Source organism: Subtercola sp. RTI3 (genome assembly GCF_035018625.1).
Lineage (GTDB): Bacteria > Actinomycetota > Actinomycetes > Actinomycetales > Microbacteriaceae > Subtercola > Subtercola vilae.
Window position 1 is genome coordinate 1 of sequence record NZ_JASJXO010000023.1, and the last position, 52,161, is coordinate 52,161.

Consider the following 52,161-nt stretch of genomic DNA (forward strand, 5'->3'; position numbering starts at 1 on the left):
AATACGAGACCATCATGAACAGATCAGCCGCAATCGCGGCGTGACTAGAAAGTGTCACCTACTCGTGCAGCAGACCCATATGCGCTGGGCAAGTTGGAATACTGCCGTAGCTAAAAGTCATCGAATGCGTGCCAACAGTGAGAGTGTCACCCTCTTTGTAGAAGTCGGCATCAAGAGCGATGATTGTTCCGTCTAGGGACACACAGTAGACGCAGCTCCGTTCGCTCTTCCTGCAATACCATTCCTTGCCAGTGACAGTGCCTGATTGAGTCCAAGCAGCCACGTCGGCAAATCCCTGTGCTCTCGTTACTTCCGTCCTAGCTATTCGGTCAGCCCTATAGGTAAGCGCAGCACCCATGACGATCTCGATACGCGCTTGGAGCTGGTCGTCGTCTTCGTTGCTGTCGATCCCCTCGCTCACGGTCGCTCTGAGTTGCTTCTCCGTTTCGGCATTCACATCCTCAGCGATCTTCTGTGATCGTTGCTGGTAGTAGTTCATGACGTCTGGCGTTGTGGGATTGAACATGCTCGGATCGAGGTTTAGGTCACCCGTAGCTCCCTTACCTGTCTCGACGATGAGCGCGTAGATGATTGGAGCGATCGCGAGTCGCATCGCATCGTTGTAAGCGCTCCAGACAAGTAGCGCAGCGAGATAGTCCTTCTTGTCACGTCTGGATACTGGAGCGGTGTCGTAGTCCTTCAGATGGTTCGTGGCGGCATTGCCAAGGATCTCTTGACGTTGTCGCTCGAACTGCTGACGTAGGGCTACTAATAATTGCTGCTGGTAGATCTCACCCCGCGCGCTGTACTTCGCTGCTTTGGCTTCACCACGTCGATCACGAGCTGTTTCAATCTCGTCCGGCGTCAGTTCTTTTTTTTTACCCCTGTGAGGGATTTGGTCGGAGCTTCAGTGAGGTCATCGTCGTCATCTTTATCTGGATCTTCTGGGTTCTCGACGTCGACGTCTGGAGTGGACTCATCATTAGCGAGCACGTCCTCAAGTGAGACGGCGCCCTTACCCATGACGATGATGTGCTCACCTAATCCACCAGGTAGCGGCTTCTCGCCGTACATCGTTCGCACTTCGTCTTTAGTCCACCATTTATCCACACCACCGAGCGCTGCAGCTAGTTTCGCTTCAACATCTTCAGGTACTGGATTGACGTACTCGAGTTCAAGCGCCGGGTCATAGACCTTCACGAGTGTCTGGTTTACCTGCCGCACGAACTGACGAACACGAGGAACGACGTTGACGACGGCGTTTACGTAGAAGCCGGCTTCGAGGTTTGAACGGTTGACGTTCTCCACTGAGCCGATCATGCCTGGAGAGACCTTGAACATCGCGAGGATCTCGTCGCGGCTGAACTTACGGCTTTCAAGGAAATCGAGGTCTTGCTGGTTGAGCATCCATGGCGTCGCTTTGCCGCCCTCTATAAGAAGAGGCTTGAACGCATTGTCAGTGCCAGTGTGGTCGTCCTTGAACTGTTCTTTCCACCTTGCGTAGTTCGTATCGTCTAGCGGCTTGTCAGTAGAGAAGATGAGGCTGGGACGCGCCCCATTCGCGAACATGTTCTGGTTCCATTCCTTCATCTGCTCTTCGAGATTGATCGTCGCTGCTGACGCGGCAATGATCGAGCGTCCGTTATATGGGTTGAACGGATCAGGATTGAGGTCACGGATAAATGAAGCAATCGGGTATTCGATGTTGCCGAACTTCACGATGCTGCGCGAGTAGGTTTCGCCCAACACGAACGTGGTGACATGAGCAGGAAAGATGTCGAGAGCAGCTGGTAGTTTTCCTCGTTCTGGCGTGAATGGATCACCGTCGAGACCGCGCATGAAGATGTAGCTCTCCCCCACGACGTTCATGTAGGTGAAGTGGAGCTGTCTCATTTGCTCACCGGTATGGATTGAGTTCGGTCCATCGATCAACTCAAGGATCTCCATGTCGGGACCAGACGTGACGTCTATCTTGGTTCCATCAGGCAACTTGCGGACGAGCTTCAGCTCAACCGCTGCGCTTGGCTCAGCGATAGCGCTGTTGGCTGCGAAGACCCAGCCAGTTAGGGCAGCGAGCTGAGCGGGCTTGTCTGTGTACCCACTAATGGCTCCTGAGATACCGGGATAGATGACACCGTCACCATCAGGATTCAGAGCCGGTATAAGAGCCTTGCTACGTCCAGCAATTGCTTGAGCTAATCTGAGCCTAATTGGTGAACGCTTTGCCATAAAGAATGTTTGTTGCCCTATTTATGATTCTATTTTGATATTAACATCAATCCCTTTTCTCTTAAATAGCGAAACTAAACCGCTCTAGGCGCTGCGCACTCGAAAGACGTACTCCTCGGGATGTGGCGTATAGAAACACAGGATAGTTGCGTCCGCTTCGTCAGGTGATCTGAAGCCACGCTTCTTGTAGTCGTCTTTACTCTCAACGCCGCGCCTGCCCTTCGTATCCATGCGCCACAGACGGCTGGAAAGCTCCATCAGAACGTCGTCGTTCATGTCGAGCTGGATCGTCGGCATGATCGTTGCCATATAGAACCAAGCCTCGCTTATGAGGTTCGGGTACTTGTCTGAATCATCGGGTTTGGAACCGAAGTTGATCGGCATGACGTTATAGCCGCGCTTGATCATTTCGTCAGTCACTCCCCCACCGACGCCAGTGTCGTCGATCTTGATGAGGATCTTCTTGTCGTAGCCGGCGAACTCTTCTAGACGGTCACACACCTCTGTCGTGCGCAGTTTCGTGTAGCTCTTGGTATCCAGAAGCTTGAGACCTTTGCGCTTTTTGAAGACGGTTCTGTCGCTACCCATGCGAGCAATGTCAGCTCCGATTTCGATCGCACCTTCGTCGTTCACTTTGCGCTTCATGGCGTCGAGCACTCCGGTACGGCTGATGATTGCGTTCTCAGACTGTCCTACGGGCTCGCCTAACCACGTGTGTGCGTACGCTTCTGGGTCTTTGGCATCTTCATCGCGTTCGAGCTTCAATGTGTCAGGTAGAAGCCCTGCGCGTTCGAGAACGTCGAAGTTGACCTTTGCCGCAAACGTCTTAGCTGGTTTGTTGATGACGTAGCGGACGTGCACTGGGTCAAGCTCGTTCAAACGGTTGTAGCTGAAGATCAGTTGGCTACCCGTCTTACGAATAGTCGGTGCAAGTACCTTGAGCGATGCCTTACTAATGCTCTGGGCTTCTTCCACCCAAGCGATGTCGATTCCTTCCATCGACTTGATTTCGTTGACGTTGTGACGAAGTCCGCTGAATATGAATTCGGTCCCAGTGATGCGGTTGCGTATCGTCTTGTCGGTCACCTCATAGTCGGTGAAGCCGTACTGATCGATGATGTCTCGTAGGAGCTTGTGTACGGAGTCAGCGACCGTCTTTTGAATCTCACGAGTCGCCAGGATGCGAAGACGCTTCCCGCGACCTCTCAAGATCAACGCGAGAGCTATGTGCTGCGACTTACCTGAACCACGCCCACCGTAGAAGACGATGTTGCGCCATTCTTCGTTGAATAGCTCTTTGAACTCAACTAGAAACTGGATCTTGACTGTCGGGTGATCCACCGCCAATGAACTCCACAAGCGCAGTTATTGGCTTGTCTTTAGTGGTGTGATCAATCGCTGAACGCTCAACCCATTGGTCGAAGTTGTTATTCAAACTGAACTTCGCGCCGTTGGCTGCGGAGGTATAGAGCTGACCCTCTGTGTAAGCCTCTAAACGAGCCTTAGCGTCTTGTATCGGGAGGAAAAAGTCCTCTCTTTTGCCGTAGTTGAGCAGAGTCTTTCGATCTACTTTTAGGTGATAAGCCAGTCCCGACATCAAGTAGGGCTTTTGCTCCGTCATGACCTCGCGAAGTGCGAAAGTTGCGTTGCCTTTAAGAGCAGTGCCGACCTTGACCATGCGCTCTTCGATATGAGGATCGCAGTCGTCGAAGTAACTATTGATTGCTACCTGGAGTTCAGCCGAATTCTTGAATAGAAGTGGTCGACCCATTGTTGCTTGGGTGTCTTCGTTTTCTTCAGCTGGAGTTTCAGGTTCTGCCATGTGCGTCTATTTATGCACAGACCTTTAAATTTGTGAAGAGCTAAACGAGTAGGGATCGAGTGGAAAGATACTTTTGAGACAGCAACTTCGTCTTGCCCGAGCTTGTATTTTTTCTCCACACTCGCCCGTTGATGTCCCGCACAAAGATGTAAATAAAGGAGTTCACTGGGAATGGCGGCGGCTCGTCAAAATTGATCAAATGGGAAATATGTAGCTTGGGAGGGATAGTAGGAACACTTCCGTGCTGGAATTGATGCGTGGTGATAGCAGTGCCCGTTGGAGTTCTAACCTGGATCGAGACCCGAGGCAAGGGCGCATCGGATCCATTGAACATGAACACCTTTATGTGCTCGAAGAATTTTCCATCCGAGTCAACCTTCTTCTCCAAGTAGACCGAGAACGCGTCTACCTGCGCCCTGTCCTTACGTCGTCGTTCAGAGACGAAAAGGCTGATCGCCAAGAAAACGGACGCCGATGTGAGGATGCTTCCCACCCAACCTGGTGCGTTTCCCCAATCGATCGTTGACCACCAATAGTTCCAACCGCCCCACATTTGATCCCACCAGCTCATGATCAAAAGCTACTTGATACCAATCGTCATATAAGTCGGGTCGACTCCGGTCTGCCCCGCTGGGATGAAACGCTCGAATGCAATTTGAACTTCGTCGAGCGAGTACACCGAATGAGTAGCCAGGTTGTTGTCGTCGTAAACGTCGACCTTGATCCGCATGCTTACGATGTTGGAAAAAGCCAGAACCGTGTTTGTCGCGGCGTCGTAGTTGTCGATGGTGGTGTTGAAGTTATCAGAGAACAAAGTTCCCGTAGTCGTCTCATCGGTCGATCCTGGCTCCACAGTAAAGACCGCGGCGGTGCCGTAGTTCAAGCCGATTGTCCTGAGGTCACCCAACAGCTTTGAGGTGTACTCGTTGCCCTGCCCGCAGTAGATGGTGAATTCGTTGTCGATCACTTTGAGTGCGCTCGGGCTTTGGTTGCGAGCGACGAGGTTGAGGTATCGAGTCAGGTTGCCGACGAACTCACCGTTGAACAGTGCGATCGAAGGCTTCACATCCTGATTCTTTATCGGAGCGTTCAGCGGGAGTACTGAAGGGCGGAAGATTAGAAGTCCCGGTCCCAATCCATCCATGGCACTCGGGTATGCATAGGTACTGATGTACGTCGGGTCAAGAACAGTCTCGTCATAGCCCCCGCCCGCTTGGTATGCCTGAACTGCGTACCAAGCAGCTAGTGGATCTGCGAACCCTGCCTTGTTGTTCACCACAAAGTCAGTCGCAGCAGCAGGAACGTTGTGTGCGCCATTTGTTGCTGTCGGGCTTGTAGTGACAGGCGTAGATGTCGGTAGGTTCTCGCCCAAATTCGACATTGAATTATCTGGAGCGCATCCGGCTAGCAGCGCAGCTCCGGCAAGTAGCGCTGAGTAGCCAGCTAGCCTCAGTTTCTTTTTCGCCATCGTGTGCTCCTGTTAGTTGAAAATTGCTTTCGACCTGCGGTGCTAACTAAGAACCCGCTTGAGACAGTCGTGTTGAGTGAGAACGTATCTTCCGCGCGTCGATGGTTACTATGAGGCTTCAGGAGAACCAGTACCGTCGACCGAAAAGCCCATCGTGTACGCAATGAATTGAGTTCCCTCAAGTGTTTGAACGGTTGAACGAATCACCTGTATGGTCTGCGTCTTCTGCTTTGAAGATGTGCCGTCCATCTTGTAGTCCATCACGTCAACAGTGACGTTTATGTAGTCAATTGGATGACCTGAAGGATCCGAACCCGATGTCGGATTTTCTGCGCTGGCAAACATGTACCTAGTACTGAGGTAGGTGTTGCCAGGATCTCCGAGAACCGTATCAATGTCCGATTGATATCGCCGGTCGGGAGCGCCATTGGCGTCGACCACAAAGTAGTAAAGTCCCCCGTCAATCTTTGCCCCAAGGTCGCTACCTGAATGAATCCATCCCTGGTTCATCAGGTTGTACCAATCGAATCCAGGGATCGCACCGATATCAGTCAGCGCGGGGTCATCTTGTGGTGTCGGCGGCTGAAGCACAGCCATATCTGACTTTGCCAGCGCGTAGGAATATCGATCAGCAAGGGACAACTTCGCAAAAGCCTGCACCGTCATCCCGTCCATAGCCGCGACTGTCGTTGTCTGCTTTAGTACTGGAGCTGTCGCCGTAAATTGTCCAGCGTGAAGGCTCGCAGCTGCAGACCCGGCTGGTGCTGAAGATGACGCAGCAGTGTTATCGATTACTTGATTTTGGGGAGTATCGACACCGTTGCTGCAGCCAACAAGAAGCATTGTTATCGCGATTACCCCGGCTCCAGCAAAGATAGGCAGTCTCATGATTCCCCCATGGCAGTTCCTTTGAACTTATCTGGCCATGGGTATTTCGCGCGTCCCCTCTAAGTGGGGGCAAATCATCAAAAACCTAGTTGACGATCCAGCCAGTCCCGTTCGAATAGATCTTGTAGAAACCGTACGCGGTGCTAATCACCTTGCTTGATGTCGATCCATTAATCATTTCGCCCGAGGCTGGGGTGATCGTAATATTGCTCGTCGCTGCGTTCCCCGTCTCATCCACGATGACTAACTCAGCACCCGTGTTTCCCACTGCAGTGAAAAGCGTGACGATTCGAGGCGCGGTGAGGGCTGTGTACGCAATTCGGTAGTCGGAGTTCAGAGCGGTATAGGCGACGTTACTCACGGTCGTGCGGTGTGGCTTGAAGCCACCCGAAAGCATCATGTAGCCGAATGAAACGGCACCGCTTGTAGTAATTGGAAAAGCAGTTCCAGCCGCCCTGTTTCCCGAGTTTGAGAGGACGACGCCCAAATCTGTTGTTGCTGATTGCTGCGTCACTGATTTGTAGCCAGAAGAGATTATTTGCCAGTTAGCTCCGTCTGATTGAACAATAGCGAAGGCATATTGAGCTGACAATAAGAAGGTCGTAGCACCCTCGATCGTTTGAGATGACGTTGTGGCAATAGTGACGATGCCCGTGTTGATGTTCTTGATCGAATAGATGCGTCCCGTTATTCCAACGGCTGTAGGCAACGTGTGTGTGAGCGGACTGCTCGAGTTCGACAAGAGGGTGAAATACGTTACGTCTAGGGTCGTAGCGGCGGTGACGATCAACACATTGCTTGCGAATGAACCGAGGGTCTGCAAAGACGAGGTGGCTGATGCGGATCCTCCAAATGATGCGTACCCGGTATCGAGAGCAACGCTCGCCGTCGTAGACGTATCACCGGAGTTACGAAAGGCGAGTGTCTTGCCAGAGAATCCACTTCGGAAGGTCGGCACGCCGTTGTTTTGACCGAAGTAGAAGCCTCCGTTACCTATGTTGATGGCGTTCCGAGTGTCACCTCCGACTGTTGAAACGAGCAACGTTCCGGTAGTCGTATAGGTCGAGAGGGACACCACCCCTGAGAAACCTTTGTTGCCAGCGATCGCACTCTGGGTTGTGGTCAGATCGATGAAGTTCTGCGTACTCGATCCAGTACCGCCATTGGCGACTGGAAGTATGCCAGTTACATTTGCGGTGAGTGAGATTGAATTCAGAAGTGCAATAGTACCTAGACCAAGATTTGCTTGCGATGTCGCGAGACTAGCTAGGTCGCTGAGATTGTTGGAAATCATCAACCCACCAAGACTCGATGCAGTTGTAGGTACCTGACCAAAAGTCGCGGCGTCAGTCGCAGCTGTGCCGCTGGCAAGCCCTGTTATCTTCTTTGCGTTCAGAGGGACATTCGAGGCAACGGGATTAGCAGTCGCGATAGCCGAGAGATCCGTTGTCGATGCTAGAGAGCCAACCATTGATGCCGTGTAATCGCCGGAAGCAGCAACGACCGCTCCAGTTCGCCCAAATGCACTAGTTACTGCGCCACCAGTGTGAACGTACCGCGCATCCAGTTGGACGAGTGATTCATCCCCGGAGAATGTGTTCCACCCGCCAGATCCATCCGCAATAAGGACCTTCCCCGATCCTGAAATTGGCAGTGCTATCGAGCTGGCAGAAGTCCCGTTTATCTTGCCTCCAATAGTGACCACGTTTGCCGACGTATCCAGCTTCTTTATGCCTATCTGTGCGACGTAACCGAGACTGGTCGGCAAGGTGACCGCGACGGCTCCCGAAGTTGCATCGATTTGATATGCCACACCACCTATCGCGGTGAATGAGCTTGTCTGCGTGCTCGTGCTCGTCAGCGGGTTGCTTGTTGGTGCTGTCGAAAGCGCGCGGGAAACCTCCTGCCAGCTGGTCCCGGTCCACTGCAAAGAAACAACGTCGACCGAATTTGGGTTAGTTGACAAGATAAGACCGCCCTGAGCAAACACAGCGTTTGACCATGTAGCCGCTCGTGATCCAGCAGAGTCTTGCGTAAGCATCAAAGTGAGGAGGTCACCGTTAGATCTACCCGCAGCCAGGGCGCCAGTGATATTTCCAGTTAGCGTTGCCGCAATGGTGTCTCCATTTAGCCGGTCGAAGGTGACTGCACCTGTAATGCTTCCTTGTAAATAGAAGCCCTGCGGATTGACGGCAAAGCTGTTCCGAACGACAACGTTCGGTCCGATTGTTGCCCCGCCACTCAAGCCCACCGGGTTCTGGTTGGAGTTGAAGTTCGGCATGTAGTTGTTGTGGATGTTGATCGCATCCCACAGAAATGCGCCTGAGAACGTTATTGCGTACTGCTGGTCACGATTTGATTCGTCGTTCCAAAAGGCGTTGTGAGCTATCTCACCGTTTACTTGTCCGCCAAGTAGCTCGAACAGAATTGCCGGGTGAATGAGTGAATTAGTGCTGTCAACGTTGTTGTGATTGAAGGTATTTGCGAGGATTGCAAATCGCGTCGATAGGGCTGATACTCCTTGGTTGCCTCGGTTTATACGGATGCCTGTCAGGATGTTGAAGTCAAAATTGCAACCCATCACTAGAGGGGCTACAGCTGCTCCGAGTTGAAGTCCATCACCACAGCCGCTGAAGCTACAGTTGACGATTTTCAAGCCTCTTACGGTTCCGAACCCAAATGATCCATTGTCAGCAAGGTTTGCTCCCTGGATGCCAGTTCCTGGTCCCGCAAACCTCGAGTTGGTGATGCTGACGTAGTTGGTTGAGAGCGAGTAATAGATTGCAGGTCCGACGCAATTCACGAAGTCACAGTCATCCACGGACGCGAGATTCACGTTCTGATAAAAGCCAATCCCAGGACCGTTGGAAATCGTCTGGTTCAGAAATTTGCACGACTTCACGCTCACTCTTGACGCGTTCAGAAAGAGAAGCTGTTCAAGCGTGCTTGTGATGCAATCGAAAATACAGTCCCGGAACTTGATATCGAAGTTTCTCAATTGACTGTCGCTAGTGCTCGTGACGCCGACCACAGCTTGCCATCCACCAGGTCCGGTGTTCACCATGCGTATTCGTTCGAAAGAACCTTGGCTTGCATACTCGACGCGGATGGCAGAGCCATGGTCAACGTTGTTCGTGTCTAACGTGAGATCCGACATTCCGAAATTAGCGAAGCTAGTCGTACCCCGTTTTCGGAACATGTAGTCATACGAGACATTGCTGAAGACGCGAGTCGTATCAATTCCAGACCCTTTTATGAAGACGTTTGCCGCAAAGGTGAGAGCAGTCGAAATAATGAAATTTCCCTCTGGGAGGTAGACCGTACCGCCGTTGGAAGACACCGCAGCTGATATCGCGGCACCAATGCCAGCCGCTGCATCCGTGCCGTAAATCATCGTCGTCTGAGACAGCGCTTGAGTAACCGCTGAACTCAGCGTCACTTGACTCGTCGACTGCACAGACACGATGGTCGCTTTTAGAGGGACTCCATTCAAGCCGCCACCCATATAAGACTTCGCAAACGTAAGCGGGACCGCGTTTCGAATTGTCTGAACTTGATTACCAGTCGCGCCAAGAGCTAGGGCGGTTAGCGACAGCGTCGTCGTCGTCAACGCTGAAGCAACTACGTCGGTGTTGGTGACGGTACCTGAGTAGTAATTCGTGCCTGCAGTCCCCGAACCGTTGATTGCCGAGTAGAGGTTGGAGAGAGTCAACGAAGCAGTTGCAGCTATCTGTACATCAAACGCTTGAGCCATCGTTATCTTGAATCGATAAGTCGTCAGTCCGATCGTCACCGAATTTCCATCGCCCAAGTTAGAGCCGTTGATAGTGAGCACGTTTGTTGCTTGCACTGCAAGAGTCGAGCCTTGTTGAAGAGTCACGAGCTTGCCAACATCGGCGACTGTGAAGGTTGCAGACGAGCTAGTCACGATTGGGCTACTGGCGGTGGTGAGCGCATCGCTCACCAAAATGACGTTAGCTACGGCACCGTAATCAGTCACATTGAACACGCGGCGAATACTCGGCTTGGCAAGCAAATCGCTGTACGTACCTGTGGTTGCTACAGTCGAGAGGCTCGACGAGTTGACCTTTAGGTTCAGAGCTGCTTGCGCAGAGGTACTGATGGGCTTGGCAAGGTCAGCCGTATTATCGACGTTCCCCAGTCCCACGTCGCTCTTCGTTAGGGTGATCGCTCCCGTTCGCCCGGCAACCGAAGTCACGGGAATCGTTGGCGTATTCACTAGGTCTGTGTAGCTACCGCTCGTTGCAACTGCGGCTAGAGCTGAGGTGCTCGCTTTTGCATTCAGAGCCGTTTGAGTCGCCGTACTAATTGGTTTGTTGACGTCTGCGGTGTTATCGACGTTGGGTAATCCGACTACCGTCTTGTCGAGCGTTTGGAATGTCTTGTCGCCACGGAAGTACTGACTGGCTGTGCCTGCTGCGATCGACGGTTCTTTGGTTGCGATCGAAGTCGCTTGAGCGGATGAGACCGGTTTGTTGATGTCGGCAGTGTTATCGACGCTAGCTAAGCCCACATCCGTCTTTGTAAGAGTGATGGCTCCCGTTCGACCGGCTACAGAAGTGACCGGGATAGTCGGAATCGTCGGCGTATTTGAGAGATCGGTATAGCTGCCCGTCGTTGCGACAGTAGCAAGCGCAGCGGTGTTGGCTTTCAAATTGATGGCAGTTTGGGTCGCGGTGCTGATCGGCTTAGCCACGTCAGAGGTGTTGTCGACACTGCTGAGTCCTACGTCGCTCTTAGCGAGAACGACATTGCCCGTCCTGCCGGCTACTGATTGAACTGGGACCGAAGGAATGGTCGGTTTGCCAGATAGGTCTGCGTAGTTACCTGTAGTGGCGACCGTAGCTAGAGATGAGGTATTCGCCTTGGTATTGAGAGCTGCTTGAGTCGCTGCACTTACTGGCTTCGCTACGTCGGAAGTATCGTCAACGCTCTCGAGCCCCACGTCCGTCTTTGAAAGAACGACGTTACCGATCCTGCCGGCGACGCTGGTAACGAGGTCGTGTTCAGCACCAGGAGGACCTTGGATGCCCACCGAGATGATCTGAGTTTCGGTCTCTGTAACGACGATCGTTTCAGCTGGCTGCTCTACCTTGATGACGCTGTCACTCATGAGGTTGAACCTCTAGCGAGTGTCACCGTCCCATCGATGAGCCGCTTGGCGTAGTTAGAGGATGCCTTGTAGATCATGAGGTCATAGCGACCAGTAATGAAGTCCAGCTCTGCTGATTGAACGGGAGTGATTGAGAGCTCGATAGTGCCAGCCTCTCCCCCAAGAGTTATGCCAGCTTCACTAGTAAGAACGACTACAGCATCTGACTCATCGTCTTTGATGGTCATCACCGCGGTCATGCCAGTGAGGTCTATTACGTTGCCATCGCCGCCATACCAAGTAAGAGGTCGATCAAACGATTCGCTTTTGCCGAGAGTGAAGTCATACTGCGCTGTCATCTGCTCTTATTTACGCATAAAGAGCGACTAATTAAAAGAGCTTAAGACGCCGGAAGCCAAACGCCCCATTCTTTGTAGAGCTGCGCCCTGCGCATGTCGTTCCATCGGCGGATCTTTCGCGACGAAATATATTTACCAGTTGTCAGATCACGAGCCCAGCTTTTACTGAAAGAATCGCTGAACACGAGATAGAGCTGGGGATCGGTGACCCTACTACTAAGCGGAATGTCTTCGATCAACCGTTGCTTCGGATTGATTACACCGTGATCTGAACGCAACTGCTCCGTCAATTCTCTGGCTTGCGTGAACGACTGATCGACACTCGTTTCCGCACCGGGCTTCGACCTGATAGATGCCAAGTAAATTGGGTGTTCGCCAGCATTGTTCACGACTACGAATGCATGAGTTTCAAGCCACGGACCGTTTTGGACAAACATCCGTGAGGAGAATTCGTCTCCAGTTGCGCGGCGTTTGTCTCGTTGACCTCGCCAATATAGGTAGACCGCTAATGCGAATGCGGCAACAGCGCCTACAGCTGCGAACCAATCAGCGACGCTCCCCCAATTCTGATCATGCCAAAGCCCATCAATCCCATCCCAGAACGTCATGAGCTAAACGTAGCGAAGACCTCGGGTCAGAAGTCGCCCTCAGCAACCTGAAGGCAAACGAGTCCCAGCTCATTGCGCCACATGTCGACTACTTGGTTGCGGTCATCTAAGACCAGGTCGACATTGAATTCGGTTCGCACGTGTTTCTCAAAAAGTTCCCGCTTGATGATGTTGTCTTTACGGGAGTCGTTCGCAGGTCTCATGAACAGGTGATGAAACGGGACCTTATTGGTGGCTAGCCACTCAACTGTCTCAGGTCGGCAGATTTCATCTCGCCCGCTCATAAGGATGATGACGCGATCATTGAAGCGACGAAGTAGGTCAATAACGGGCTTGTCTGGATTGTCCGTTCCCACCTTGTGCCAGTCATAGGGCGAGCGTTCACCCATATGAGCGATAGTCCCGTCGATGTCACAGAGAATCGCCCGTGGCTTGCCATCAGGCGCCTTATAGACAACTGGTGCTGGTCGCAGGTGTTGGTCGTACATCTGCAATATGACCTTCTGACCCACACTGTTGAGACGCTGGAGATCTTGACTTATGCACTTCTCCAACGGGGTATCGATAAACTTGAACTCAAATGTCGCGTTCAAATCCTTCGCGATCTCACGTAGATGAAGCTCGTGAATAGGCGCAAAATTCGTGTCGTCAACGACAACATTGCTGCCTTTCGAAAGTGCGTCCCTCACAACCGCATCGCGGATCGCGACAACGCTCCCCTCTTTCGATTTCGAATGGTTGCTGTTGTGAAGCATCGCCCTGAGGTCGTCCTTGTTGACGCGGGTGTATTGGTTCTTCTCCACAAGATTTCTTGCGTACGTTGACTTGCCGCTTCCGGGCAAACCTTTAAGCATTAGTAGTTTGGGCATCCATCACCTCTCTTCTGGGTTTAAGTTCTTTCCAGATAGCTGGCTGCACGTCGCGCCCATTACGGATAGCGAAAAGCATGCCCTTGTACTTGAAGTCAGTACTTAGTCCAAGTTCTTTATCGGAGAGAGTTGAAGCTCGCTCGACCTCTGTTCGAACCAATTCGTCGAGTCTTGAGAACTCGTTTTCAAATGAGATCTTGGTGTCGTCTAGCCATCTCTGGAACTCCTCAGGCATGTTCTCGAATTCGAGGCTGTCTCCATTACTGAGAGCCTCCCAGACCCGTTTTGGAGTGAAATCAGTCACGATGCGGTGCAGCCGCAGATACTCAGCGGTCTTGATCTTCACTCTGTATCCACCGAAGTTTGCGACAACACCTTCAACCAAGTGGTCGAGCGCCAAAGCGTTTACGTCATTGAGCTGATCGGGGTCGAGTCTTTCTGCGCACTGAAACGCCGCGAAGCCCTTTGTATAAATGTCCCGGTCTTTACCCGTGTCGTTCTCGATTACCGCAAGGAGGACCAGTTCTCGGCGCAAACCATAATCAATGACGATACGGTTTTCAGGATGAATCAGCTCGAAGATGTAGGTGAGCCCATCTTCGAAGCATTCACCGTGTACCGAGTACTGCTCAGCAATGATTTGCTTAGCCCATCTAGATTGGTCACTGTTGAAGCTCCCTTTTGATGTGACTACCAATCCGTATTCAGCATCGTTCGCCACCTGGATAAGTGAGCCATCTAGTTTGTCCTGGACTCGAACAGATGAAGGATCAAGCTCACGAGGTCGCTCCAAGAGGGCTTCTGGCTCATCAGAGTTGAAGAATTTCGGTAGACATTTGATCACGCAGCGACTCTTGTTATCGAGAACTAATCCGCGAGCTTGGCGAGTAACACTGTTCCATAGCCGGTCGAATTGTGTGAACTCTGTATAGACGTAGATTGTAAGGGTGCCAGCGTCATTGGTCTGGCTGCGTAATAGACCTATCTTCACGTATTCGTCTAACTTGGCTTTCTGAGGTGGGGTGCTATAGCTCCGTTCCATTCATGGGTACTCCTGTATATGCGTTATAAATAAATTGTTCAATCCACTTGGTATCTGGCTTCATCTTTGGTGCCGCCTTCCACTGCATTGTGACCTCGGCTTGAAGAGACGCAAAGCGCTCTGTGCATTCTGGGATGTAGCTGTCACTCCAGCCAGCTTTAAGTTTGAGTAGAAAAGTTCGTAGTTCCGGGTCGCTTATCTGACAAGGGAAGTTACCTGTTCGCAGAAATTCTGAGCACTGCCACAGCACACGGCAATAAGAAATCGCGAACTTGCTTGTGCGGCGCTGATTCTTAACTCCGATGTCATCGAAGAGCTCCATCTTGTTGAGTTGGTTCTGTGCGTAGCCTCGACTAGCCATGACGACCTTGTCGGTGTCGATGAACTTGCGCCAGTTGGCTCGCATGACGTCCGCTATTGGTGACGTCTCAAGCACTTGATCACTGAAGAACACTTCCAAAATGGTGGCATTGCCATGTACAGCTTGCTTACAAAAGTCGCTCAGCTCGTAGCTTGTGTTATCTTCGTCGCCTTCGATCCAAGTGGTGTTCTTGACCGTCTTGAACGGGCTAAGGATGTCGGATAAATCGTGGAGATGTATGCCTCGGTAGTCGTAGTCGGATTGCTCGTTTTCTAGTCCGTGTAAGCGTGAGCCAACCAGAACTTTCGTAAGTATGTTCATTCATGTGTTCTCCGTTTATGCGCGCCACTATGAGCTACGCGTTGATAGTTGTCAATTGGTCTTCGGCTTCAGGCTGATACCAGAGTTCTTCACGAGCTTGTAGGCGTCAGTTCGCTTGTATAGGAAATTGATCCATTGTCTGGATACGAGCTTCTTAGCTGCGAATATATTGACTCCTTCGACAACGTGCATGGTCTTCTCAACTCGTCCGTCGTCAAAATTGGCTGTGATCGTTGCTTCAAACTTGGTCATTTTCATTTGTTCTCCGTTTATGCCAGCACTACGCGCTAGGCGTTGATAATTGTCAATCGAGTTCTAGTCTTACCTCGCCTCCCCTTCCCATTGATGGACGCATAACCCGATCTATGTTTCCGAGCGATACTTGACGGTCGTAATATTGCTGTTGGGTTTCTCTCATTGGGTTAACTGGTGCGTTGCCCTGAACGATGGTCTTACCGCAATCAACGCAGTGGTATTGGTATCGGGGGCTGGGGTAGCCATTGAACATGAAATCCTCCACAAAATAGTGGAGACAAAATAGCCTTCGAATCATTCTCATAGTCACCTCCTTATAAAAATTGCTTGTACTTGCCTGAGTTGAAACTCGACCAGGCTCTCCATCCGCTCCCCCGATAGATCTCGTAGGCAGCTCGGATGTTCTTCGTTGGATCGAGCCGATCGAGGTCGCTGATTAGGTCACTGTGAACACTGTTTATTTGGAGCAGCCCTTTGTCATTTGAGCCGTTCGCGTTAGTGCCAGTGTTGTCGGCAGCCGGATCGCAGCCGCTCTCGGCTTTCATGATCGCCAAGGCTGTATCGATGTCCCAGTCGTATTGAGCGACGAGTGATCGATACATTTCGCAGCCCTTGGTTGCATGAGAGACCGTTTCAGGCGCTATGACCGCGATGGGCGTCTCTTTCACCGTCTTTGGCTTCGGCACGCTGACGACGGCTTCTAACGTGCTGTGGTTTTTGAACTTGAAGCTGCTGCCGTGTTGGTGTTCAGCACTGACTGGCTGATGAACCATCCACTTACGACGCCGGCTATGCCGAATGCGAGTGCGATGACTAGAGCCCAGGCGAGTGATTCACGTACTGGGATCGTCTTGATTGTTTGTGTTCGAGTGGTTTCACTCATGGTGTTTGTTTCCTTGCCCGCTTGGGGCTTTATGAGTCATGCAGTTGCATGGAAGCTAGTAGCAGAGTGGGCTTTCCGCCTGCTCACCAAGTTAGGGCGGGGTAGACCTAGATGACTAGGTGTCCACTACTAGCTGGCAATGTAAGTTCGTAGCCGCCAAATAACGGTCAGTGAGAACACTGCTTACATTGCCTTGTTGAACATATAAGGCAGGGATTTCGCCTGAACGGCTGTGTCACCCTGCATGAAGGCATCAACTCTTCAAAGCCACCGATGATTCATCCACCGGGTAAATCGGGGTGACTCGGCGTCTACCTATTCCGCCACTTATATGTCCATGTAACTGCACAACTGTTTATTTGATTGAGCGTATGGCGCCAGCGGCGACTAGTCCTCTGAATCCGTAATATCTGTTCGTAGAATCGACACGGGAGCTGCCCGATTGCCACACTTACTCAACGGGTATCAGTGTTACCACTGGCACTACTACACTCAATCGTTTACTCGACGGCTTTCGACCGAACACCTTGACTCTGATTGGAATGGATCGACTTTCACGATCTTGCAGGTTGGTTGTCCAGTTGGGAGCCGTCGAATTGTTTAATGTTCTCGATAACCGTTTTGTTTGTTCGTTTATCGTGCCTTCATTTAAGCACACTAATGATTTATCGTCAATACCATTCTTTACACATTGTGAGTCAGAACAGGGGTCGCAGCGTCCTTATTTTCTATGAACGTGACCCAGTGTTCGGGGTTTGGCGTGAAGGTAAACGAGAAGTTCTTGTCAGTGCCGGCTGTTTGAATTAGAAGCGTCCCGTAATTGAAGATCGTGCCGAAGCCGTTCTGTTTGACCGAAGCATCCTGAACGCGAGTCCAGTTGAGCTCCGAAGTCTGGCTGACCAAAAGCGACTGCCAGTTAATGACCGTGACGCCAGTTGAAGTGATTGTGATGGTCGACAGCCTGTAGATGTAGAGCTGCAGCGATCCAGCGATGAATACCAGGATGGCGAACGAGCCGAGTAAGTAGAAGAACTGCGGCTGTCGATTGATGACTGTCTGATACATGGCGAGGATGATCGCGGAGATCAACAGCAAAGAGAAGACCACGATGAGAACGTAGCCAAACCACGATTTACGGATTGTGATTGGCAGGGTATCCATGCCGCCTAATGTGAGGCATTTCAGTCGAACGGTCAAGTGTTCTGGCTAGGAGTACCCCTGCATTCGATGCATCATTGCATTGGCATCTACCGCTTCACCGCTCAAGGTCGGCGAACTGAGCGTGGACTCACCAACCACCTCATCGTTCACCTTCTCAGCGCCGCTCAACTCGCCCGGTAGAAACGGTACGTAGTGGGTGTGATGACCGCCGATCACCGTAGCAACGTAGTCATTCTTGACCGCGCCGGAAACCCAGGTACCACCCCAGCCGACTGACTCGTCCGCTCCATACGCCCACTCGATAAGGGACCCGTCATCGAAAAAGCGAACGTGGAACTTGTTCCCTGACGTAGTTGTCTTCACCCACTGGACAAGCTCTGCTCGCTCACTCATATTCAGACCCTAACGGCGATCAACCGCACTTGCCCAGACCCACGCTTGACGATGCTGACCATCTGTACCGATCCAATGGATGTGAACCGCTCGGTCGGTCCACTCAAATGCTTCAGCCTCTACTCGGATCGTCGCTTCATGGAATCGAGCCCAAGCGGTCACAGGGATAGCTGTCTCACCCTTCTTGACAGGGTGATTCTCTAGATCCAGCTCGGCGCTTGTGAGCGTGATGGGCATGGGTCGAATGACTACCTCATCGATGCGCTTAGCCATCTCGCGATCGACCTTGTCTGCATACCTCTTGCTGGTTCCCATGGAAATTGACTTTAGAACATACCTTCGACACTCGCCAAGCGAAGACGGTAGAATTGACGGTATGTCTTCCACTCCTGAGTTCACAGATACACGCCCACGCTGCACTGAATGCGGCTCACCGGTACAGATGGCTCACAAGCCCTCATCTGGTCTCACTGGTTCGATGGCTCAGCAGTACAACCTTCTTCCAGTGAAGTGCTTGAACGACGAGTGCGAGAACGCCGACCCCTCGAAGCATCGGATCGGCTGGTTTCGCAACTAACGACCCAAAGCGACTCCCCTTTAATCGCGTAAGAGCGGGGGGAGTTGATATTGAAGCATTCCCTGAGTGAGGTATGCATTTGCTCTGACATCAGGGATAGCTTGATTACTAACTCCCCCTACCTGATATTCGCTTACAGACTGCTTGTTACAGAATGAGGCACAGAATTATTAGGTAAGTCGTAGATTAAAAGTATGTGGCGGAGGATGTAGGAATTGAACCTACGCAGAGTTTCCCCTGTACGCCTTAGCGGGGCGCTACCTTACCGCTCGGTCAATCCTCCATCAGCTACTTTCAATTGTTATAGACAGGACAGCGAGAACGAAGAGGGGCTGTGTATACCCAACCCACATGAGCCAGCTGGACTAATGTTTCCCATTCTCGCTATTCCATCTATAACGCGAGCCAAGTTGTCAAAGAACAGTTCATCAGTACAAAGCAAGTTTTACGATAACCGAAAACGTTGAGCTAGATATTCGTCACTTCTTTATACTCGCATCAGACCTACCTAGTCGAAAGCTCCCACGAGTATTGTATAAAATCTCAACTCTGCTAAAATAGAAGCAGGTGAGTACAGCAAACTAAGGCATCGCAATTGCGGTGTCTTTTTCTTTTGCTTTCTTATGCGACCAATTGCTAAACGGTGAGTACAGCAAACGGTCACCAGTTATTATGAACATTCTGCTGCGTAAGTCAATAGCCCAGTGTCACGTCACGGCATTATGCTGAGCCCATGTTCATCAATGACGCGCATCCAAGTTTCGTGAATAAGCCTGAGGGCGACGTCGTCGTGTGGCGTTACATGGACTTGGCTCGCTTCATGTCGATCCTTGAGAGCAAGACACTCAATTTCACTAGGGCAGACTTCATGGCAGACAAGTGGGAAGGCTCCTACAGTTACGCAAATGTCGAGCAGCGACCAGGTCGATATGGCGAGCATTTCGAGATGATGATTAAGGACGCTGAGGCGCGCCTCGACGGTAGTCGGAAGACGATGTTCCTCAACTGCTGGCACGTCTCCAATGAAGAATCAGCTGCCATGTGGGACATCTATCAGCGTGAGGGGCGAGGTGTCGCAATCAAGACGACATGGGGCAGGCTCACCTCAAGCCTCAAAGGCAATGTCGGAGTTTACGGCGCGTATGTGAATTATGTCGATTACAAAACCACTTTTATCTCCGAGACCACCACCTTCGATCCCTTCCTGCACAAGCGACTAAGTTTCGCTCACGAAAAGGAAGCACGCCTTATCTTCATGGAGATGAAGGTCGGTCAGATCGAGATGCCACACGGACCTGAAAATGCAATCTTGGGCTACTACGATCCAGCGTTTCCAGTTCCGATTGATGTCGAAGAACTCATCGAAGTCGTATACATTGCCCCGGATACACCATCCTGGATCTCTGATCTCGTTACTAGCATCGTCAAGACCTATGGTTATGAGTTCACGGTTCGCCAATCTGACCTAGCAAATGACCCGATTGCTTAGCTCTGTACAAAACACTCGCGCCTGTGCATAATCAGGCGCAGTATGAACGACCAAAAACCAACATCACTCTTTCGAAAGTTCACAGTTCCGCTGCTGGTGATCCCACGCCCAGACTCAGCTATTGAAGATGATCTTGAAGAGTCACGCAAAAGGAACATGTACTTAAGCGACCAGGCTGCTGCTCGGATTGCGAACGAAAAGCGCAAGGCTAAAGCGAAGCACTAGAGGTGGTGAACCATCGTAATGAGTGCGGTGAGAATTACAACACCACTCAGTATCCACATAGCGTCTAGTTCACGGCGACGGCTAGATCGAGTTCTCTTTCGAGAAGACTCACGGACCACTTGACGAATTGGGCGAGTAGAGAAGATCTCGCCAGTCTTAGTATCAACGATCATGCTGCGTACCCACAAAGGCTGACGTAATGAAGCGCCATGTCATAACCAAACTCGATAAAAAGCTCCGTAGCTAATTCAACCGTCTCTTCATCGAGTGATGTTTCATCAACTAAGTCGCCCGTTAACGTCTCGCGAAGACAGTACACGTAGTCCGTGTGAGCTGACCGGGTCAGAGCTTCGCCTGCTGGGCGAGTAGAAATCTCCCCAGCCTGAGTGTCAACGATCATGCTCGCCTAAGCAAGTCAGTGTCAACGATCAATTTTGCGTCTTCGAGATGGTCGCCTTCAGCGAACTCGACCCATTGGCTTTCTGTGTCGTAGACGTTGTACCCACAAACTTCGACGTCGCTGCTATGACCGCCTAACGGTTCGACAACGAGACCGTTCTCTAGCACCTCCCACTCCTGATAGGCGTTAACCGCAGCCGCGATCGTGTAGTTGCGGTAGATCATTCCGCGATCTCTTCAAACTCAAGATCAATAGACTGAACCCAGCCGCTGTAACCCATGACTTCGTAATAGTCATCATTCTCTTGGCTATGAGGAAGACCCGTTACAGTCTCGCACTTAGTCCATTCAGTGATCTGAATGTATGAGTCGCCGCTCTCCTCATTGTAAAGCGGGATCTTTAGATCGTCGTCTAGTAAGTCTTGTCGTTGTCGAGCTAAAAGCATCTTGTTGTTCCTTGTTTAGTTATGCTCTTAGTATGCGCCTTTCGTGACTAATCGTCAATACCATCTACCAAGGTTAAGTTGTGGTTAATACATCTATCTCGGGAAAGTCAGACATAAGCCCAACCATGAAGAGAGCGCGAGTCTCTTCGTCACCGCGGCTGATAACCCACCTAAGTTCTTTGACTCGTTCTTCATCGGGGGCGAGGAATAGTACGACGGGAAACGTTGCTAGATCATGTTCGGTCGCGTTCTGATACGCATGCCAATAGCGCATGAGTTTATCTTTGATCTGTTTTGGTCGCTCAGTACCTAGGTCTATCTCTATCCATAGGCTGAGACTTTGACGCTTGGCGGGAATGCCGATCTCTACTTGGTAATCAGGAGTCAACTTCGCTCCCCCGATGATTACGGCTGAGTCGAATTCATTCATGAACCCAATGATCTTGATTTCGCCTGTGCGTTCGAGCTTCTTTAGTTGAACATGCACGTCGGCAATTGCGAGAGTGTGATAATTCACCGCGCTTTGCGGATAGTAACGACCCTCTCGGCGAGCGAGCTTCCATCCTTCTGACCCCAGTTGATAGACATACTGCCCACTGCCGCCGCTGCTTCCGCCCGCCATTTTCTTCTCGATGCGTACTAGGTGTCGAGACTCAACCAGGCGCTTCAGTGCTCGGAATGGTGGCATGCCTGTCGTGTCATGAAAAACGAGGTCGCGCACGTGCCCGCTGGTCAGCTGGTGAAACTGGTTTACGAGTAGGACAATTTGGCGGTCACGTGGGTTGGCGATCATGTGATCATCATGAGGGAGAGCAGTACGCGTGTCAACGGCGCGCTCATCCCCGTACTGACGCGGATCTCATGGTGAGCGATATATACAGCTCTTAGACATCTACGTAGACACCTCTTTTGGACCCTCAGTTATCCACAGTTCCGCAAATATTGGTATTGACCATACTTGAGTAATCGTCCATACTACCAACAGCAAAAGCAGAGCATAAGACAATGAGCCCTGACGACTAGCTATCCATTACTAATCCAATCCCTTATAAGGAGAATGCATAGACATAGATATGAACGAAGTAAATCCTTGGAGACTTCCCACCAAAACCAAGGGAAGAGTACTCAAGCCATCGTCGTACAAGTTCGAGCCGGCTCTCACAGAGGCAGCGAAGCGACTAGCAGCGACGGAGAGCGACCTAATGGGTACGAGGATCACCACGACCGTATTCCTCAGCAACGTACTGACACGAAAAGAAGAGTACTTCCGAATCAGACACAACCAGCTAAAGGACCTACATCAAAAACTAAGGCAGGAAGGATTGAAATGAACCTAACCGTAGACGATCAACTACAACGTTCAATAGACAGCCTTGCTAGTCGATTTGAGAAGCGTGAGCCTACAGTTCATCCCTTCCAACACTATCGACCGTTAGGCGAGCTATACGAAGCTCGTAGGAGAGATTTCACTCCGGTCAAGGTCAAGCATCAACGAATAAGGCGCTCTTTGAGCAAGGCACTAATAGCATGGACAATTCAACCCTAAGCAGTCTCGCTAGCGCATTGGTCGGATTTCAAGCATCCGTGGCACCCATCGCCAAGAATCACACGGTCAGTACAGCGAAGTTTTCATACACCTATGCTGGGCTTTCTGACATCTGGGAAGCAATTCGAAAACCGCTTGCCGATAACAAGCTGGCAGTGACCCAGGCAATCGAGGGCGGTTCAGATGGATATTCCACAATCGTGACGACGCTCTGGCACGAGTCTGGAGAGATAACCAGCTCCGCAATAGACGTTCCGACTGCCGGGAAAACTCCGCAAGAAGCGGGATCACTCTTCACCTATTACAAGCGATACGCGCTTAGCGCACTGCTTGGCATATCTACTGAGGAAGACGATGACGCAAGCAGCTCGAACACCGCACCCAACCCGCCTTCAGAACGTCGACTAGCACCCGCTGCCTCGAAGACTCAGTCTCCTACAACTAAGCAGATCGACCTCATAGAAGATCTCGCAAAGCGAAAAGGCAAAGACGAGGAGTGGTTCAACAACGTTCTACGCAAGACCAAGTCCACAGCCGATGCTTCGGTAGTAATCGACAAGCTCCGTGAACTAGATGACGCCATCTTTGATGACAACGACAACTTGAACATGGTGGACGCTTAGATGCTTGCGCTAGACGAACACGAACGGTTCGAACAAGACGTCGATCACGACGCTCAGCTGGCTCATGCCTATGGCGTTCCACTCAGCCGGGCAGAGAACCGCACCGCCAATCTAATGATCAGAATGCTTCGCTCCCCCACAAAGGAGAAATGCATCGCCTGCCTCCATCAGAAGTACGTCGATGGTGAAGGTCTATGTATCGATTGCGACCCAGTGTCTAGCGATACGCGAGCAGCACTGATTGCCCTACTAAAGCCAGCACATCTATCCGAGCTAACAACACTCATCAAAACAAATGAAGGGCTAAATACCCAGGAGAACAACCTATATGGCAGCAACACGAAGCCAAATCACTCAATCTAAGTTCTACGCGATCAAGCGCGACATCAAAGCTTTAGAAGCCCGACGCATTTATAGCGCAACTCAGGTTGCCCGAAACAGTAACGTCGGTCGAAGCAGCGTTCAAAACATTCGCAAGACTAAGACTTGGGCGCAATGGGAAGAGAAGAAGTCTGCAAAGAACCTAACTCGCGCAGTTCCAATATCGAGGAGTCTCGGCACAACGGCTGAACAGGCTGTGAACAACATGACCTTCACGTTTGACTCAGACGACGTCACTAGATCCGAATTCGAAAGCCTCTATGAAGCAACCCGGGAATTGCGCGTACGGATCGAGAAGCTAGAACGTCATTCGAAAGTAAAGCCTGCCCACCACGTTGGACTATTTAGGCGCAACCGGTAGTGGCAGGAACTAAAGAGGGAGGTCGAAAGACCGCTGATAGCAATATGTCGCGAGAGCCCAACTTCTACGCTCGAATGGGATCAGTCGGCGGAAGAGCACGGGTTCCTAAAGGCTTTGCTCTCATGAGCTACGAGGCGCGAGTTGCCGCTGGGAAGAAAGGCGGAAGCGCCTCCCGGCGTACGAAACACGTAAAAGCTGATGCCTAAGATCGTCGCCTATGCCCGAGTGAGTACCGACCGGCAGGATGCAGCCAACCAGGACTTTGAGATCACCAACTACCTACACCGCCTGGGATTCACCTACGACGAGTTCGTTGAAGAAACCATCTCTGGGACCAAGCGAGTTGGAGAACGAAAGTTAGGTGACCTGATGCTTCGGATGGAAGCCGGCGACACCTTGATCGTGAGTGAGACAAGTCGCATATCGCGCCGTCTGAGTGAGATCTTCAGCACCATTCAGTACTTCGTCGATCGGGGCGTCATCGTCATCGCGGTGAAGCAGGACTACAAGTTCGGTGACGACATCCAATCAAAGGTCATCGCGTTCGCCTTTGGTCTCGCTGCTGAAATCGAACGTGACCTAATCAGTTCTCGGACTCGAGAAGCTTTGGCACGACTGAAATCTGAAGGAGTCGTCTTAGGTCGACCGCACGGCACAGGTGATCCGACCAAGCGAAAGCTCTACGGCAAGGAAGAAGAAATCATGGCGCTGTTAGACAAACGCATTTCGATCTCAGCCATCGCTCGAATACACGGAGTAAATCGAAAGACACTCTCGACATTCATCAACGAGACGAATCTGGTCTACAAGTTGCGCTCTAGGCACCTAGAAAATGCGATGAAGAAAGACGGCACATGGAAAGGAGCGTAGAGATCGAAATCGCTGATGCGTACTTTCTATACGAAAAAGGCAGAAGCACCGTTCTAGTACGAATGCATGACGGAACGCCAATTAAGTTAGTCATCACACCGTCGATTGACCAGAATGCTGACCAATAAAACACCCAAATAATTTAACTGGTGAGGAAATGGGTAAAGGAGCCCGCTTTCATATGAACGAACGAGACACACAAATTGTCAAGCTAACGAGCGACGGACTATCCGCGAACAAGATTCGCACCCGTCTCAGCCTGAATGTGTCATCGCGACAAGTTCAGCGGATCGCGGCGCGACGGTTCGGAAAGACTCTCGCTATTCACAACAGCCAGGCAAACGCCATCACGCCATCGTTCATGCCATACGTCGAAGAGTGCCTAAGACTTCGCGGACTCGACCCATTCGTTTGTGGCTTATGTGGAGAGTCACAAACGACTCGGGGCGACGTTCACCATACGAAGTACGAAGGTGCCACTGTCTACGACCTAATGTACGTCTGTAGAAGCTGCAACCTAGCTAGAGCGAATCGAGGGCTCTCATAGTCGCCGTTCAAATCGCGAGCCGGAACCTAAATAACAACTAGTGCTATACATCCGGCGAGCAATTTGGGTTACGACCCAGTAATAACTAAACAGGAGAACAAATGAATGAATTCAAAGTATGAGCGAGGCGATCTAGAGACAGTGGGGTTGATCGTTATCGGGGCGATCGTAGTAGTGGCAGTCGCCGTAGGAATCTTCAGTAGCCACTACTGGGGAACACTGCATCGTCAGGTGAATTTCAGCGTGACCAGCACTGCCGTCAAGGGCAAAGATGGCACGTACATGATCTACACGAACAATGGGGTCTACGAAGACACGGATTCGTTCTGGAACAACAAGTGGAACAGCTCAGATCTCTACAACTCGCTCCAGGTAGGCAAGACCTATACGTGTGATGCTGTTGGCTTCAGAAACGGCTATCTAAGCGCCTACGAAAACTTAATCAGCTGCGTGGCATTAAGGTCATGACACTGATCCAAATAGTCAAACACATCCTTGGAATCTGCCCCCGATCCAAGGCAGGACATCCCTGTAGTGGACAACCAGGGCGCTGCGGCTGGGAACTCGAGAAACAGTTGAACAATGAGGGTCGCTCGTTCTAGAGTGATCCTCATGAAGAACCTAGACGGCGAGATCTACCTCAGCTTCGCCGAAGCAACTGAGGAGATTAGGAAAGCCCGTAACGACGAACTGGCGAGAGTCTCACAGTTCATCGCGAAGCTACCCGATGATGCTCAAGCCACACAGGTAATGAGACACGTCTACAAACGCTCCCCCGCTATCGCCACGGCGATGTACGAGGGACCGGCTTCTAGCTAGATGCAGCAAGCTGGACTTATCCACCGTTCTGTTCAGAATGGTATTGACGATAAATCATTAGTAGCGCATACTACGGGCAGCAAAACATAACTAAATAGGGAGAACAAATGAATGCGAGAGATCAAATTTAGAGCGTGGGACAGGACAACTAGCTCCATTGTGATGGGCTCATCACAACTGAACATCGATTTTCACGAAAATGGCGCGCCCAAGTACATGCTTGCCATCGCGTGTCTCAAGTTTGAAGAAAAACCACGTCCAGTCGGCTACGACGACGACGACGGTGAACCACTGTACGAGTCGAGCTACGAGCTGATGCAATACATCGGCTTAGTCGATAAGAACAACGTCGACATCTATGAGGGCGACATAGTTCAGTGGTGGTGGGGAGGCGACTCATTCACGGAAGCCGTCACATGGGGCAAAGATGTAGCCGGTTACTTGCCCAACAATATGGGTGATGATCCGACCGTCTTAGTCATAGGAAACATCTACGAGAACCCAGAACTTCTCAAGGCTCAGCGATGAAGCTGAACACAAAATGGAGACGCTGGATCCCGCACTTTGAATTCACTATAGGAGTCCTGCCCTACCTCGGATTCCGATCGCATTTGATGACTGAGGTATTCGAGCGGATCACCTTTGATTATGTGCGCATTGAGTTAGTCATCGCTCGAAAGGTGGTGTTCGCATTTCGACTCTGGAGAAAACAGCAATGAGGCGCCGCGTAACTGCATTAGGAGTGATTCGCGCTGCTAACTCGATCCACTACTTCTTTAGGTGGTTCAAGTGAGCGGTGATTTCCATGACACCCCGGAACTTCTAGAGGCTGGTGAATGAGTGAACGTCTCCTCGCACCCGACTTCAAGCCCACACAGGCTGAGCTGCTAGAAGAAGCGCTCACTATGCCCGGCAGCATGGGCAACACGTACAACCGCTTCAGGAGCTATAGCTTGGGCAATCAGGCTTTGCTCTACATGCAAGGCGCTACAGAGCCTGTCAACACATTTAAGCGATGGCCTGATCTCAACCGTCACGTAAAGAAAGGCGCTAGGGCGAAGTCGATCCTCGTGCCTCTTGTCTACAAAGAAAAAGACGAGCATGGCAAACAGGAGTCGAAGATCAAAGGCTTCAAGATGACTCGTTGCTTGTTCGAGCTTTCCGACACTGAAGGCGATGATCTGCCTGAGTACGAACCACCTGAGTGGAGCGAGCCTCGTGCGCTTGGAGAGCTGGCGATCAAGAAGGTTCAGTTCGAAAGCATCAATGGAAATATTGCCGGGTACAGCCAGGAGCGCAACATTGCAATCTCTCCGATTGCACCGTACCCGTTCAAAACCCTGATGCACGAAACCGCTCATGTCGTCTTGAATCACACCACTGAGGAAGGGCTAGAGGAGTACAGACAACACAGAGGCGTCGCGGAGTTTGAAGCTGAAGGTTCTGCCTACCTCGTGATGAACGCATTAGAAGCTACAGACCAATTCGACGCAGCAGAGAGCCGAGAGTACATCCGTGGATGGCTACAGGGTCAGACGCCACCTGAAGTATCGATCAAGAAGGTGTTTTCTACAGCAGACAAGATTGTTGCGGCGGGGAGAGGGGCGACCGAATGAATGCCTCTACGAAGCTCGACAAAGAGCTGAGAAAGATAGTAAAACAAGCTCGTTCTGTTGAGAGGTGGAGAACCGAAGGCGAAATCGTTCTAACCATGAAGCGAGCGATTGATAAGTATGTGATCGGTGGAGACGCCGTTTATGAACCAGGTAACCCACTAACGCTCACCCTGCCGAAGCGTAGGCGCGACGACATCGAAGACGAGAACGCACTCAAAGCGAAGCAACGTCAATTCCTATGGGGAACCTCGAATGATTGACATTTTGAGCCAGCAGTTCATAGTGGACGTCGGAATGGACGAACCAAATAGTCTTGATGACGCGGTTGCCGAGCTGAGCTTTGAACGGCTTGAAGACGGCAACTTCATGAAGGACGCAGCCTCCCGAGTTAGACACAAAGCTCGGGACGATGCAGCAGAGGCGATCAGGCTACTTAGAACAATCGTGACTCTTAGCCTTATCCATTGAGCAAGCCGGTGAGCGTCAACACCGTGGCAGACGTAGAACTGTACGCGACGAATTAAAGTACAGGCCGGCGATGCCAAAGGGGATATGAGAGACATTGATAACTACAAGGACGGTCTAAAGAAAGAGGAGAGCGAGACTCCAGCACCAACGCTGTTCTCGCTTGAGGATCTTTACTGGGGGCAACCCCTCGTTTTGAACGAGGAAGCTTTCGAGAAGATCGATGCAGAGATCAGCGACTACAACCCAGTCACCGTTGCGACATACATGGCGTGGTTCAGGCGGATGGGATTTGTGCAGCCTCCCCACCCGATCAATGCGTCAGACGAAGCAATCGAGCTGGCTGAACATCTAGAGGGCGAATCAAACACGCAGCTCTCCGAACGGCTGCATGAATATCGCCTAGCGAAGACGAAGCTAAGAGTCGCTCGAGAAGTTCTCTTGCTCACGATGTTCTGGCAGGAGCATAACGAAGACGCAGCGCGGGGATCCTGGACCGGATTTCCTACGCCTGAATGAAATAACCAATAACGGAGAACAAATGAATCATGAGCGAATCCTCTGACAAAGGCGTCAGCCTAGAGAACTACATCGAAAAGACGCTTAGGAAGAAGCTTGGTGCTCGCGTTCAACGCGACAAGCGCAGCGGTGCTGGTAGCCATCAGAAGATGGATATCAACGACTACTTTCAAGAGACTCCTTTCGACATCGAAGCGAAGAATCACAAGACGGTCGCCATCAAGGAGTGGATGCGGCAAGCGAAAGCCGGCGCGAGTTTGAACCGAATTCCTACTGTCGTATTCCAAACGGACGATGGCGTGCTCGCTTGTCTACCTTTCGACGATCTCGTTGACCTCGCCGTTCAAATCAAAGATCTCACTGCCGAGCTCAACGACCTACGAACACCAGTCGTCCTAGGCGCGCAGGAAGCCGTAGAGAAGGCTGTAGCGATCAAGTCGAACTCCGGCGTCTCGATGTGCCGCAATGGTCACATCGTCTCCCCTGGCTCGAACCATTGCCTCACCAAGGGATGTCCGTACAGCTCTGGTTACAAGCCAAAGAAGGTCAAGAAGTAAGCCCCGATCGCGGGCTTCATCCTGTTGCCAATCGGCGACAGGTAAATCCCACGATCAAAGAGGTGATTCAAATGGTTACTGGCGTGTTCATCCCACACGATGAAGATCGACCACTAGAGATACGCGAGTTCGAAGGACTCAAGGCGTATCAAGCAAGCGTGCAAGGCAACATCGAGGCGATCGACATCCTCACGATGAACGCATCGTTCTACTGCAACGAGGAGGCGAAGATCTTCAACCTGCCGATCAACCGCCGCGCGACACTCATGTGGTGGATGGACAGTCCGCAAATGCGTCACCGCGACACCATCAACGGCAACGCCATCATCATCGGCTTGCCTGACGAAGAAGGCGATACGCAGGACGCTCCGAAGGAGCTGATGCAGTTGCTGTTCGAAGCAGGCGCCTACAGAGCCATGTATGAGACCGCTGACAGCCCCGACTCATGGAACGGAAACAGCGTTCGTTACACGGACTACTTCATTGCAGCCGGGCACGCGCTGATCAAGTTCGACGAGTGGTACGCCGTCACTCGTTGCAAGATCATCGCCGCTTAGATCGTGGAAGAGCTCAGTCTTATTGACTGAGCTATTTCCATTTTGCGAACAGACAGCTGATACTCAGGATCAGAAGATGCAGGGTTCTTTCGATGTCCACTCGTGACGACGGGCTAGACCGTCCCACCCCGGTTAGTAGTTATATGCCAGATGTTTCGAGAATGCAGAGATAGCCGCAGCGGCCAGTTCTGTCCGATATGCATATCAATGAGGGGAAAGTAACCGGATTATCGGTGTCCTCAAGTATTATTGGGGTACCTCATAAGAAAAGGAGAGAAAGCCTCTTCCGAGACTCTCTCTCCAATTTGATAACTAGTTCTAGCTAGTTATCTAGGGGATAAATAATCCTGTTCCATCTTGCAATAAAAAGGGAGTTACTGATCCAACTATGGTTAATCCTAACGCACGTACTACCTCCATCGGTAGATCTCATGCACAACACGCACTACTGTTTCGCAGCTACTGTCGCCAGCGCTTATCTCCACGACTGTTCTACAAGTGGATGAAGTTACTGATTCCCGTACTGCTTTTGCTACAGAGGATCTCACAAGAACACGTAAGTACAGTTCGTAACTGTCTTCCGGGATTCGAACTCACTTGGATTACCCACTAGGTGAATTGAAAATGACCCCGTCTGCGCGAACCTATATGGCTCAGCTCAGGCGGGGTCTTTCTTCGATCTACTGACCAGGGCGAAAACCCTTGCGACGACCTTTGAGACCATCAGCGTTCTCCAGGATGGCGTCGATGTTCGGCGCGATCTTGTTGAACTCGGCGAGGGTCACGACGACTTGCTTTGTTTCGCCGTTCTTGATCTCCAGGACGACGAGATCTCCGGCGCTCTTCAGCGACTTGATCTCGTCGGGAAGCGCGTCGAACTGAACGGGCTCCTCCAACTTGGGGTGCTTGCGCACGATGACGGTGACGAAATCCTCGTCAACGCCCTCGACGCCCGAAATGTCAGACACTCGTACTGACTTGAAAGCCATGACGAATTCCTCTCTCTAGGTTGTGAACGAGCGATAGCGGGATGCCATCACCTGCGCTCATTATGAGGAATTGATCTTCTTTGTCAATACAAACGGTGGTACAATAGGTGTACAAATGAAAACCGGTTTTGACCTAATTACCTACGTTCAAAACTCCACAAAGCTAAGCGGAGTGCCTTTGAAGGTTCGCCTGCCTGAAACCATCTCCGAGGCAGCGCGGCTACTGGCGAAGCGAATCAGGCGTTAGTCGGCGGGAACCTGAAATTCGCGATTGTGGGTGGTTCGGTGGTGGCGTCTTTCTTATCACCATCGCGGACATAGACGCTCAACCCTCCGTTTGAATCTTCGCTAAACAGTTTGAGATTCTTCTCGATCTTTTCGAGTGACTTAGCAACGTCGCTGATGCCTTTCGAATCCGACCATCTGAGCGACTTGAACGTTGACCAATCGAGGATGAACGGTGTCGTCAATGACACTCCCTCTATCCCGTCGTAGCTAGCTACACCTTCATGGCGATCTGGAAGCTCGGTCTTTCCTCGTTCTCGACCGCCGTCCCAGAACGTACGCCAATCCTGACCAGGTGCCAAGAGCGGGATCACTTCAGGCAAAGGGACCAGCTCACCATCTGTGACCCCGGGTTTAGTGAAGACGCTTTCGCGTGGCCATGGCTCAATAGTCAGTCGTACGTTTCTGGCTGGCGTCAAACCGTAGTTTTTGATCACCAGGTAGACCAGAGTTGGTGAGCTGTCACTCGAAACCATATTCACGACGACTTGCGGCTGGTTTCGGTCCAGCTCCAATTGCTTCGTCTGTTTGCGAGACTCGGATGCCTCACGGAGCTGCGCTCTGGCGTAGAGGATCGCTGCGATGGCAACGAGGGCGGTGACCGCCGTGGCGATGGCTGAGATCCAGTCTGTGACGAGCGGAGAGGCGTCAGGAGTCATGTGCTCAAGCTTGGCAGGAACGACAGTCAGAGCGGCTCACATGACCTCTGCGATTCATGGCGTGGTCTGTGATAGTTTGCTTCGTCGAGAAACAGCACTCCGTGGGATGCCCGGGCCGCGGACCCCGGCCGAATGAGCCTCGACCCACCGCCGATCAACGCCGCCGCCGTGGCCGTGTGGTGCGGCGACTCGAATGGCGGCCGCACCGCGAGCGTGCGCGGAACCCCCGCCCCCGCCAACGACCGCACCGAACTCACCTCGAGCGCCGACTCGGTGTCGAGATCGGGCAGAAGACCGGGCAGCCTCGACGCGAGCATGGTCTTGCCTGCCCCCGGCGGGCCGAGCAGAAACATGTGGTGCCCGCCCGCCGCCGCCGCGACCAGGGCGAGTACCGCGTCGGGATTGCCGACCACGTCGGCCAGCTCGTGGTGCGGCTCCCGGGTGTCGTGCGCATCGTGCCCTTGAATGGCCTCGTACACGACGGGCTCGAAGGTTCCGGCGTGGTAGATCGCCGCGTCGCGCAACGACACTACGGGCACGATGACCACACCCGGCACCAGCTCAGCCTCGTGCCGATTGCCCTCGGGCACCATGAACGACCGATAGCCCTCGCGCGCGGCGGCAGCAATGGCCGGCAGCACCCCGTTCATCGGCCGAAGCCGCCCGTCGAGGCTCAGTTCGCCCAGATGCACCACCCCGGCAACCGATTCAGCCGAAATGGTGCCTTCAGCGGCCAGGATGGCCATCGCAATCGCAAGGTCGAAGGTCGAACCGTGTTTCGGCAGAGCCGCGGGCGACAGGTTGACGGTGATCTTGCTGTGCGGCAGAGCGCAGCCGCAATTGGTGGCCGCCGCTCGAACGCGGTCTCGGGCATCCGACAGTGCCGTATCGGGAAGGCCGATGATCATGAGGGTCGGTAGGCCATTGCCGATGTCAGCCTCGACCTCGACCATCGAGCCGGTCATGCCGAGTAAGGCGACCGAGTGGGTGCGCGCCACCATCAGAAGATTCCCTCGAGGTGTTCGACGACCGGCACCGACCCCGCGGGCGCAACCACACCGATGGCATCGACGCGAATCTGCCGTCGGCCGCCCCCGGCCGCCTCACACCATGCCGAGCTGAGCCGCCGCAACCGGGCGAGCTTGGCAACCGTGATGGCCTCGAACGGATGCCCGTACCGAAGCCCCGACCGGGTCTTCACCTCGACGAACACCGTCACGCCACCGTGCTCGGCGATCACGTCTATCTCGCCCTGCGCGCACCGCCAGTTGCGGCCCAGGATTGTGTACCCACGCTCAACCAAGTAGTCAGCGGCGAGCTGTTCGCCCCGCCGCCCGAGCACATCTTTTGCTTTCATTTCGACCTCCGCCAGCAACACTGGCGGGGTGAAACGCAGAACGAGCCGCTACCCGAGGGGTCGGTGCAGAACCGACAAGACCCGTCGGTTGTGAGCGACGAGCCATGCAACAGGCTGCGGGAGGGCCGAACTCAGCACAGGGTCAGCCCGGAGGTTACTCGTAGAGCGGGCGCGTTTTCGTGCCAAGCCCTACTCGTCGAGCGCGAGCTCTTTCGGCAGCTCGAAGTCTTTCGACGACAACTCTTCGATGTTCACGTCTTTGAACGTGAGAACCCGAACCGACTTCACGAATCGGTCGGAGCGGTACACATCCCACACCCACACATCGTTCATCGTGAGCTCGAAGTAAAAATCGTGCTCGGTGTCGCGGCGAACCAGATCGACATCGTTCGCGAGATAGAACCGACGCTCTGTCTCTATGACGTACTTGAACTGCGACACGACGTCACGGTATTCGCGGTAGAGGGCCAGCTCGACCTCGCGGTCGTAGTCCTCGAACTCATCTTCTTCCATGGTTTGCCAAGTCTATCGGTGCGACGCTCGGCGCGCTCTTCAGCCACGTGTGCCGGTGGTGCTCGGTTGCACCCAGAAGCTCGATGGCCTCGAAGTGCGCGGCGCTGCCGTAGCCCTTGTTGCTCGCCCAGCCGTAGCCGGGCAGTACGCCGTCGAGATCGATCATCAGCCGGTCGCGATGCACCTTTGCCACTACCGACGCCGCGGCGACCGACGCGCAGTCGCGGTCGGCCTTGACCTTCGTGGTCACCTGCAGCGGGGTACCGAGGGCGGGCGACAGCCAGTCGTGCGAGCCGTCGAGCAGCACTGTCGCCGTCATGATCTCCACACCACTGGCGTGCAGGATGCCGAGCGCTCGTTTCGCGGCCAGCCCGAGGCACGCGATGATGCCCAGCCGGTCGACCTCATCGGCACTTGCCAGGCCCACGGCGGATGCCCCCGCCCACGCGGCGGCCAGGGGAGCCAGCAGCTCGCGCTTGGCCTCCGACAGCATCTTCGAATCGCGAAGCCCCACAGGAAAGCGGCCCGGGCGAACCGGATCGATGACACACATACCCACGGCGACGGGCCCAGCCAGCGCGCCACGCCCGACTTCATCGACCCCGATGACCATCGTCGCCCCTGCGCGCCCCATCGATCGCTCGTGCTTCAGAGTCGGTTCAGCCACGGGGCTCACCCAGAACCGCCCGGCGGCCCGGGAGCCGCATCTTTGGCGGCCTGGAACACAGCCGGGTAGTCGTCGAGGTAGCTCCACCGGCCGATGGGCCAGGTGATCCAGAGAGCGCGACCCACCACGTCGGCCACGGGAACGAAGCCGCCCCCCGGCTTGGTCTGGTTGTACCGCGAGTCAGCCGAGTTGTAGCGGTTGTCGCCCATCACCCAGAGCGACCCGGCGGGCACGGTGACATCGAACGCGATGTCGGAGACCTTCGTCACCCCAGCCGGCAGCTTCAGATACGGCTCGTTCAACGGCACGTCGTTCACCATCATCTGACCGAGCGCGTTGCAGCAGGCGATGTGGTCACCCGGCAGGCCGATGACCCGTTTGATGAGATGGTCGTTGCTGTCAGAGGCCGCGAGACCCACCGCGTCGAGCGCCCAGTTAATTGCACCCTTGATGGGGGACACAGCCGTGGGCGTCGCGGCAGGCAACCAGCCGCCCGGGTCTTTGAACACCACGACATCGCCGCGTTGGATGGGCATCAGGTTCGGCTCGAGCTCATTCACCAGGATGCGGTCATTGATCTGCAAAGTGTTCTGCATCGACCCGGAAGGAATGTAGAACGACCGCACCAAGAACGTCTTGATGAGTACTGAGGCGAGCAGCGCCACCAAGAAGATGATGATGATGTCGCGAATGAACAAGGCTGTGCTCTTCGAGCGACGCCCCGAACGTCTACCCGCGCGACGTGGCCGCGTGGGTACCGATGTTTCTGTCATTTAACCGCCTGAGCTCCCGACCCATTTTATGGGGCAGGAGCTCAGGTATTCGGTCACTTCGCCGGTCTGCACCGGCAACTTCACAGTCAAATTACTCAAACGTTAGGCCGTTCGGCGCAAACTGACAGAGAAAATGAAACGAGAGAAGAAGACTAGGCGCGCTTCTCTTTGATTTTCGCCTTCTTGCCACGAAGGGCACGAAGGTAGTACAGCTTCGCGCGGCGCACGTCGCCGCGCGTCACGATCTCGATGTGGTCGATGATCGGCGAGTGCACGGGGAACGTGCGCTCGACACCGACCTGGAAGCTGACCTTGCGAACGCAGAACGTCTCGCGCACGCCTTCGCCCGAACGGCCGATGACGATGCCCTGAAAGACCTGAACGCGCGAGCGGGTACCTTCGATGATGTTGACGTGTACGCGAACGGTGTCGCCGGCGCGGAAGTCGGGAACATCGCTACGCAGTGATGCTGCGTCTACGCTGTCGAGAATATGCATGGTATATCGCTCTCTGTAACCGCCACAGGTCGACTACGTGCTGGTAGCCAGTGTCTGGCTTCTGATGAAATGGTGTGCACGCGAAACTGCAGAACTCCCCTGTGGCAGAGTCTGGCGGTGGCACAATCGACAATTGTGTCATGCCATGAGGGCTTTAAGCAAAGAGGCCAACCCCGGGCATCCGGTGACCTACGGGCTCAGGATGCCCGTGACCTACTTCTCGTGACTGCGAGCCGTGTCGATGACGATGTACTCGCCGTTGGCCACCACCGGAGGCCTGGGCGCACCGGCACCCATCTGGGCAGCCGCCTGGAACGAGTCGAACGCCCCCTGTACCCGCCGCCGCGTCTCTCTGAACAGCTCGGAGAGTACGAGCCAGAACGCAGCCAGACCGACGATGACCACGGCGGTGGCAAGAAGGGTGCCTGCAGGAGTGAGAAAGCCGACGGCCACGATGGCGGCGTGCCAGAGCGCCAGAACTGCGACATCGGCCCATGAGACGGCGCGCGCCTGTCGGACACCTTTGCGGGCGTAGATGAGAACGCCGACACCGGCGAGGGCCAGCGCGAGTGCGCCGCACGAGAGCATGACCAGAAGAAACTGCCAGCCCGAACCGCCGAAAACCGACCACCCGATGAGAATCCACAGTGGCAGCACGACGACCGCAGCAACCTGCCAGTAGTAGAAGGCCCGTCGAACGAACATGATCCAAGGGTACGGCGGGTAACGTGGGTTGGGTCGTATCGCGCCTGTTCACACAGGCAAATCCAAGGGAAGACAGATGATAGAGCTCAAAACCGCCGCCGAGATCGAGCAGATGCGGCCCGCCGGCGCGTTCGTGGGCGAAGTTCTCACCGCCGTCGCTTCGGCAGCTGGGGTGGGTGTCAACCTGTTGAAGCTCGACAAGATCGCGCACGACATGATTCGCGCCCGTGGGGCAGAGTCGTGCTATATCGACTACCACCCCTCGTTCGGCGCCATGCCATTCGGCAAGGTTCTCTGCACCTCGGTCAATGACGCCGTGCTGCACGGGCTCCCCCATGACTACCGCCTGCGCGACGGCGACATGGTCTCGCTCGACTTCGCCGCGTCGGTCGGCGGCTGGGTCGCCGACTCGGCCATCACGGTCATCGTCGGCACTCCCCGGCCCGAGGATGCCCGACTCATCGACACCACAACGAGAGCTCTCACCGCGGGTATCGCTGCCGCCCAGCCCGGCGGTCGCCTCGGCGACATCTCGGCGGCCATCGCCGGCGTCGCCCTCGCAGACGGCTACTCCATCAACACGGATTTCGGCGGCCACGGCGTGGGCCGCACCATGCACGGCGACCCCCACATTCCCAACAACGGGCGCCCGGGCCGCGGCATCCACCTCGAACCGGGCTTGGTCATCGCCATCGAGCCGTGGTTTCTCGAGAGCACCGACAAGATCGTCACCGACCGCGACGGCTGGACTCTGCGAAGCGCCGACGGGTCACGCGGGGCGCACGCCGAGCACACGATTGCGATCACGGCCGACGGGCCGCTCGTGTTGAGCGCCCGCGCCTGAAGCGAACCTGGCGCAGAGTTCGGCGCGAGCGGGTCGGCCGCGAGGTCAGCTGTGCAGCGGCTGGGGCGAAACGGCGCCGCCGAGCATCCGGAACCGGCTACGCAGGGGGCAACAGATCGGGGCGAACGCGTCGGGTGCGCTCGAGTTGCTGGGCGCGGCGCCAGGTGGCGATGGCACCGTGGTTGCCGTTTGTGAGCACCGGCGGAACCTCGTAGTCGCGCCACAGCGCGGGCTTGGTGTAGCTCGGGTACTCGAGCAGGCCGTCTTCGTGCGACTCTTCGACGAGGCTCTCTGGGTTGCCGATGACGCCCGGAATCAGTCGCCCAATGGCCTCGATCATCGCCATCACGGCGACCTCCCCGCCGTTCAGTACGTAGTCGCCGAGACTCACCAGGCGCACGGATGCCCGGCTGCCGGCATACTCGAACACCCGCTGATCGATGCCTTCGTAGCGGCCGCAGCCGAACACGATGTGGTCAGCGTGGCTCAGCTCACGTGCCATCGCCTGCGTGAACACCTCGCCAGCTGGTGACGGGAAGATGACGATCGGGCCGGTGTCTGCGGCAGGCGCGTCTGCCTCGGTAGTGGATTCTGGCGCGGCGGACTTTGGCGCGGCGGCAGCGTCGAGGATCGCGTCGAGCGCCTCGCCCCACGGCTCGGGTTTCATCACCATGCCGGCGCCGCCACCGTACGGCTTGTCGTCGACCGTGCGGTGCCGGTCGTGCGTGAAGTCACGCAGGTCATGCACCGCCACCTCGAGAATGCCGTCTTCGCGGGCGCGGCCGAGCAGCGACACGTCGAGCACGCCGAAGTACTCCGGGAAGATCGTCACAATGTCGATGCGCATGCCAAAACCCTATCTCTGCCGGGGCGGCGCCCTCGTCACAACGCAATCGGCGGCCCTCGTTCAACCCGGCCGAAATGGGGCGTCGGTTCGAACCAGGGCCGCCGATTGCGCGGGCTGCGCCCCGAGATCAACCTGCCGCAGCCCGGCCTGCCGCAGGCCGGTCTGCCGCGGCCCGGCCTGCCGATGCCCAGCGCTCCAGCTGTGTTCCTGCCGGCCGACGAGCGCCCTGATCAGCGCCTCGACGCGCGGCCACTCGAACATCACCTGCGCGTACGTCAGCCGAATGACGAGGCACCCCCGCTCGTGCAGCAGCAGGTCGCGGCGCCGATCCTCCGCGAAGGCGGCCTCTGTCGAGTGCCATTGCCGCCCGTCGAGCTCGAGAACGAGCCGATCGCCAATGACCAGGTCGACAGGCTGGTCTGGTCGAATCCGATCACCCGCATACGAGCGGTGGATGACCACCCCTGCAGCGGCCGGGTCGCCGAATGGTGACGACCGATCCGTCGGCAACGCGAGGTGGTTCGCGTGCCGGTCGACCCTGACGTGCAGCCGGCCATCGTCGACGCACCACACCCCCTGAGCGCGAAGAGCAGAGATGCACGTGAGAAACCCGCCCACCCGAACGGCCTGCACGGCTTCAGCGGGTGCGGTCAGTGCTCTGATCGAGCCCTGCCGAATGCGTTCGGCCCGGCCCGTGAGAACAGCCTGCCGAACGAGGTGCGCGGTCATGCCCTCGGCGGCGCACTCTGCCGTCGAGACGATTCCGCCGCGCGCGGCAAACAGCTGGTCGAGGTGCATACAGACCAGTGTTGTAGCCCGGAACACCGCGCGGGCGGTGCCAGCACAATCTGTGGACAACCGGTGGACAACGCAATCGTCGGCCCTCATTCAACCCCACGCCCAGGGGGCAGAGGTGTGAACGAGGGCCGACGATTGGTGAACTACGAAGCGGCGGGTGCTTCGGTGACGGCGGGTGCCGACGGAACGCCAGCCGACGCGTCCGGAACCGTGTCGTCGGCCGTAGCGGCCTCAGACTCAGCGGCCTCAGACTCAGCATCGCCCGGCTCAGCGTCGTCAGCCGCCGGCAGTTCCTCGAAGAGGCCCGGAGGCGGCGTGATGGTGAGGAACCCACTGGCCACGTCGACCGACGGCACGATGGCCTTCACGAACGGAACGAGAACCTCGCCCGTGATCGTGGAGACGTGCAGCAGGTCTTGGGCCGGAAGGTGGTCGATCTGCGTCATGGTTCCGATGCGCACACCGTCACGCATGACGGCGAGGCCGACCAGCTGGTGGTCGAACCAGGCGTCTTCTTCGTCGGTGGTCTCGGTGAGGTCGTGGTCGATCCAGAGGATCGCCTTCGCCAGGGACTCGGCCGCATCACGGTCGGGAACACCGACGAAGAAGCCGACGGCGTGACCGTTGTACCAGCGCAGTTCGGCCAGTTCGAGGGTCTTACCGTGCCACGGCGAGGTGGTGGGCACTTGCAGCGTGAACACCGCGCCCGGAACGAAGCGTCGCCCCGGGTCGTCGGTGAACAGCTCGAGCTTGATCGCACCCTTCAGCCCGTGGGCTTTGGTGAGGCGACCTACTCGCAGTTGGGTCTCGTTCTTAGAAATCGGTATCAACCACGTCGACACGGATGCGCTTGCCATCGGCAAGAGCAGCAACGAGGGTGCGCAGGGCTTTCGCCGTGCGACCGGAGCGACCGATCACGCGACCGAGGTCGTCGGGGTTCACCCGAACCTCGAGAACCTCGCCGCGCGGTGAGCTCTTGGCGACAACGTGCACGTCGGTGGGGTGATCGACGATCCCCTTCACCAGGTGCTCGAGAGCCGGTGCGAGCAAGACTTACGCCTCGTCTGAGACAGCAGCTGCGTCAGCAGCCTCGTCGGCAACGGGAGCTGCAGCAACCGGAGCCGCGGGGGCCTCGGCCTTGGGGCGAAGAACGGGCTTCTTCTTCTCGTCGGCGACGAAAGCCGCTTTCGGAGCCTTGACGCGAACGGTCGAAACCGCGTTCTTGTCACCCTTGAAGATGCCCCAGTCGCCGGTCAGCTTGAGGAGAACCTCAACCTGCTCGGTGGGCTGGGCGCCAACGCCGAGCCAGTACTGCGCACGGTCGCTCTTGACCTCGATGAACGAAGGCTCTTCGGTCGGGTGGTACTTGCCGATTTCTTCGATGACACGGCCGTCGCGCTTGGTGCGTGCGTCGGCGACGACAATACGGTAGTAAGGAGCGCGGATCTTGCCCATGCGCTTCAAACGGATCTTTACAGCCACAATTCTCCTGAGTATTTTTATGGGGCGAACTGCCGGCCGTGAGCGTGGGGGCACACTCGGCCAAGAAAAAGTTCTAAGGTTCTGCGCAGTGCCTGAGTAGAGGGTCGGGCAAGGGCAGACTCGACTGACCATTCTGTCAGATATTTGCCCCGTAGAGTAATTAACACAGACATTCGGCACTTCGAACCACACAGGGGCGGCTCCATGCAGATCAGTTTCGCCGAATCGGCCCGCTCAACCCTCGGAATCGAGTGGGAGATCGCGCTCGTCGACCAGACATCTGGCGACCTCGTGTCGGTGGCCGCCGAGGTGCTGGAGGCATTGCGGGGAGCTGAGGGGTCGGAGCATCCGCAGATCACTGGCGAACTGTTGTTGAACACCGTCGAGCTCGTGACCCGGGTGCACACGACGGTTTCGGATGCCGTCGCCGACCTGCAGGGCCAGCTCGCCGAGGTGCGCGCCATCACCGACCCGCTGGGCGTCGAGCTGATGTGCGCCGGCACCCACCCGTTCGCCCAGTGGTTCGATCAGAAGGTCACCGACAAAGAGCGGTACCACAAGCTCGTCGACCGCACCCAGTGGTGGGGGCGCAACATGCTGATCTGGGGCATTCACGTTCACGTCGGTGTCGAGTCTCGCGACAAGGTTCTGCCGCTGCTGAACGGGCTGCTGACGTACTACCCGCACCTGCAGGCGCTGAGCGCGTCGAGCCCGTTCTGGGGCGGCGTGAACACCGGGTACGCGTCGAACCGGGCGTTGATGTTCCAGCAGCTGCCGACCGCCGGGCTGCCGTACCAGTTCACAACATGGGCCGACTACGAGCAGTATGTGGCCGACATGACCGTCACCGGAATCATCGACGACCACACCGAGGTGCGCTGGGACATAAGGCCCTCACCTCAGTGGGGCACAGTCGAGATGCGCGCGTGCGACGGCCTGTCGAGCCCCGAGGAGATCGGGGCTGTGGCGGCGCTCATCCAGTGCCTGGTCGATCACATGTCTGATCGGCTCGATGCGGGCGAGGAGCTGGTGACGCTGCAACCGTGGTTCACGCGCGAGAACAAGTGGCGCGCCGCCCGCTACGGGCTCGATGCCGAGATCATTCTCAACCCGGCGGGAGACGAGCGCCTCGTCACCGATGAGATTCGTGACCTGCTGGTGACGCTGGCACCGACCGCTCTGAAACTCGGATGCTCGGCAGAACTCGCCCAGGTCACCCTCATTCTCGAGCAGGGTGCCAGTTACCAGCGCCAACTGCGGGTGGCGGCCGAGAACGGCGGCAGCCTGCATGCCGTGGTTTCGTCGCTCACGCACGAACTGCGGCACGGGCTCGGGGGCTGAAGCCAGTGCCGGTCTGCACGCCGCATGAAGATGCGCGCGGCGTGCAGACCGCGTCGGCGTTACGCGTTCTTCGCGTCGCGCCAGGCGAGCAGGTCTTTCACGGGCGACACGTCGAGGCCGGGGCCGGTGATGCCGAGCGTGAACAGGGTGGCGCCGAGGGCGAGCTGGGCGTCGAGGTCAGTCTCGTCGAATCCGTCTTCGGTGTGCGGGCGTGTTCCGGTTGAGATTTCGATCTCGTTGAAGTCGCGGCCGATCTCGTCACAGTGCGCTCGCAGGATGACGAGCTTGCGCTCGAGGGTTTCGGTGTCGGCGAAGCTGTGCCAGATGTCGGCATGCTTGGCCACGATGCGAAGAGTCTTCTTCTCGCCGCCGCCGCCGATGAGCACGGGGATCTTTCGCGTGGGCGGCGGGGTCAGCTTGGACCAGCGCGACTCGATGCGCGGCATGGCTTCGGCCAGGGCATCCAGTCGCTGCCCGACGGTGCCGAACTCGTAGCCATACTCGTCGTAGTCGCGCTCGAACCAGCCCGAGCCGATGCCGAAGATGAGACGCCCCTCGGCGCCCGGGTTCTTCGCGCTGATGTGGTCGACGGTGCGGGCCATGTCGGCGAGCAGGTCAGGGTTGCGGTACGTGTTGCAGGTCACGAGCGGGCCGAACTCGATGGTCGAGGTCTGCTCGGCCCAGGCCGCCAACATGCTCCAACCCTCGAAGTGCAGACCTTCAGGGTCGCCCGAGAGCGGGTAGAAGTGATCCCAGTTGAAAGCGATGTCGACGCCGAGCTCTTCGAGCTGCGTGAGGGTGTCGCGGATCTCGCTGTAGGTCGAGTGCTGCGGTGCAATTTGAACGCCGATGCGTACCGGCCGATTCGTCTCTGAAGTCATACCAAAAGCCTACTTCGCACTGCACTGGTCGCCGCCCGCCGCGACCACTTCTGTGCAGAAGTCAGTCAACTGTTCACCTGTGAGCGACGCGTCAGATGTCGGCGCGACCCAGCCGCCAGTACCCCATGAACGCAACGGATGCCCGGTCGAGCCCGCACTCCCGCACCAAGTGTCGGCGCACCTCCTTGACCACTCCGGCCTCGCCCGCGACCCATGCGTACAGCTCCGTGCTCTCGCAGAGAGGCACGCCAGCATCGCTCACCGGAACCTCCCACAGCAGCACGGAATCGACATCGACATCGTCGAGCTTTTCGAGATCACCAACCCCACCGCGCCCGCCCGGCCCGAGCAGCATCCCCGTCGCCGCCCGTACCGCCGGCAGCAACGCCGAACCGGGATCCCCCGCCCCCCGCGCCACCACTCGCACCTCGACGCCCACGTGGGCGACCAGCGCGGCGGCGTCGCCGAGGTGCGGAACCTCAACGAGGGCGAGGCCCCGGGCATCCGGTGCCAGTCGCTCGAGAATCGATGCGATGGCCGGCAGCGCGGTCTCGTCGCCCACGAGCAGAATCGTCTCGGTGTGAGCCGGGGGCACGAAGTCGACCCCGCCACACACGCCATCGAACCCACGGTTCGGCCCCAGGATGACCAGCGGGTCTCCCGGCTGGGCTCGGGATGCCCACGCCGAAGCCGGCCCGGCATCGCCGTGCAGCACGATATCGACGTCGATCTCCCGCTCGTCGGCCCTCACCTGACGAACGGTGTACGTACGAATCGGATTCTGCCGCCCCACCGGCAGCGAACGCCACTCGGAATACCAATCGTCACCGGTCGGAACACTCTCGAGCCCGATGCCGGGCAGCGGGAAGACCAGTTTGATGCGCTGGTCGTAGCCATTGTCGGCGAACTGGTCGAGGTCAGGGCCGGTGAAGGTGAAGCGCGAAAGCGTGGGGCTCAGCGGCCGGATGCGCAGCAACTCGACCTCGAACATCAGGAACGAGCTCTGCCGCGATCGGGTTCTGGTGTGCTCCACGAAACCTCCAAGTAAGGTAAAGCTAACCTAACTCAGATGTGAGCGTGATGCGAACTGGGCGAACTCAGCGCCGCAGGAACTTCTGCAGCGACTCGAGCTCCTTCTCGCTCGGGCCACCGGCAGCGCCAGAACCAGCATCCGCGCCAGCGCCAGAACCAGCATCCGCGCCAGCGCCAGAACCAGAACCGAGCCCGAACCCAGACCCGCCGCCCGAACCCGCGCCCGCCGCCCCCGGAAGCTTCTCCCCCGACGCCAGCGCCGCGTTCTCGACGGCGCGCTTCGCCGGGTTACCCGACTTCGAGCCCTTCTTCTTCGGCTGAACCTTGCCGCGCCCTGCGAACCCGGCGCCGGGAATCGGCCCCATGCCCGGAATCTGGGGTACACCGCCGCGCGCAACCGTCTTCATCATCTTGGCGGCCTGCTCGAAACGCTGCACGAGCTGGTTCACGTCGGTCACCGTCATGCCCGAACCGCGGGCGATGCGCACGCGTCGCGAACCGTTCAACAGCTTCGGATTCTGGCGCTCGGCCTTCGTCATCGACTGGATGATGGCCTCGGTGCGAACGATTTCACGCTCATCGAAGTTGTCGAGCTGCTCGCGCATCGCGCCGGCGCCCGGGAGCATGCCGATCATCTTCTTCAGCGACCCCGCACCGCGCAGCTGCTGCATCTGGCCAAGAAAGTCTTCGAGCGTGAAACTGTCGGTGCGGAACTTCTCCGCGACCTTCTTCGCCTCTTCTTCGTCGAACGCGCCCTGCGCCTGCTCGATCAGGGTGAGAATGTCACCGAGGTCGAGGATGCGCGACGCCATGCGATCCGGGTAGAACGGTTCGAAGTCGTCGAGTGACTCACCGGTCGAGGCGAAGATGATGGGTCGGCCCGTGACAGAGGCCACCGACAGCGCAGCACCACCCCGGGCATCGCCATCGAGCTTCGTCAGCACGACACCGGTGAAGTCGACACCGGCCTGGAACGCCTTGGCCGTAGCCACCGCGTCTTGCCCGATCATCGCGTCGATGACGAAGAGCACCTCGTCGGGGTCGACGGCCTTACGAATGTCTGCGGCCTGCTTCATCATGTCGGCATCCACGCCGAGACGGCCGGCGGTGTCGACGATGACCACGTCGTACTGCTTGTCGATGGCCCACTTGATGGAGTCTTTGGCGACCTTCACGGGGTTGCCGACGCCGTTGCCGGGCTCGGGTGCGTACACCGCGACGCCGGCCTGTCCACCCACCACCTGCAGCTGCTGCACGGCGTTCGGGCGCTGCAGGTCGGCGGCGACCAGAAGCGGGGTGTGGTTGTCTTTCGCGAGCCACTTCGCCAGCTTGCCGGCGAGCGTCGTCTTACCGGCGCCCTGCAGGCCCGCGAGCATGATGACCGTCGGAGCCTTCTTGGCGAAGTTGATGCGCCGGGCCTCGCCACCGAGAATGGCGATCAGTTCTTCGTTGACGATCTGAACCACCTGCTGGGCGGGGTTCAAGGCCTTGTTGACCTCGTCGCCGAGCGCGCGCTCACGCACCTTGCCGGTGAAGTCTTTGACGACATCCAGCGCCACGTCGGCGTCGAGCAGGGCACGACGAATCTCGCGGACCGTACCGTCGACGTCTGCAGGGCTGAGCTTGCCCTTCGTGCGAAGATTTCGAAAGGTATCGGCTAAGCGGTCAGAGAGGTTTCCAAAAGTGGCCATGGTGACACAATCTTAACCGATCAGGTTCTGTACGAAGACGTGCGGCGTGAAACCGGTGAGGTCGTCTTGTTCGCACGGGCGACCGCGCCGATCGGTTCTGTCGACGTGACGAGCCCAACCAATCCAGATAGTCGATTTTTTATCAGCTACGATAGGAGACGTGCTCTACTTTCCACCGATGATCTCAAGCCGTCCATGACGGTAGGAGCCGCGATGTTACTCGCGACGAGTGTCGATTGTTCAACGACGAACTGCGGGCAAGACGCCTTAGCTGGAATCCTTCTGTTGTTGCCCATAGTTCTTATCGTCGCAATCCGTGGTGGCAGCCCCGCCGCACGAAAGATGAGGTACATCGTTTGCGGATGCGTGGCATTACTCTGTTGGGGCCTTACCGCGTGGATTGTCGCCTCAACGAACTAGCCCAGAGCTCTGTCTTAACCGATCAGGTTCTGCACGAAGACATGCGGCGTGAAACCGGTGAGGTCGTTGATGCCCTCGCCCTGGCCGATCAGTTTGATCGGGATGCCCGTGCGCTCCTGCACGGCCAGAACGAACCCGGCCTTCGCCGAACCGTCGAGCTTGGTGAGCACGAGGCCGGTGACCCCGGCATGCTCGATGAACGCTTCCGCCTGGAGCAGACCGTTCTGGCCCGTCGTGGCATCGAGTACGAGCAGCACCTCGGCGACGGGTGCCTGCTTCTCTATGACGCGCCTGATCTTGGTGAGTTCATCCATCAGCCCGCCCTTGGTCTGCAGGCGGCCGGCGGTGTCGATGATGGCGATCTCGATATTGTTGCGCTTGGCGTACTCGACGGTCTGGAAAGCCACCGAGGCGGGGTCTTGGCCCTCTTGCTGCGGCCGCACGATGTGCGCGCCCGCGCGTTCGGCCCAGGTCGCAACCTGCTCGACGGCGGCGGCCCGGAACGTATCGGCCGCCCCGACCACGACCGTGCGGTTGTAGTTGCCCAAGAACTTGGCGAACTTGCCGATGGTCGTGGTCTTGCCCACGCCGTTCACGCCCACCACGAGCACGACCGCCGGCCGCTCGGTGAGCTTCAGCGTGGGGTCGAGCTTCGAGAACCGCTCCTCGAGAGTCTCCCGAAGCATGCGCTGCAGGTCTTTCGGGTCGGTGGTGTTGTAGCGCGACACCTTCGTGCGCAGGTCGCCGACGATCTGATCAGTGACGTCGATGCCGAAGTCTCCGGTGATGAGTGCGGTCTCGAGGTCGTCCCACGTCTCGTCGTCGATCGTCTTCTTTGCGAACATGCCGCGGAGGGCGCCCGACAGCGACCAGGAGTTGCGTTCAGCCATGCCCTCAGCCTAATGAGCCGCGTGGATGCCCGGGCACCGCTTGCCCGCGGCGCCCTGCCCGCGCCTCCGCGCAGTAATCGTGTAGTCGGCCGGGGTCACGGGCGCTCGAAGGTGCCCCAGGTGCGCCCGCGCGCGAGGATCAGCCCGTACGCGGCGGCGGCGACAGACTCGAGGCGGGCGGTGGCGGGCAGCGGAAGAGGCTTCGAGAGCGCGAACAGCTGGAACACGTACCGGTGCGGCCCGTGCGCCTCGATAGGGTGTGGGCCGGCGTACCCGACCCGGTTGAACGAGCCGGGGTGCAACACGATTCCGGTGTTCTCGGCCTCGAGGTTGAGTTCGCCCCGGGCGACCGAGGTGCGGCTCGGGTCGAGGCGGGCGAGCAGGTGGATGACCGGGCGAGGCAGAGGCACATCAGGGTCTTCGACCACCAACAGTAACTGCTTGGTGCCCGCGGGCAGGCCGCTCCAGACGAGCGCGGGTGAGACGTTGTCGCCTGCACCGTCGCCCGCGTGGAGTGCCGGAATCGCAGCCCCCTCGGCGAAGTCGGGGCTGCTCATGACAATCGTAGTGGGAGCCTCGGGCGCAAGCGTGCCCCAGGCCAGCATGTACGAACCAGCGCGCACCCGGCGAATCAGCCGGCCCGGCTTCGGAAGCTTCACCACGGTCGCACTCCGCCCCTCACGACGCCACCTCGACCCGCTGGCCGATCACGGCCGACACCCCGTCTTGCCGCATCGAGACGCCGTACAGCGCGTCAGCGATCTCCATCGTGCGCTTCTGGTGGGTGATGACGATGAGCTGCGAGGTCTGTCGCAGGTCTTGGAAGATCGTGAGCAGACGCCCCAGGTTGGCGTCGTCGAGGGCGGCCTCGACCTCGTCCATGATGTAGAACGGGCTGGGGCGCGCCTTGAAGATGGCGATCAGCAGCGCCACGGCGGCGAGCGAACGTTCGCCGCCCGAGAGCAGAGACAGCCGCTCGATCTTCTTGCCCGCCGGCTTCACACTGACCTCGACCCCCGTCGTGAGCAGATCCGAAGGGTCGGTGAGTGAGATACTCCCGGTTCCGCCGGGAAACAGCACGGGAAACACCTCGGCGAAGGCGTCCCGCGTGTCGTTGAAGGCGGCCTCGAAGATGTACTTCATCTTGTCGTCGATCTCGTCGATGATCGTGAGCAGGTCTTTGCGCGTGTTCGTGAGGTCGGTGAGCTGTTCGGTGAGAAATTTGTGCCGCTGCTCGAGTGCGTCGAACTCTTCGAGTGCGAGCGGGTTCACGCGGCCTAGTTCGGCGAGCATGCGCTCCGCGCGGGCCAGGCGGCGCTTCTGCTCGTCGCGGTCGAACGGAACGGTTTCGGGGTCGGCCGGGCCCGCGTGGTCGCCCCCCTGCGATTCGGTTCCGGATGCCCCCGAAGGAGCCGCACCGGCCGTTCGGCTGATCAGAGCGGGGCCGGCGCCCCGAACATCCATCGGAATCGGCTGATCGGGCCCGTACTCCTCGACCAGATCGGCCTCCACCATACCGAGCTCAGAACCCACCCGTTCGAGCACGCTCGACAGGTGCAACTTCTTCTCGTAGATCTGCAGTTCGAGCCCGTGCACGTTCTCGGTGATGCCCTGCAAGCGTTGCCGGAGCCCCGCCTCGAGCTTGCGCAGATCGGTCAGTTCGGCATTCTGTTCGGCCCGTTCGGCCTCACTCTGGGCGAGTTCGAGCCGGGCAGCTGCCACCGAACGGTCGACCGAGTCGAGCACCTCTGGCAGGCTTTCGGCGACGGCCGTGGCCGCATCGACCTGCCGGCGCCGAATCACCGCGCGCCGGGCCGCCTCCTCCGCCGCCTGGCGCTCGCTTTCGAGTTGCCGTTCGAGCGCGACCACGCGAGCCTGTTCGGCCCGCACCCGCTCCCGCACGGTCTCGAGCTGCAGCCGCGCGTCGAGTTCGCCGTCGCGCGCCTTCTCGAGGGCTCCGAGCAGATCGTCGCGCGAACTCACATCGAGAATCGGGCGGGGCCGACTGCGCGCCGCATCGAGTTCGACACGCGCCTTCTCGGCCGCCGCCAGTGCCCCCGCCACGGTTTCGCCGGCAGCCGCACGCGAGCGCTCGAGCCGTTCGAACTCACCCTGACTCGCATCGACCTGCGCGCGCAGCCGCGAGAGCCGCTCGGTCTGCGCCGCGAGCCGCGAGTCGAATTCACGCAGTGCCTGCAGCGCCGCCGTCGACTGCTGCTTCGCGTTCTGCAGAATTCCGCGCTGTTCGGCCAAAGCGAACGTGGCACGATCGATGTCGGCCGTCACGATCTCGAGCCGGTCAGACGCCGCATCCCGCTCCGCCACCAGCTCGAGCCGCGACCGTTTCGCGCCCGAGCCGCCGCGCAGCACGTACTCCGTGAGCACGTCGCCGCCCTTCGTGATGATCGTCACCGGGAGGGTTTCCGGATGCCCGGCGTCGCCATCCTCGCTCTCAAGCACCTTCCACGCGGCTCGTGCCGCCGCGATGTCGTTCGCGATAAGGGTCGCGAAGAGAAGCGCTTTCACGCCCGCCGGCGCGACGACCACTTCGGCGGCGGGTGTGAGGCCGGCTTCGGCAACCGAAGCATTCCAGCTCGGAGAACGCGCACCAACACCAACACCTGCACTCGTCGCAGCCGCCATAGCCGCAGAACCCCCCGCCGCCACAATCACCTCGACCCGACCCATATCGCCCGCCCGCGCGTGCTCGAGCGCCGCGAAGGCGTCATCGCGCGTCTCGGCCAGCACCCCGTCGGCGAGCGACCCGAGCGCCGCCGCGATGGCTGCCTCGAACCCCGGCGTGACCTGAACGTTCTCGGCGACGAGCCCGCGCACACCGGCGAGGCCGGAGGCCGCGAGTTCGCTCGATCCGTCTTTCTGCGAGAGCGCCATCGACAGCGCGCTGGCCTTGCCTGCCAGGGCATCTCGTTCGCGTTGGTGCGCGTGCAGGGCATCCCGAAGCTGCTCGATCTCGGCCTCGGCCTCGAACACGGCCGCCTGCGCGAACTCGTAGGCCTCATCGAGGTCGGTCTCGCCCGCGTCGGAGGTGGCCGCCTCGGCCTCGAGGGCGACGAACTCGATCTGCAGGCGTTCGCGGCGGTCGTGGGCCGCGTCGAGCGCGTTCTGCTGCCGCAGGTCTTCGCCGCGAACGGCCGCGAGCCGCGAGTTGGCCGACTCGAGCTGGCCGGCGAGCTTCGAGATCTCGAGGTCGTGCCGCGAGACCAGCGCACTCTGCGCGGCGATCTGCTCGTCGGCCGCGTCGAGCGCCTGCCGCGCGGCGAGGGTCAGTGCCTGAGCGCCGTGCCACGCCTGCTCGGCAGCCACGACTCCCCCGGCGAGGCGCGTCGCCTCGATCTTCGAATCGGCGACCATCGTGGGCGAGACGCCCGGCGCGGCGGCCGAATTCTCCTGCTCAGAGCCGAGCAGCGCCAGGCGCTGATTGGCGAGCGTATAGAGGCCGCGCAGGCGCTCCTGCACCGATTCGAGGCCGAAAGCGGTGCGGCGCGCGAGGTCGACGGCGTCGCCCACTTGGGCCCGCTCGATGCGTTCGATACGCAACTGGTTCTGTTCGAGCTGTTCCTGCAGCACGATGCGCTCGGTTCGCCGCTCGTTCTCGCTCTTCGAGTGGGTGTCGAGGGCAGCTCTCAGGGTGACCACTTCGTCGGCCAGCAGGCGGGCACGGGCATCCCGCACGATCGAGGCGATGCCCTGGGCCTCTTTCGCCACCTCGGCCTGGCGACCCAGAGGTTTCAGCTGGCGCCGGATCTCGCCCGCCAAGTCGCTCAGCCGCGTGAGGTTCGCCTGCATGGCTTCGAGCTTTCGAGCGGTCTTCTCTTTGCGGCGGCGATGCTTCAGGATGCCCGCGGCCTCCTCAATGAATCCACGCCGCCCCTCGGGTGTGGCGTGCAGCACCGCGTCGAGCTGGCCCTGGCCCACGATCACGTGCATCTCCCGCCCGAGGCCGGAGTCGCTGAGCAGCTCCTGCACATCGAGCAGCCGGCACGCGTCGCCGTTGATGGCGTACTCGCTGCCGCCGTTGCGGAACAGCGTGCGGCTGATGGTCACTTCGGAGTAGTCGATCGGCAGAGCGCCGTCGGAGTTGTCGATGGTCAGAATGACCTCGGCCCGGCCGAGCGGGCCGCGAGTGGCCGTGCCCGCGAAGATGACGTCTTCCATCTTGCCGCCGCGAAGCGTCTTCACACCCTGCTCGCCCATCACCCAGGCCAGCGCGTCGACCACATTGCTCTTGCCCGAGCCGTTCGGGCCGACCACGCAGGTCACTCCGGTCTCGAACGCGAACGTCGTGGGCTGCGCGAAAGACTTGAACCCCTTGAGGGTCAGGCTTTTCAGGTACACCGGGCGACCTTTCGAGTGAGGCTTGCGTCTACGGTACAGGGGCCGGGCATCACGGGGTGCCGTGACACGTGCGCCGGTAAACTGGGGGCCATGGCACGCACACCCCTCGTCGCACCGGGTTCAGAGCTCGACGACGCCGAACGACGGCGGTATTCGCGCCAGATCAGGCTGCCGCAGATCGGCGTCGAGGGTCAGCGCCGGCTGAAGGCTGCGCGGGTGCTGGTGATCGGCGCGGGCGGGCTCGGGTCGCCGGTTCTGACCTACCTGGCGGCGGCCGGGGTCGGCACGCTCGGCATTGTCGATTTCGACACGGTCGACGTGTCGAACCTGCAGCGGCAGACCATTCACACAGTGGCGGCGGTCGGTGAGTTGAAGACGCGGTCGGCAGAAGCGGGCATCCGGAGCCTGAACCCGCACGTCACGGTTCAGCTGCACGACGAACGCCTCACCGGGCGCACTGCCGCTCGCATTCTCTCGGGCTACGACCTCGTCGTCGACGCAACCGACAACTTCGCCGCCCGCTACCTCGCAAACGACACGGCAGCCCTGCTCCGGATGCCCTACATCTGGGGTTCGGTGCTGAGGTTCGACGGGCAGGTGTCGACGTTCTGGCCGCTCGCGCCGGGCGGAGCAGTAGACCTCCGCCACCTCTTCCCCACCCCTCCCGCCGACGACGAAGCTGAATCGTGCGCGGTGGCCGGCGTGCTCGGGCCGCTCTGCGGCGTCGTGGGATCAGCCATGGCGGCCGAGGCGCTGAAGCTCATCGTCGGGTTCGGCGAGCCGCTGTTCGGGCGCATCCTGGTGGTCGACGCCCTCGATTCGACGTTCACGATCGTGCCGTTCAGGGCCGCCGCCGAAAGCAATCCCCCGCTCTCCGACACCGCTGAGAGCCGCCCGACAACCGACAGCACCGCCACCTCCGATGGGAGCAGTCCGATGACCCCAGATACCGCGCGCGCCACCGCCGCACCCGCAACCGCACCCGCCGCCAGCTCAGTGCCGCGTCGCTCGCCCTCCGTCACCGTCGACATGCTCGCCGAGCGCCTGGCCGCACGGGCCGCGGGCACCGACGACTTCGTGCTCGTCGACGTGCGCGAGGAGTGGGAGCACGACGCCGTCGCGATCGAGGGTGCCGAACTCGTTCCCCTCGACTCGCTGCTTTCGGATGCGGCACGCGCGCTCATCCCGCAGACCGCCGAGGTGCTCGTGCACTGCCACCACGACGGACGCTCGCGCTACGCACGCGACGTGCTCCTCCAGTCGGGCTACTCCGACGTCACCTTCGTCGAGGGCGGCATCGATGCCTGGGCCGCCCTCATCGACCCGACCCTGCCGCGGTACTGACCCTGTCTCTTATACACATCT

The 52,161-nt window shown here is 57.2% G+C and carries 54 protein-coding genes and 1 tRNA gene; 15 read left to right on the top strand and 40 right to left on the bottom strand.

Annotation, left to right across the window (positions count from 1 at the left end; all coding sequences use genetic code 11):
• Window positions 1–58: 58 nt before the first annotated feature.
• From QN358_RS10230 to QN358_RS10315, 18 genes are all read right to left on the bottom strand, one after another.
• Entirely contained in the window at window positions 59–613 is a 555-nt protein-coding gene (locus QN358_RS10230) for a hypothetical protein (protein WP_323512279.1), read from the bottom strand.
• Between the two features lie 251 nt (window positions 614–864).
• Complete coding sequence (locus tag QN358_RS10235; protein ID WP_323512280.1) at window positions 865–2,229, bottom strand: phage portal protein; 1,365 nt, start codon at window positions 2,227–2,229, stop codon at window positions 865–867.
• A gap of 84 nt (window positions 2,230–2,313) precedes the next feature.
• Window positions 2,314–3,570: a PBSX family phage terminase large subunit gene (locus QN358_RS10240; RefSeq protein WP_323512282.1), complete on the bottom strand. Its 1,257-nt coding sequence runs from the start codon at window positions 3,568–3,570 to the stop codon at window positions 2,314–2,316.
• Window positions 3,533–4,051, bottom strand: coding sequence for a terminase small subunit (locus QN358_RS10245; protein WP_323512283.1), 519 nt, complete (start codon window positions 4,049–4,051; stop codon window positions 3,533–3,535). The genes QN358_RS10240 and QN358_RS10245 overlap by 38 nt, the downstream gene beginning before the upstream one ends.
• 40 nt (window positions 4,052–4,091) lie before the next feature.
• Window positions 4,092–4,622 carry a hypothetical protein gene (locus QN358_RS10250; protein ID WP_323512284.1) on the bottom strand — a complete coding sequence of 177 codons (531 nt, stop codon included), beginning with the start codon at window positions 4,620–4,622 and terminating at the stop codon, window positions 4,092–4,094.
• Window positions 4,623–4,631: 9 nt separating this feature from the next.
• Window positions 4,632–5,519, bottom strand: a complete 888-nt coding sequence (locus QN358_RS10255; protein ID WP_323512285.1) for a hypothetical protein — start codon at window positions 5,517–5,519, stop codon at window positions 4,632–4,634.
• Between the two features lie 108 nt (window positions 5,520–5,627).
• Window positions 5,628–6,407, bottom strand: coding sequence for a hypothetical protein (locus tag QN358_RS10260; protein WP_323512286.1), 780 nt, complete (start codon window positions 6,405–6,407; stop codon window positions 5,628–5,630).
• 85 nt (window positions 6,408–6,492) lie between these two features.
• Window positions 6,493–11,541, bottom strand: a complete 5,049-nt coding sequence (locus QN358_RS10265) for a right-handed parallel beta-helix repeat-containing protein (protein WP_323512287.1) — start codon at window positions 11,539–11,541, stop codon at window positions 6,493–6,495.
• On the bottom strand, window positions 11,538–11,879 hold the full coding sequence (locus tag QN358_RS10270; protein WP_323512288.1) for a hypothetical protein: 342 nt from the start codon (window positions 11,877–11,879) through the stop codon (window positions 11,538–11,540). Before QN358_RS10270 ends, QN358_RS10265 begins: the two co-directional genes overlap by 4 nt.
• 41 nt (window positions 11,880–11,920) lie before the next feature.
• Window positions 11,921–12,487: a hypothetical protein gene (locus QN358_RS10275; protein WP_323512289.1), complete on the bottom strand. Its 567-nt coding sequence runs from the start codon at window positions 12,485–12,487 to the stop codon at window positions 11,921–11,923.
• Window positions 12,488–12,513: 26 nt separating this feature from the next.
• On the bottom strand, window positions 12,514–13,356 hold the full coding sequence (locus QN358_RS10280) for an AAA family ATPase (RefSeq protein ID WP_323512290.1): 843 nt from the start codon (window positions 13,354–13,356) through the stop codon (window positions 12,514–12,516).
• Window positions 13,334–14,347, bottom strand: coding sequence for an RNA ligase (locus QN358_RS10285; protein WP_323512291.1), 1,014 nt, complete (start codon window positions 14,345–14,347; stop codon window positions 13,334–13,336). The genes QN358_RS10280 and QN358_RS10285 overlap by 23 nt, the downstream gene beginning before the upstream one ends.
• 34 nt (window positions 14,348–14,381) lie before the next feature.
• Complete coding sequence (locus QN358_RS10290) at window positions 14,382–15,080, bottom strand: DNA polymerase beta superfamily protein (protein ID WP_323512292.1); 699 nt, start codon at window positions 15,078–15,080, stop codon at window positions 14,382–14,384.
• A 51-nt stretch (window positions 15,081–15,131) separates the two neighbouring features.
• A complete protein-coding gene (locus QN358_RS10295) occupies window positions 15,132–15,332 on the bottom strand; it encodes a hypothetical protein (RefSeq protein WP_323512293.1) in 201 nt (66 codons plus the stop codon).
• 317 nt (window positions 15,333–15,649) lie between these two features.
• Window positions 15,650–16,108: a transglycosylase SLT domain-containing protein gene (locus tag QN358_RS10300; protein WP_323512295.1), complete on the bottom strand. Its 459-nt coding sequence runs from the start codon at window positions 16,106–16,108 to the stop codon at window positions 15,650–15,652.
• A gap of 794 nt (window positions 16,109–16,902) precedes the next feature.
• Entirely contained in the window at window positions 16,903–17,379 is a 477-nt protein-coding gene (locus QN358_RS10305; RefSeq protein ID WP_323512296.1) for a PH domain-containing protein, read from the bottom strand.
• Window positions 17,380–17,424: 45 nt separating this feature from the next.
• The gene (locus QN358_RS10310) at window positions 17,425–17,772 is read right to left on the bottom strand and encodes a hypothetical protein (RefSeq protein WP_323512297.1); all 348 of its coding nucleotides are present in this window, start codon (window positions 17,770–17,772) and stop codon (window positions 17,425–17,427) included.
• A gap of 774 nt (window positions 17,773–18,546) precedes the next feature.
• Window positions 18,547–18,632: transfer RNA gene (locus QN358_RS10315), tRNA-Ser, on the bottom strand.
• A gap of 450 nt (window positions 18,633–19,082) precedes the next feature.
• Between QN358_RS10315 and QN358_RS10320 the strand changes: the two genes are divergently transcribed.
• On the top strand, window positions 19,083–19,838 hold the full coding sequence (locus QN358_RS10320) for a hypothetical protein (protein WP_323512298.1): 756 nt from the start codon (window positions 19,083–19,085) through the stop codon (window positions 19,836–19,838).
• 621 nt (window positions 19,839–20,459) lie between these two features.
• Here QN358_RS10320 and QN358_RS10325 read toward each other — a convergent pair.
• Complete coding sequence (locus QN358_RS10325) at window positions 20,460–20,687, bottom strand: hypothetical protein (RefSeq protein ID WP_323512299.1); 228 nt, start codon at window positions 20,685–20,687, stop codon at window positions 20,460–20,462.
• 294 nt (window positions 20,688–20,981) lie between these two features.
• A complete protein-coding gene (locus QN358_RS10330; protein WP_323512300.1) occupies window positions 20,982–21,701 on the bottom strand; it encodes a replication-relaxation family protein in 720 nt (239 codons plus the stop codon).
• Window positions 21,702–22,435: 734 nt separating this feature from the next.
• Between QN358_RS10330 and QN358_RS10335 the strand changes: the two genes are divergently transcribed.
• From QN358_RS10335 to QN358_RS10385, 11 genes are all read left to right on the top strand, one after another.
• Window positions 22,436–23,077 (top strand): ERF family protein, encoded by a 642-nt coding sequence (locus tag QN358_RS10335; protein ID WP_323512301.1) that lies wholly within the window; start codon window positions 22,436–22,438, stop codon window positions 23,075–23,077.
• A gap of 940 nt (window positions 23,078–24,017) precedes the next feature.
• Window positions 24,018–24,689, top strand: coding sequence for a recombinase family protein (locus tag QN358_RS10340; protein WP_323512302.1), 672 nt, complete (start codon window positions 24,018–24,020; stop codon window positions 24,687–24,689).
• A gap of 688 nt (window positions 24,690–25,377) precedes the next feature.
• Window positions 25,378–25,704, top strand: coding sequence for a hypothetical protein (locus QN358_RS10345; RefSeq protein ID WP_323512303.1), 327 nt, complete (start codon window positions 25,378–25,380; stop codon window positions 25,702–25,704).
• Between the two features lie 144 nt (window positions 25,705–25,848).
• Entirely contained in the window at window positions 25,849–26,055 is a 207-nt protein-coding gene (locus tag QN358_RS10350; RefSeq protein ID WP_323512304.1) for a hypothetical protein, read from the top strand.
• Window positions 26,056–26,166: 111 nt separating this feature from the next.
• The gene (locus tag QN358_RS10355; RefSeq protein ID WP_323512305.1) at window positions 26,167–26,583 is read left to right on the top strand and encodes a YopX family protein; all 417 of its coding nucleotides are present in this window, start codon (window positions 26,167–26,169) and stop codon (window positions 26,581–26,583) included.
• A 308-nt stretch (window positions 26,584–26,891) separates the two neighbouring features.
• Entirely contained in the window at window positions 26,892–27,671 is a 780-nt protein-coding gene (locus QN358_RS10360; RefSeq protein WP_323512306.1) for an ArdC-like ssDNA-binding domain-containing protein, read from the top strand.
• Window positions 27,668–27,931, top strand: coding sequence for a hypothetical protein (locus tag QN358_RS10365; protein ID WP_323512307.1), 264 nt, complete (start codon window positions 27,668–27,670; stop codon window positions 27,929–27,931). Before QN358_RS10360 ends, QN358_RS10365 begins: the two co-directional genes overlap by 4 nt.
• Window positions 27,924–28,139, top strand: a complete 216-nt coding sequence (locus QN358_RS10370) for a hypothetical protein (protein WP_323512308.1) — start codon at window positions 27,924–27,926, stop codon at window positions 28,137–28,139. The genes QN358_RS10365 and QN358_RS10370 overlap by 8 nt, the downstream gene beginning before the upstream one ends.
• Window positions 28,140–28,223: 84 nt before the next feature.
• Window positions 28,224–28,655 (top strand): hypothetical protein, encoded by a 432-nt coding sequence (locus QN358_RS10375; RefSeq protein ID WP_323512309.1) that lies wholly within the window; start codon window positions 28,224–28,226, stop codon window positions 28,653–28,655.
• Between the two features lie 29 nt (window positions 28,656–28,684).
• Complete coding sequence (locus QN358_RS10380; protein WP_323512310.1) at window positions 28,685–29,212, top strand: hypothetical protein; 528 nt, start codon at window positions 28,685–28,687, stop codon at window positions 29,210–29,212.
• The gene (locus tag QN358_RS10385; protein ID WP_323512311.1) at window positions 29,167–29,769 is read left to right on the top strand and encodes a DUF3846 domain-containing protein; all 603 of its coding nucleotides are present in this window, start codon (window positions 29,167–29,169) and stop codon (window positions 29,767–29,769) included. The genes QN358_RS10380 and QN358_RS10385 overlap by 46 nt, the downstream gene beginning before the upstream one ends.
• Before the next feature lie 680 nt (window positions 29,770–30,449).
• Here QN358_RS10385 and QN358_RS10390 read toward each other — a convergent pair.
• The 9 genes from QN358_RS10390 to QN358_RS10430 all read right to left on the bottom strand — a co-directional run bounded on the left by QN358_RS10390 (window position 30,450) and on the right by QN358_RS10430 (window position 36,214).
• Window positions 30,450–30,737 (bottom strand): hypothetical protein, encoded by a 288-nt coding sequence (locus QN358_RS10390; RefSeq protein WP_323512312.1) that lies wholly within the window; start codon window positions 30,735–30,737, stop codon window positions 30,450–30,452.
• Window positions 30,738–30,994: 257 nt separating this feature from the next.
• Window positions 30,995–31,702 (bottom strand): hypothetical protein, encoded by a 708-nt coding sequence (locus QN358_RS10395; protein ID WP_323512313.1) that lies wholly within the window; start codon window positions 31,700–31,702, stop codon window positions 30,995–30,997.
• 26 nt (window positions 31,703–31,728) lie between these two features.
• Window positions 31,729–32,703: an ATP-binding protein gene (locus QN358_RS10400; RefSeq protein ID WP_323512314.1), complete on the bottom strand. Its 975-nt coding sequence runs from the start codon at window positions 32,701–32,703 to the stop codon at window positions 31,729–31,731.
• Window positions 32,703–33,059, bottom strand: coding sequence for a YraN family protein (locus QN358_RS10405; RefSeq protein ID WP_136641504.1), 357 nt, complete (start codon window positions 33,057–33,059; stop codon window positions 32,703–32,705). Before QN358_RS10405 ends, QN358_RS10400 begins: the two co-directional genes overlap by 1 nt.
• A 189-nt stretch (window positions 33,060–33,248) precedes the next feature.
• Window positions 33,249–33,572, bottom strand: a complete 324-nt coding sequence (locus QN358_RS10410) for a DUF2469 domain-containing protein (RefSeq protein ID WP_136641503.1) — start codon at window positions 33,570–33,572, stop codon at window positions 33,249–33,251.
• Window positions 33,559–34,206 (bottom strand): ribonuclease HII, encoded by a 648-nt coding sequence (locus tag QN358_RS10415; protein ID WP_136641585.1) that lies wholly within the window; start codon window positions 34,204–34,206, stop codon window positions 33,559–33,561. Before QN358_RS10415 ends, QN358_RS10410 begins: the two co-directional genes overlap by 14 nt.
• A 38-nt stretch (window positions 34,207–34,244) precedes the next feature.
• A complete protein-coding gene (gene lepB / locus QN358_RS10420) occupies window positions 34,245–35,012 on the bottom strand; it encodes a signal peptidase I (protein WP_136641502.1) in 768 nt (255 codons plus the stop codon).
• Between the two features lie 152 nt (window positions 35,013–35,164).
• Window positions 35,165–35,509: a 50S ribosomal protein L19 gene (gene rplS, locus QN358_RS10425; RefSeq protein WP_136641501.1), complete on the bottom strand. Its 345-nt coding sequence runs from the start codon at window positions 35,507–35,509 to the stop codon at window positions 35,165–35,167.
• Window positions 35,510–35,722: 213 nt separating this feature from the next.
• On the bottom strand, window positions 35,723–36,214 hold the full coding sequence (locus QN358_RS10430; RefSeq protein WP_136641500.1) for an MFS transporter: 492 nt from the start codon (window positions 36,212–36,214) through the stop codon (window positions 35,723–35,725).
• 76 nt (window positions 36,215–36,290) lie between these two features.
• Here QN358_RS10430 and map point away from each other — a divergent pair, with 76 nt between their 5' ends.
• Window positions 36,291–37,058 carry a type I methionyl aminopeptidase gene (gene map / locus QN358_RS10435; RefSeq protein ID WP_323512315.1) on the top strand — a complete coding sequence of 256 codons (768 nt, stop codon included), beginning with the start codon at window positions 36,291–36,293 and terminating at the stop codon, window positions 37,056–37,058.
• Between the two features lie 97 nt (window positions 37,059–37,155).
• Here map and trmD read toward each other — a convergent pair whose 3' ends face one another.
• From trmD to rpsP, 5 genes are all read right to left on the bottom strand, one after another.
• Window positions 37,156–37,905, bottom strand: a complete 750-nt coding sequence (gene trmD, locus QN358_RS10440) for a tRNA (guanosine(37)-N1)-methyltransferase TrmD (protein ID WP_136641498.1) — start codon at window positions 37,903–37,905, stop codon at window positions 37,156–37,158.
• 60 nt (window positions 37,906–37,965) lie between these two features.
• On the bottom strand, window positions 37,966–38,703 hold the full coding sequence (locus tag QN358_RS10445; protein WP_323512316.1) for a type IV toxin-antitoxin system AbiEi family antitoxin domain-containing protein: 738 nt from the start codon (window positions 38,701–38,703) through the stop codon (window positions 37,966–37,968).
• Between the two features lie 143 nt (window positions 38,704–38,846).
• Window positions 38,847–39,560, bottom strand: a complete 714-nt coding sequence (gene rimM, locus QN358_RS10450) for a ribosome maturation factor RimM (protein WP_323512317.1) — start codon at window positions 39,558–39,560, stop codon at window positions 38,847–38,849.
• On the bottom strand, window positions 39,517–39,753 hold the full coding sequence (locus QN358_RS10455) for an RNA-binding protein (RefSeq protein ID WP_136641495.1): 237 nt from the start codon (window positions 39,751–39,753) through the stop codon (window positions 39,517–39,519). The genes rimM and QN358_RS10455 overlap by 44 nt, the downstream gene beginning before the upstream one ends.
• A 3-nt stretch (window positions 39,754–39,756) precedes the next feature.
• Window positions 39,757–40,185 carry a 30S ribosomal protein S16 gene (rpsP, locus tag QN358_RS10460; RefSeq protein ID WP_136641494.1) on the bottom strand — a complete coding sequence of 143 codons (429 nt, stop codon included), beginning with the start codon at window positions 40,183–40,185 and terminating at the stop codon, window positions 39,757–39,759.
• Window positions 40,186–40,389: 204 nt separating this feature from the next.
• On the opposite strand from rpsP, the gene QN358_RS10465 reads away from it, so the two are divergent.
• Window positions 40,390–41,526 (top strand): glutamate--cysteine ligase, encoded by a 1,137-nt coding sequence (locus tag QN358_RS10465; protein ID WP_323512318.1) that lies wholly within the window; start codon window positions 40,390–40,392, stop codon window positions 41,524–41,526.
• A 59-nt stretch (window positions 41,527–41,585) separates the two neighbouring features.
• On the opposite strand, the gene QN358_RS10470 is transcribed toward QN358_RS10465, so the two are convergent.
• From QN358_RS10470 to smc, 6 genes are all read right to left on the bottom strand, one after another.
• Window positions 41,586–42,407 (bottom strand): LLM class F420-dependent oxidoreductase, encoded by an 822-nt coding sequence (locus tag QN358_RS10470; protein WP_136641492.1) that lies wholly within the window; start codon window positions 42,405–42,407, stop codon window positions 41,586–41,588.
• 91 nt (window positions 42,408–42,498) lie between these two features.
• Window positions 42,499–43,440 (bottom strand): siderophore-interacting protein, encoded by a 942-nt coding sequence (locus QN358_RS10475; protein WP_237280293.1) that lies wholly within the window; start codon window positions 43,438–43,440, stop codon window positions 42,499–42,501.
• A gap of 64 nt (window positions 43,441–43,504) precedes the next feature.
• The gene (gene ffh / locus QN358_RS10480; protein ID WP_323512319.1) at window positions 43,505–45,130 is read right to left on the bottom strand and encodes a signal recognition particle protein; all 1,626 of its coding nucleotides are present in this window, start codon (window positions 45,128–45,130) and stop codon (window positions 43,505–43,507) included.
• A gap of 434 nt (window positions 45,131–45,564) precedes the next feature.
• Window positions 45,565–46,440, bottom strand: a complete 876-nt coding sequence (ftsY, locus tag QN358_RS10485) for a signal recognition particle-docking protein FtsY (RefSeq protein WP_136641490.1) — start codon at window positions 46,438–46,440, stop codon at window positions 45,565–45,567.
• A gap of 95 nt (window positions 46,441–46,535) precedes the next feature.
• Entirely contained in the window at window positions 46,536–47,102 is a 567-nt protein-coding gene (locus QN358_RS10490) for a YbhB/YbcL family Raf kinase inhibitor-like protein (RefSeq protein WP_136641489.1), read from the bottom strand.
• Between the two features lie 16 nt (window positions 47,103–47,118).
• Entirely contained in the window at window positions 47,119–50,796 is a 3,678-nt protein-coding gene (smc, locus tag QN358_RS10495) for a chromosome segregation protein SMC (RefSeq protein WP_323512320.1), read from the bottom strand.
• Window positions 50,797–50,886: 90 nt separating this feature from the next.
• On the opposite strand from smc, the gene moeB reads away from it, so the two are divergent.
• Window positions 50,887–52,140 carry a molybdopterin-synthase adenylyltransferase MoeB gene (moeB, locus tag QN358_RS10500; protein ID WP_136641487.1) on the top strand — a complete coding sequence of 418 codons (1,254 nt, stop codon included), beginning with the start codon at window positions 50,887–50,889 and terminating at the stop codon, window positions 52,138–52,140.
• The last annotated feature ends 21 nt before the right edge of the window (window positions 52,141–52,161 follow it).

What these genes read in the sequence shown, in the direction of transcription:
- QN358_RS10230 (WP_323512279.1), bottom strand. Translation starts at nt 613, where the DNA reads ATGCGACTCGCGATCGCTCCAATCATCTACGCGCTCATCGTCGAGACA.
- QN358_RS10235 (WP_323512280.1), bottom strand. Translation starts at nt 2,229, where the DNA reads ATGGCAAAGCGTTCACCAATTAGGCTCAGATTAGCTCAAGCAATTGCT.
- QN358_RS10245 (WP_323512283.1), bottom strand. Translation starts at nt 4,051, where the DNA reads ATGGCAGAACCTGAAACTCCAGCTGAAGAAAACGAAGACACCCAAGCA.
- QN358_RS10250 (WP_323512284.1), bottom strand. Translation starts at nt 4,622, where the DNA reads ATGAGCTGGTGGGATCAAATGTGGGGCGGTTGGAACTATTGGTGGTCA.
- QN358_RS10255 (WP_323512285.1), bottom strand. Translation starts at nt 5,519, where the DNA reads ATGGCGAAAAAGAAACTGAGGCTAGCTGGCTACTCAGCGCTACTTGCC.
- QN358_RS10260 (WP_323512286.1), bottom strand. Translation starts at nt 6,407, where the DNA reads ATGAGACTGCCTATCTTTGCTGGAGCCGGGGTAATCGCGATAACAATG.
- QN358_RS10265 (WP_323512287.1), bottom strand. Translation starts at nt 11,541, where the DNA reads ATGAGTGACAGCGTCATCAAGGTAGAGCAGCCAGCTGAAACGATCGTC.
- QN358_RS10270 (WP_323512288.1), bottom strand. Translation starts at nt 11,879, where the DNA reads ATGACAGCGCAGTATGACTTCACTCTCGGCAAAAGCGAATCGTTTGAT.
- QN358_RS10275 (WP_323512289.1), bottom strand. Translation starts at nt 12,487, where the DNA reads ATGACGTTCTGGGATGGGATTGATGGGCTTTGGCATGATCAGAATTGG.
- QN358_RS10280 (WP_323512290.1), bottom strand. Translation starts at nt 13,356, where the DNA reads ATGCCCAAACTACTAATGCTTAAAGGTTTGCCCGGAAGCGGCAAGTCA.
- QN358_RS10290 (WP_323512292.1), bottom strand. Translation starts at nt 15,080, where the DNA reads ATGAACATACTTACGAAAGTTCTGGTTGGCTCACGCTTACACGGACTA.
- QN358_RS10295 (WP_323512293.1), bottom strand. Translation starts at nt 15,332, where the DNA reads ATGACCAAGTTTGAAGCAACGATCACAGCCAATTTTGACGACGGACGA.
- QN358_RS10300 (WP_323512295.1), bottom strand. Translation starts at nt 16,108, where the DNA reads ATGGTTCATCAGCCAGTCAGTGCTGAACACCAACACGGCAGCAGCTTC.
- QN358_RS10305 (WP_323512296.1), bottom strand. Translation starts at nt 17,379, where the DNA reads ATGGATACCCTGCCAATCACAATCCGTAAATCGTGGTTTGGCTACGTT.
- QN358_RS10310 (WP_323512297.1), bottom strand. Translation starts at nt 17,772, where the DNA reads ATGAGTGAGCGAGCAGAGCTTGTCCAGTGGGTGAAGACAACTACGTCA.
- QN358_RS10320 (WP_323512298.1), top strand. Translation starts at nt 19,083, where the DNA reads ATGTTCATCAATGACGCGCATCCAAGTTTCGTGAATAAGCCTGAGGGC.
- QN358_RS10325 (WP_323512299.1), bottom strand. Translation starts at nt 20,687, where the DNA reads ATGATCTACCGCAACTACACGATCGCGGCTGCGGTTAACGCCTATCAG.
- QN358_RS10330 (WP_323512300.1), bottom strand. Translation starts at nt 21,701, where the DNA reads ATGATCGCCAACCCACGTGACCGCCAAATTGTCCTACTCGTAAACCAG.
- QN358_RS10335 (WP_323512301.1), top strand. Translation starts at nt 22,436, where the DNA reads ATGGACAATTCAACCCTAAGCAGTCTCGCTAGCGCATTGGTCGGATTT.
- QN358_RS10340 (WP_323512302.1), top strand. Translation starts at nt 24,018, where the DNA reads ATGCCTAAGATCGTCGCCTATGCCCGAGTGAGTACCGACCGGCAGGAT.
- QN358_RS10350 (WP_323512304.1), top strand. Translation starts at nt 25,849, where the DNA reads ATGAAGAACCTAGACGGCGAGATCTACCTCAGCTTCGCCGAAGCAACT.
- QN358_RS10355 (WP_323512305.1), top strand. Translation starts at nt 26,167, where the DNA reads ATGCGAGAGATCAAATTTAGAGCGTGGGACAGGACAACTAGCTCCATT.
- QN358_RS10360 (WP_323512306.1), top strand. Translation starts at nt 26,892, where the DNA reads ATGAGTGAACGTCTCCTCGCACCCGACTTCAAGCCCACACAGGCTGAG.
- QN358_RS10365 (WP_323512307.1), top strand. Translation starts at nt 27,668, where the DNA reads ATGAATGCCTCTACGAAGCTCGACAAAGAGCTGAGAAAGATAGTAAAA.
- QN358_RS10370 (WP_323512308.1), top strand. Translation starts at nt 27,924, where the DNA reads ATGATTGACATTTTGAGCCAGCAGTTCATAGTGGACGTCGGAATGGAC.
- QN358_RS10375 (WP_323512309.1), top strand. Translation starts at nt 28,224, where the DNA reads ATGAGAGACATTGATAACTACAAGGACGGTCTAAAGAAAGAGGAGAGC.
- QN358_RS10380 (WP_323512310.1), top strand. Translation starts at nt 28,685, where the DNA reads ATGAGCGAATCCTCTGACAAAGGCGTCAGCCTAGAGAACTACATCGAA.
- QN358_RS10385 (WP_323512311.1), top strand. Translation starts at nt 29,167, where the DNA reads ATGTCCGTACAGCTCTGGTTACAAGCCAAAGAAGGTCAAGAAGTAAGC.
- QN358_RS10395 (WP_323512313.1), bottom strand. Translation starts at nt 31,702, where the DNA reads ATGACTCCTGACGCCTCTCCGCTCGTCACAGACTGGATCTCAGCCATC.
- QN358_RS10400 (WP_323512314.1), bottom strand. Translation starts at nt 32,703, where the DNA reads ATGGTGGCGCGCACCCACTCGGTCGCCTTACTCGGCATGACCGGCTCG.
- QN358_RS10405 (WP_136641504.1), bottom strand. Translation starts at nt 33,059, where the DNA reads ATGAAAGCAAAAGATGTGCTCGGGCGGCGGGGCGAACAGCTCGCCGCT.
- QN358_RS10410 (WP_136641503.1), bottom strand. Translation starts at nt 33,572, where the DNA reads ATGGAAGAAGATGAGTTCGAGGACTACGACCGCGAGGTCGAGCTGGCC.
- QN358_RS10415 (WP_136641585.1), bottom strand. Translation starts at nt 34,206, where the DNA reads ATGGGGCGCGCAGGGGCGACGATGGTCATCGGGGTCGATGAAGTCGGG.
- lepB (WP_136641502.1), bottom strand. Translation starts at nt 35,012, where the DNA reads ATGACAGAAACATCGGTACCCACGCGGCCACGTCGCGCGGGTAGACGT.
- rplS (WP_136641501.1), bottom strand. Translation starts at nt 35,509, where the DNA reads ATGCATATTCTCGACAGCGTAGACGCAGCATCACTGCGTAGCGATGTT.
- QN358_RS10430 (WP_136641500.1), bottom strand. Translation starts at nt 36,214, where the DNA reads ATGTTCGTTCGACGGGCCTTCTACTACTGGCAGGTTGCTGCGGTCGTC.
- map (WP_323512315.1), top strand. Translation starts at nt 36,291, where the DNA reads ATGATAGAGCTCAAAACCGCCGCCGAGATCGAGCAGATGCGGCCCGCC.
- trmD (WP_136641498.1), bottom strand. Translation starts at nt 37,905, where the DNA reads ATGCGCATCGACATTGTGACGATCTTCCCGGAGTACTTCGGCGTGCTC.
- QN358_RS10445 (WP_323512316.1), bottom strand. Translation starts at nt 38,703, where the DNA reads ATGCACCTCGACCAGCTGTTTGCCGCGCGCGGCGGAATCGTCTCGACG.
- rimM (WP_323512317.1), bottom strand. Translation starts at nt 39,560, where the DNA reads ATGGCAAGCGCATCCGTGTCGACGTGGTTGATACCGATTTCTAAGAAC.
- QN358_RS10465 (WP_323512318.1), top strand. Translation starts at nt 40,390, where the DNA reads ATGCAGATCAGTTTCGCCGAATCGGCCCGCTCAACCCTCGGAATCGAG.
- QN358_RS10470 (WP_136641492.1), bottom strand. Translation starts at nt 42,407, where the DNA reads ATGACTTCAGAGACGAATCGGCCGGTACGCATCGGCGTTCAAATTGCA.
- ffh (WP_323512319.1), bottom strand. Translation starts at nt 45,130, where the DNA reads ATGGCCACTTTTGGAAACCTCTCTGACCGCTTAGCCGATACCTTTCGA.
- ftsY (WP_136641490.1), bottom strand. Translation starts at nt 46,440, where the DNA reads ATGGCTGAACGCAACTCCTGGTCGCTGTCGGGCGCCCTCCGCGGCATG.
- moeB (WP_136641487.1), top strand. Translation starts at nt 50,887, where the DNA reads ATGGCACGCACACCCCTCGTCGCACCGGGTTCAGAGCTCGACGACGCC.